The 56,343-nt window shown below is 60.6% G+C and carries 58 protein-coding genes and 1 tRNA gene (1 of these 59 only partly in view); 37 read left to right on the top strand and 22 right to left on the bottom strand.

The window, feature by feature from the left end:
• Positions 1-317: 317 nt before the first annotated feature.
• The 10 genes from AWB64_RS26185 (at position 318) to AWB64_RS26230 (ending at position 9,065) form a co-directional block, all read left to right on the top strand.
• Positions 318-965, top strand: coding sequence for a hypothetical protein (locus tag AWB64_RS26185; protein ID WP_060858329.1), 648 nt, complete (start codon positions 318-320; stop codon positions 963-965).
• Entirely contained in the window at positions 962-1,510 is a 549-nt protein-coding gene (locus tag AWB64_RS26190) for a TlpA family protein disulfide reductase (RefSeq protein WP_060858330.1), read from the top strand. Before AWB64_RS26185 ends, AWB64_RS26190 begins: the two co-directional genes overlap by 4 nt.
• A gap of 202 nt (positions 1,511-1,712) precedes the next feature.
• Positions 1,713-2,165 (top strand): type II 3-dehydroquinate dehydratase, encoded by a 453-nt coding sequence (aroQ, locus tag AWB64_RS26195; RefSeq protein WP_060858331.1) that lies wholly within the window; start codon positions 1,713-1,715, stop codon positions 2,163-2,165.
• A 155-nt stretch (positions 2,166-2,320) separates the two neighbouring features.
• On the top strand, positions 2,321-2,809 hold the full coding sequence (gene accB, locus AWB64_RS26200) for an acetyl-CoA carboxylase biotin carboxyl carrier protein (protein WP_060858332.1): 489 nt from the start codon (positions 2,321-2,323) through the stop codon (positions 2,807-2,809).
• A gap of 172 nt (positions 2,810-2,981) precedes the next feature.
• Positions 2,982-4,361, top strand: coding sequence for an acetyl-CoA carboxylase biotin carboxylase subunit (gene accC, locus AWB64_RS26205; RefSeq protein ID WP_060858333.1), 1,380 nt, complete (start codon positions 2,982-2,984; stop codon positions 4,359-4,361).
• A 17-nt stretch (positions 4,362-4,378) separates the two neighbouring features.
• Complete coding sequence (gene prmA, locus AWB64_RS26210) at positions 4,379-5,290, top strand: 50S ribosomal protein L11 methyltransferase (RefSeq protein WP_060858334.1); 912 nt, start codon at positions 4,379-4,381, stop codon at positions 5,288-5,290.
• A 45-nt stretch (positions 5,291-5,335) separates the two neighbouring features.
• Positions 5,336-6,634, top strand: coding sequence for a zinc-ribbon and DUF3426 domain-containing protein (locus AWB64_RS26215; protein WP_060858335.1), 1,299 nt, complete (start codon positions 5,336-5,338; stop codon positions 6,632-6,634).
• Between the two features lie 122 nt (positions 6,635-6,756).
• Positions 6,757-7,257, top strand: coding sequence for a thiol peroxidase (tpx, locus tag AWB64_RS26220; protein WP_060858336.1), 501 nt, complete (start codon positions 6,757-6,759; stop codon positions 7,255-7,257).
• Positions 7,258-7,505: 248 nt separating this feature from the next.
• Positions 7,506-8,441, top strand: a complete 936-nt coding sequence (locus tag AWB64_RS26225) for a carbohydrate kinase family protein (protein WP_060858337.1) — start codon at positions 7,506-7,508, stop codon at positions 8,439-8,441.
• Between the two features lie 147 nt (positions 8,442-8,588).
• Positions 8,589-9,065, top strand: a complete 477-nt coding sequence (locus AWB64_RS26230) for an outer membrane lipoprotein (protein ID WP_060858338.1) — start codon at positions 8,589-8,591, stop codon at positions 9,063-9,065.
• 212 nt (positions 9,066-9,277) lie between these two features.
• Here AWB64_RS26230 and AWB64_RS26235 read toward each other — a convergent pair whose 3' ends face one another.
• From AWB64_RS26235 to AWB64_RS26240, 3 genes are all read right to left on the bottom strand, one after another.
• Positions 9,278-9,976 carry a histone H1-like repetitive region-containing protein gene (locus AWB64_RS26235; RefSeq protein ID WP_060858339.1) on the bottom strand — a complete coding sequence of 233 codons (699 nt, stop codon included), beginning with the start codon at positions 9,974-9,976 and terminating at the stop codon, positions 9,278-9,280.
• 30 nt (positions 9,977-10,006) lie between these two features.
• Complete coding sequence (locus tag AWB64_RS32400; RefSeq protein WP_075643360.1) at positions 10,007-10,321, bottom strand: hypothetical protein; 315 nt, start codon at positions 10,319-10,321, stop codon at positions 10,007-10,009.
• 178 nt (positions 10,322-10,499) lie between these two features.
• Entirely contained in the window at positions 10,500-11,771 is a 1,272-nt protein-coding gene (locus tag AWB64_RS26240) for a ribonucleotide-diphosphate reductase subunit beta (protein ID WP_060858340.1), read from the bottom strand.
• Between the two features lie 307 nt (positions 11,772-12,078).
• On the opposite strand from AWB64_RS26240, the gene AWB64_RS31745 reads away from it, so the two are divergent.
• Positions 12,079-12,402 (top strand): hypothetical protein, encoded by a 324-nt coding sequence (locus AWB64_RS31745; protein ID WP_157766711.1) that lies wholly within the window; start codon positions 12,079-12,081, stop codon positions 12,400-12,402.
• Between the two features lie 74 nt (positions 12,403-12,476).
• Here the strand turns inward: AWB64_RS31745 and AWB64_RS26245 are convergent, their stop codons facing one another.
• Positions 12,477-12,695 (bottom strand): DUF3820 family protein, encoded by a 219-nt coding sequence (locus AWB64_RS26245; protein ID WP_060858398.1) that lies wholly within the window; start codon positions 12,693-12,695, stop codon positions 12,477-12,479.
• 135 nt (positions 12,696-12,830) lie between these two features.
• On the opposite strand from AWB64_RS26245, the gene AWB64_RS26250 reads away from it, so the two are divergent.
• Positions 12,831-14,228, top strand: a complete 1,398-nt coding sequence (locus tag AWB64_RS26250) for an MFS transporter (RefSeq protein WP_060858341.1) — start codon at positions 12,831-12,833, stop codon at positions 14,226-14,228.
• A gap of 183 nt (positions 14,229-14,411) precedes the next feature.
• Here AWB64_RS26250 and AWB64_RS26255 read toward each other — a convergent pair whose 3' ends face one another.
• The 4 genes from AWB64_RS26255 to AWB64_RS26270 all read right to left on the bottom strand — a co-directional run bounded on the left by AWB64_RS26255 (position 14,412) and on the right by AWB64_RS26270 (position 19,811).
• Complete coding sequence (locus AWB64_RS26255; RefSeq protein ID WP_060858342.1) at positions 14,412-17,432, bottom strand: ribonucleoside-diphosphate reductase subunit alpha; 3,021 nt, start codon at positions 17,430-17,432, stop codon at positions 14,412-14,414.
• A gap of 544 nt (positions 17,433-17,976) precedes the next feature.
• Positions 17,977-18,561 carry a 1,6-anhydro-N-acetylmuramyl-L-alanine amidase AmpD gene (gene ampD / locus AWB64_RS26260; RefSeq protein WP_060858343.1) on the bottom strand — a complete coding sequence of 195 codons (585 nt, stop codon included), beginning with the start codon at positions 18,559-18,561 and terminating at the stop codon, positions 17,977-17,979.
• Positions 18,558-18,854: a PP0621 family protein gene (locus AWB64_RS26265; RefSeq protein WP_060858344.1), complete on the bottom strand. Its 297-nt coding sequence runs from the start codon at positions 18,852-18,854 to the stop codon at positions 18,558-18,560. Before AWB64_RS26265 ends, ampD begins: the two co-directional genes overlap by 4 nt.
• 33 nt (positions 18,855-18,887) lie before the next feature.
• Positions 18,888-19,811 carry a cytochrome C assembly family protein gene (locus AWB64_RS26270; RefSeq protein WP_060858345.1) on the bottom strand — a complete coding sequence of 308 codons (924 nt, stop codon included), beginning with the start codon at positions 19,809-19,811 and terminating at the stop codon, positions 18,888-18,890.
• Between the two features lie 126 nt (positions 19,812-19,937).
• Between AWB64_RS26270 and ffh the strand changes: the two genes are divergently transcribed.
• Together ffh and AWB64_RS26280 are read left to right on the top strand one after the other, a co-directional pair.
• Positions 19,938-21,305: a signal recognition particle protein gene (ffh, locus tag AWB64_RS26275; protein WP_060858346.1), complete on the top strand. Its 1,368-nt coding sequence runs from the start codon at positions 19,938-19,940 to the stop codon at positions 21,303-21,305.
• A 141-nt stretch (positions 21,306-21,446) separates the two neighbouring features.
• Positions 21,447-21,998, top strand: coding sequence for a hypoxanthine-guanine phosphoribosyltransferase (locus tag AWB64_RS26280; protein ID WP_060858347.1), 552 nt, complete (start codon positions 21,447-21,449; stop codon positions 21,996-21,998).
• Between the two features lie 100 nt (positions 21,999-22,098).
• Here AWB64_RS26280 and AWB64_RS26285 read toward each other — a convergent pair whose 3' ends face one another.
• Positions 22,099-22,710: a MarC family protein gene (locus tag AWB64_RS26285; protein WP_060858348.1), complete on the bottom strand. Its 612-nt coding sequence runs from the start codon at positions 22,708-22,710 to the stop codon at positions 22,099-22,101.
• A complete protein-coding gene (locus AWB64_RS26290; protein ID WP_060858349.1) occupies positions 22,711-24,459 on the bottom strand; it encodes a proline--tRNA ligase in 1,749 nt (582 codons plus the stop codon).
• A gap of 228 nt (positions 24,460-24,687) precedes the next feature.
• Here AWB64_RS26290 and AWB64_RS26295 point away from each other — a divergent pair, with 228 nt between their 5' ends.
• Both AWB64_RS26295 and AWB64_RS26300 read left to right on the top strand, forming a co-directional pair.
• The gene (locus AWB64_RS26295; protein WP_060858350.1) at positions 24,688-25,338 is read left to right on the top strand and encodes an RNA pyrophosphohydrolase; all 651 of its coding nucleotides are present in this window, start codon (positions 24,688-24,690) and stop codon (positions 25,336-25,338) included.
• 135 nt (positions 25,339-25,473) lie between these two features.
• Positions 25,474-26,028, top strand: a complete 555-nt coding sequence (locus AWB64_RS26300; RefSeq protein ID WP_060858351.1) for a CNP1-like family protein — start codon at positions 25,474-25,476, stop codon at positions 26,026-26,028.
• Positions 26,029-26,095: 67 nt separating this feature from the next.
• Here the strand turns inward: AWB64_RS26300 and proB are convergent, their stop codons facing one another.
• From proB to rplU, 4 genes are all read right to left on the bottom strand, one after another.
• Positions 26,096-27,214: a glutamate 5-kinase gene (gene proB / locus AWB64_RS26305; RefSeq protein ID WP_060858399.1), complete on the bottom strand. Its 1,119-nt coding sequence runs from the start codon at positions 27,212-27,214 to the stop codon at positions 26,096-26,098.
• Positions 27,215-27,285: 71 nt separating this feature from the next.
• On the bottom strand, positions 27,286-28,425 hold the full coding sequence (gene obgE / locus AWB64_RS26310) for an Obg family GTPase CgtA (RefSeq protein WP_060858352.1): 1,140 nt from the start codon (positions 28,423-28,425) through the stop codon (positions 27,286-27,288).
• 179 nt (positions 28,426-28,604) lie between these two features.
• On the bottom strand, positions 28,605-28,865 hold the full coding sequence (gene rpmA, locus AWB64_RS26315) for a 50S ribosomal protein L27 (RefSeq protein ID WP_056354760.1): 261 nt from the start codon (positions 28,863-28,865) through the stop codon (positions 28,605-28,607).
• Positions 28,866-28,905: 40 nt separating this feature from the next.
• Positions 28,906-29,220, bottom strand: a complete 315-nt coding sequence (gene rplU, locus AWB64_RS26320; protein ID WP_056354755.1) for a 50S ribosomal protein L21 — start codon at positions 29,218-29,220, stop codon at positions 28,906-28,908.
• A 267-nt stretch (positions 29,221-29,487) separates the two neighbouring features.
• On the opposite strand from rplU, the gene AWB64_RS26325 reads away from it, so the two are divergent.
• From AWB64_RS26325 to AWB64_RS26345, 5 genes are all read left to right on the top strand, one after another.
• Complete coding sequence (locus AWB64_RS26325) at positions 29,488-30,480, top strand: polyprenyl synthetase family protein (protein WP_060858353.1); 993 nt, start codon at positions 29,488-29,490, stop codon at positions 30,478-30,480.
• 31 nt (positions 30,481-30,511) lie between these two features.
• Positions 30,512-30,588 (top strand) — tRNA-Pro (locus tag AWB64_RS26330).
• Positions 30,589-30,955: 367 nt separating this feature from the next.
• Positions 30,956-32,116, top strand: a complete 1,161-nt coding sequence (locus tag AWB64_RS26335; protein WP_244164210.1) for a glycosyltransferase family 4 protein — start codon at positions 30,956-30,958, stop codon at positions 32,114-32,116.
• A 228-nt stretch (positions 32,117-32,344) separates the two neighbouring features.
• On the top strand, positions 32,345-32,746 hold the full coding sequence (locus AWB64_RS26340; protein WP_060858354.1) for a DoxX family protein: 402 nt from the start codon (positions 32,345-32,347) through the stop codon (positions 32,744-32,746).
• Positions 32,747-32,761: 15 nt separating this feature from the next.
• Positions 32,762-33,271: a M48 metallopeptidase family protein gene (locus AWB64_RS26345; RefSeq protein ID WP_060858355.1), complete on the top strand. Its 510-nt coding sequence runs from the start codon at positions 32,762-32,764 to the stop codon at positions 33,269-33,271.
• Between the two features lie 6 nt (positions 33,272-33,277).
• Here AWB64_RS26345 and AWB64_RS26350 read toward each other — a convergent pair whose 3' ends face one another.
• Positions 33,278-34,819, bottom strand: coding sequence for a DHA2 family efflux MFS transporter permease subunit (locus AWB64_RS26350; protein WP_060858356.1), 1,542 nt, complete (start codon positions 34,817-34,819; stop codon positions 33,278-33,280).
• A gap of 151 nt (positions 34,820-34,970) precedes the next feature.
• Between AWB64_RS26350 and AWB64_RS26355 the strand changes: the two genes are divergently transcribed.
• Both AWB64_RS26355 and cls read left to right on the top strand, forming a co-directional pair.
• Complete coding sequence (locus AWB64_RS26355; RefSeq protein WP_060858357.1) at positions 34,971-35,414, top strand: MarR family winged helix-turn-helix transcriptional regulator; 444 nt, start codon at positions 34,971-34,973, stop codon at positions 35,412-35,414.
• A gap of 112 nt (positions 35,415-35,526) precedes the next feature.
• Positions 35,527-36,810, top strand: coding sequence for a cardiolipin synthase (gene cls / locus AWB64_RS26360; RefSeq protein WP_060858358.1), 1,284 nt, complete (start codon positions 35,527-35,529; stop codon positions 36,808-36,810).
• A 9-nt stretch (positions 36,811-36,819) separates the two neighbouring features.
• Here cls and AWB64_RS26365 read toward each other — a convergent pair whose 3' ends face one another.
• The gene (locus AWB64_RS26365) at positions 36,820-38,082 is read right to left on the bottom strand and encodes a CaiB/BaiF CoA transferase family protein (RefSeq protein WP_060858359.1); all 1,263 of its coding nucleotides are present in this window, start codon (positions 38,080-38,082) and stop codon (positions 36,820-36,822) included.
• 182 nt (positions 38,083-38,264) lie between these two features.
• On the opposite strand from AWB64_RS26365, the gene AWB64_RS26370 reads away from it, so the two are divergent.
• From AWB64_RS26370 to AWB64_RS26385, 4 genes are all read left to right on the top strand, one after another.
• The gene (locus AWB64_RS26370; protein ID WP_060858401.1) at positions 38,265-38,633 is read left to right on the top strand and encodes a COG4315 family predicted lipoprotein; all 369 of its coding nucleotides are present in this window, start codon (positions 38,265-38,267) and stop codon (positions 38,631-38,633) included.
• 120 nt (positions 38,634-38,753) lie between these two features.
• On the top strand, positions 38,754-39,272 hold the full coding sequence (locus AWB64_RS26375; protein WP_060858360.1) for a sigma-70 family RNA polymerase sigma factor: 519 nt from the start codon (positions 38,754-38,756) through the stop codon (positions 39,270-39,272).
• Entirely contained in the window at positions 39,269-40,063 is a 795-nt protein-coding gene (locus tag AWB64_RS26380) for an anti-sigma factor family protein (RefSeq protein ID WP_060858361.1), read from the top strand. Before AWB64_RS26375 ends, AWB64_RS26380 begins: the two co-directional genes overlap by 4 nt.
• 74 nt (positions 40,064-40,137) lie before the next feature.
• The gene (locus AWB64_RS26385) at positions 40,138-40,659 is read left to right on the top strand and encodes a YbhB/YbcL family Raf kinase inhibitor-like protein (protein WP_082850637.1); all 522 of its coding nucleotides are present in this window, start codon (positions 40,138-40,140) and stop codon (positions 40,657-40,659) included.
• Positions 40,660-40,683: 24 nt separating this feature from the next.
• Here AWB64_RS26385 and AWB64_RS26390 read toward each other — a convergent pair whose 3' ends face one another.
• From AWB64_RS26390 to AWB64_RS26400, 3 genes are all read right to left on the bottom strand, one after another.
• The gene (locus AWB64_RS26390; RefSeq protein ID WP_060858402.1) at positions 40,684-42,186 is read right to left on the bottom strand and encodes a glycosyltransferase family 2 protein; all 1,503 of its coding nucleotides are present in this window, start codon (positions 42,184-42,186) and stop codon (positions 40,684-40,686) included.
• Positions 42,187-42,191: 5 nt separating this feature from the next.
• Positions 42,192-42,794, bottom strand: a complete 603-nt coding sequence (locus tag AWB64_RS26395; RefSeq protein ID WP_060858363.1) for a cytochrome b — start codon at positions 42,792-42,794, stop codon at positions 42,192-42,194.
• 209 nt (positions 42,795-43,003) lie between these two features.
• Positions 43,004-43,957 (bottom strand): LysR family transcriptional regulator, encoded by a 954-nt coding sequence (locus AWB64_RS26400; protein ID WP_060858364.1) that lies wholly within the window; start codon positions 43,955-43,957, stop codon positions 43,004-43,006.
• Positions 43,958-44,077: 120 nt separating this feature from the next.
• Between AWB64_RS26400 and AWB64_RS26405 the strand changes: the two genes are divergently transcribed.
• The 10 genes from AWB64_RS26405 to yacG all read left to right on the top strand — a co-directional run bounded on the left by AWB64_RS26405 (position 44,078) and on the right by yacG (position 54,942).
• Positions 44,078-45,436 carry an MFS transporter gene (locus tag AWB64_RS26405; protein WP_060858365.1) on the top strand — a complete coding sequence of 453 codons (1,359 nt, stop codon included), beginning with the start codon at positions 44,078-44,080 and terminating at the stop codon, positions 45,434-45,436.
• A gap of 1 nt (position 45,437) precedes the next feature.
• The gene (locus AWB64_RS26410; RefSeq protein WP_060858366.1) at positions 45,438-46,451 is read left to right on the top strand and encodes a hypothetical protein; all 1,014 of its coding nucleotides are present in this window, start codon (positions 45,438-45,440) and stop codon (positions 46,449-46,451) included.
• 46 nt (positions 46,452-46,497) lie between these two features.
• Complete coding sequence (locus AWB64_RS26415; protein WP_244164212.1) at positions 46,498-48,159, top strand: tannase/feruloyl esterase family alpha/beta hydrolase; 1,662 nt, start codon at positions 46,498-46,500, stop codon at positions 48,157-48,159.
• A gap of 125 nt (positions 48,160-48,284) precedes the next feature.
• Positions 48,285-49,574 (top strand): HlyC/CorC family transporter, encoded by a 1,290-nt coding sequence (locus AWB64_RS26420; protein ID WP_060858368.1) that lies wholly within the window; start codon positions 48,285-48,287, stop codon positions 49,572-49,574.
• Between the two features lie 205 nt (positions 49,575-49,779).
• On the top strand, positions 49,780-50,994 hold the full coding sequence (locus AWB64_RS26425) for a GspE/PulE family protein (protein WP_082850636.1): 1,215 nt from the start codon (positions 49,780-49,782) through the stop codon (positions 50,992-50,994).
• Positions 50,994-52,202 carry a type II secretion system F family protein gene (locus AWB64_RS26430; RefSeq protein ID WP_060858369.1) on the top strand — a complete coding sequence of 403 codons (1,209 nt, stop codon included), beginning with the start codon at positions 50,994-50,996 and terminating at the stop codon, positions 52,200-52,202. The genes AWB64_RS26425 and AWB64_RS26430 overlap by 1 nt, the downstream gene beginning before the upstream one ends.
• A gap of 39 nt (positions 52,203-52,241) precedes the next feature.
• Positions 52,242-53,141 (top strand): prepilin peptidase, encoded by a 900-nt coding sequence (locus AWB64_RS26435; RefSeq protein ID WP_060858370.1) that lies wholly within the window; start codon positions 52,242-52,244, stop codon positions 53,139-53,141.
• Between the two features lie 16 nt (positions 53,142-53,157).
• Entirely contained in the window at positions 53,158-53,781 is a 624-nt protein-coding gene (gene coaE, locus AWB64_RS26440) for a dephospho-CoA kinase (RefSeq protein WP_060858371.1), read from the top strand.
• 156 nt (positions 53,782-53,937) lie between these two features.
• Entirely contained in the window at positions 53,938-54,693 is a 756-nt protein-coding gene (zapD, locus tag AWB64_RS26445; protein WP_060858372.1) for a cell division protein ZapD, read from the top strand.
• 57 nt (positions 54,694-54,750) lie between these two features.
• Complete coding sequence (gene yacG / locus AWB64_RS31170) at positions 54,751-54,942, top strand: DNA gyrase inhibitor YacG (protein WP_075643361.1); 192 nt, start codon at positions 54,751-54,753, stop codon at positions 54,940-54,942.
• A gap of 18 nt (positions 54,943-54,960) precedes the next feature.
• Here yacG and AWB64_RS26450 read toward each other — a convergent pair whose 3' ends face one another.
• The 3 genes in view from AWB64_RS26450 to argJ are tightly spaced (at most 15 nt apart) and all read right to left on the bottom strand, a layout consistent with a single transcriptional unit that may run on beyond the window.
• The gene (locus AWB64_RS26450) at positions 54,961-55,398 is read right to left on the bottom strand and encodes an NUDIX domain-containing protein (protein ID WP_060858373.1); all 438 of its coding nucleotides are present in this window, start codon (positions 55,396-55,398) and stop codon (positions 54,961-54,963) included.
• Positions 55,395-56,258 (bottom strand): ATP-binding protein, encoded by an 864-nt coding sequence (locus AWB64_RS26455; protein WP_060858374.1) that lies wholly within the window; start codon positions 56,256-56,258, stop codon positions 55,395-55,397. Before AWB64_RS26455 ends, AWB64_RS26450 begins: the two co-directional genes overlap by 4 nt.
• Before the next feature lie 15 nt (positions 56,259-56,273).
• Positions 56,274-56,343: the 3' end of a bifunctional glutamate N-acetyltransferase/amino-acid acetyltransferase ArgJ gene (gene argJ, locus AWB64_RS26460; RefSeq protein WP_060858375.1), read on the bottom strand. 1,172 nt of this gene lie beyond the right edge of the window; the window shows 70 of its 1,242 coding nt (coding positions 1,173-1,242); the start codon falls outside the window, past its right edge — the gene reads right to left on this strand; it ends in the stop codon at positions 56,274-56,276.

Here is a 56,343-nt window from a genome sequence, read left to right on the forward strand (position 1 = left end):
GCGAAGCGTGTGGGTAGGCGTGAACGGAGCGGGAGGGGTTCAACTGTGTGGGGTTATGCGTTGGGCGTTCTTTTGAAGTCCCAAGCAGATGTGCGTGCACGCTTGGGACACTTAAGAATTAGCGGTTGGAAGGCGTTTTCTTTGCTTCGTTTCTTTTTCGCCGTTGGAAAAAGAAATGAAGTCCCGCCACGGACAGTGGCTAACAGTGCTAAAGAGGACCAACAAACAGGGACCGCGCGCAGGCGCAAAAAGCAGGCCCCCCCACCCCACCCTCCGTCCAAAGCGCCAGCGCCGGCCCCTTCCGGTATCATCCCAGAATGATTCGCAAACCTCATTTCGACCCACATCGCGTCCGCGAGGAAATCGCCATTGCGGCGGCGAGAATGATCGCAGAAGATGGCCTCGACTATTCCACCGCCAAGCGCAAGGCTGCTCGCCAGGTAATCGGCGAAACGCGCGTCGCGGGCGAATGGCTCCCTGATAACACGCAGATCGAAGAAGAAATCCGTGAATATCAGGCGATCTTTCAAAGCGAAAGCCAGCCCGCCGTCCTGCGCCGCATGCGCGAAGTCGCCCTCGAATGGATGCATCGCCTGAAATCTTTCAATCCATACGTCACCGGCGCGGTACTGAACGGCACTGCAGGCGAACACTCGGACATCCACCTGCAATGTTTCTGCGATAACCCGAAGGAAGTCGCCATCTATCTGCTGAACGCGAACATTCAATACGATGTCTCCGAGACGCGCCACTTCGCCGGCCGCGGTTATGTGGAAACGCTGAGCTTCCTCACCCGCCCGTCCCGCGACGAAGACCCGATGGGCCTGCACATCGCGCTCTACGATACAAACGACCTGCGCGGCGCCGTACGCGCCGACGGCCGCGGCAAACTCGCCCGCGCAAACGCCGCGGCAGTGCAGGCGCTGCTGGACGAACCCCCTTCCACACCCGCCACATCATTATGAAACCCACGCGCATTGTTGCTGCCCTCATTGTGGCCATCGCGGCGACCGGCGGCGGCTTTTATGCAAGCCGCCTGATCATGGGCGGAAGCCCGAGCGAAGCCGCCATGACGGCGCCCGCGAAAGGCAATGCCGTCGACGAACTCTGGAAACAGCAACTGCAAATGGCCGCCGGCACGCAGCAAAGCCTGGCGTCGTTCAAAGGCAAACCCGTGGTGGTGAATTTCTGGGCGTCATGGTGCGGCCCCTGCGTGAAGGAAATGCCCGATCTCGCGGCGCTGCACCGGGAATACGAAAAGAAAGGCATCACGTTTATCGGGCTCGGCGTGGACTCCGAAAAGAATGTGAACGCATTCCTTCAAAAAGTGCCTGTTGATTACCCTATCTATATTGCCGGCTTCGGCGGCGCAGACCTCGCGCGCAGTTTTGGCAACAATGCGGGTGCGCTTCCGTTCACAGTTGTAATCGATGCGAAAGGCGTGATCCGGTCGACCAAACTCGGCGAAGTCGATCCCAAAGAGCTGAAAGCGACGCTGGACAGCCTGTAAACCGCGCGCTTAATCAGGTACAAATCGAAACGATTCCCGGGAAGATAGAGGCAATTCGGCGCACTTTGCCCGAAAATGTGTGCAAAATGTCCGCATACTCATGCGCCAGCCCTGAGTCGGGTAGCCGTGCGACGTTGTAAAACTAGACAAAATTCTCTAAAGGGCGCTAAAGTGCGCCCAACTCCGCATAAACCAAACCCCTATGTCCCGACTGCTGGTGCTTCACGGCCCGAATCTAAATCTGCTTGGCACCCGCGAGCCGGATGTCTACGGCCGTGTCACGCTCGCGCAGATCGATCAGGCGCTGGCAGAAAAGGCCAAGGAAGCGGGCGCGGAATTGTCGTCGTTCCAGAGCAATCACGAAGGCGCGATAGTCGACCGCATTCAGCAGGCGCGGACCGAACAAGTCGACTTCGTGCTGATCAATCCGGCTGCCTACACCCACACCAGCGTCGCGATTCGCGATGCGCTCGCAGGCGTGGCGCTGCCGTTCGTCGAGATTCATCTGTCAAACGTCCATAAGCGGGAAGCTTTCCGGCATCACTCTTACTTCTCCGATCTGGCCGAGGCTGTGATTTGCGGCCTCGGATGGAAAGGCTATCTGTATGCGCTCGACTTCGCACTCGAGCGCATCGCCTTGAAGACGCGCGCTTGAGCCGCGACCCGCTAGCAGGATCAGAACCGCCCGCACACGGTGACGAGGAGCCAGCATCTGCAACATCAGATGACGCGCCCGTCAGCGGCACCCAAAAACCAAGTCAAGCACCGGAAAACGCTTCCGGTCACCAAGCATTGAAAGGGGAATTTTCGATGGACCTTCGTAAACTCAAAACGCTGATCGACCTCGTCTCGGAATCCGGTATCTCGGAACTCGAAGTGACCGAGGGCGAAGGCAAGGTTCGCATCGTCAAGAATGCCGCGCCGGTCTACATGCAGGCCCCGCAATATATGCCGCAAGGCCAGATGGGCGGCCAGGCGCCGCAATACAGCCAGCCCGACGCAGGCAACGGCGGCGGCGCTGCGGCAGGCGCGCCTGCCACGCCGGCTCCCGTCGTGCAGCAAGGTCACGTGGTCACTTCGCCCATGGTCGGTTCTTTCTACCGCGCGCCATCGCCGGGCGCCGACGCGTTCGTCCAGGTGGGCGACACGGTCAAGGAAGGGCAGACGCTTTGCATCATTGAAGCCATGAAGCTGCTCAATGAAATCGAATCGGACAAGTCGGGCGTGGTCAGGGAAATCCTGGTCGAGAACGGTCAGGCCGTCGAGTACGGTCAGCCGCTATTCGTGATCGGCGACTGATTTTCCATGTCTCACCGGAAGCCGCCGCATATGTCTCGCGCGCCCGGTGAAGCGCAGCGCCCGGGCGCTCGCCACGTCTCTCATACAGACATCAGGCGAGACGCGCCGCCGATCTCCCAGGAGCGCCACGGACGCGAGTCCCGGCGATCCATCGATGAGTCGAAACCTTGCTATGTTTGAAAAAATCCTCATTGCGAACCGTGGCGAAATCGCGCTGCGAATCCAGCGCGCGTGCCGCGAACTCGGCGTCAAGACGGTTATCGTCTATTCGGAAGCCGATAAGGAAGCCAAGTACGTGAAATTGGCCGACGAAGCCGTGTGTATCGGACCGGCTCCGTCCAATCTCAGTTACCTCAACATGCCCGCGCTGATCAGCGCAGCCGAAGTCACCGACGCCGAAGCCATTCATCCCGGCTACGGTTTCCTCTCGGAGAACGCGGATTTCGCGGAGCGCGTGGAACAGTCGGGCTTCACGTTCATTGGACCGCGTCCGGAAACGATCCGCCTGATGGGCGACAAGGTCTCCGCCAAGCAGACCATGATCAAGACCGGCGTGCCGTGCGTGCCGGGTTCGGAAGGCGCATTGCCGGACGATCCGAAGGAAATCGTGAAGATTGCCCGCTCGATCGGTTATCCGGTGATCATCAAGGCGGCGGGCGGCGGCGGCGGGCGCGGCATGCGCGTGGTGCACACGGAAGCGGCGCTGGTGAACGCGGTGAACATGACCCGCGAGGAAGCCGGTCGCGCATTCGGTAACCCGCAGGTCTACATGGAAAAATTCCTGGAGAATCCGCGGCATATCGAAATCCAGATTCTCGCCGATTCGTTCCGTAACGCGATCTGGCTCGGCGAGCGCGATTGTTCCATGCAACGGCGTCATCAGAAGGTGATTGAAGAAGCGCCGGCGCCGGGCATTGCGCGCCGGTTGATCGACCGGATCGGCGATCGCTGCGCCGACGCCTGCAAGAAGATGGGCTATCTCGGCGCGGGCACGTTCGAGTTCCTGTATGAGAACAACGAGTTCTATTTCATCGAAATGAACACGCGCGTGCAGGTCGAGCATCCGGTAACGGAACTGATCACGGGCGTGGATATCGTGCAGGAACAGATTCGCATTGCCGCCGGCGAAAAGCTCGCGTTCCGCCAGAAGGACATTCAGTTTCGCGGCCACGCGATCGAATGCCGGATCAACGCGGAAGATCCGTTCAAGTTCACGCCGTCGCCGGGACGGCTTACGTCGTGGCATGCGCCGGGTGGTCCGGGAATTCGCGTCGACTCGCACGTGTACAACGGCTATTTCGTTCCGCCTAATTATGATTCCATGATCGGCAAGCTGATTTCCTACGGCGCGACGCGCGAGCAGGCGATCAACCGCATGCGCATTGCGTTGTCGGAAATGGTCGTGGAAGGCATCTCGACCAACATCCCGCTGCATCGCGAGATGATGATCGACGCGAAGTTCGTCGAAGGCGGCACGAGCATTCATTACCTCGAAAACAAGCTCGCCGCGCGCAAGGCGGCTGCCGCCGTCGCCGCGGAAGACGCAGCATAAAGTCAAGGCAGCAAGAGATGAGCTACCGGGAATTGATCGCCGAGCTGGACCGGGAACACGCGGAAGCGTTGTCGGATGCGTTGCTGGAACTGGGCGCACTGTCGGTATCGGTGGAAGACGCCGACGCCGATACCCCCGATGAGCAGCCCCTGTTCGGCGAGCCCGGCCTCACGCCGGACCAGAAGGCGTGGAAGCGCTCGCGCGTGGTTGCGCTTCTTGGCAACGGCGCCGACGATACCGACCCCGCCGTGCTGCTCGCGGCCGCCGCCAACGAAATCGGCCTCCCGGTCATTCCGGCGTTCACGTTGCGCGATGTGGAGGATCAGGACTGGGTACGTCTCACGCAATCCCAGTTCGACCCGATTCCCATTGGCAAGCGGATCTGGGTCGTGCCGTCGTGGCATGCCGCGCCCGATCCGGACGCGCTCGTACTCGAACTGGACCCCGGCCTGGCGTTCGGCACGGGAAGCCATCCGACCACGCGGCTTTGCATGGAGTGGATCGAGCAATCGGTTTTCGAAAACCAGTCCGTGCTCGACTATGGTTGCGGTTCCGGCATCCTCGCCATTCTTGCGAGGAAATGCGGCGCAAATCCGGTGATCGGTATAGACATTGACCCGCAAGCCGTCGAATCCGCGCGCCAGAACAGCGAACGCAATCACGCGGAAGTGACCTATGGTCTGCCCGCCGACCTGCCCGAAGGACAGTTCGACATTGTGGTCGCCAACATCCTGTCAAATCCGCTGAAGCTCATGGCTTCCATGCTTTCTTCACGCGTGAAACCGGGCGGACGCATTGCGTTGTCGGGCATTCTTGCGCGTCAGGCCGACGAAGTTGCCGCCGTGTACGCGCGCTGGATCGACATCAGCGTGTGGCGTGAACATGAAGGATGGGTATGTCTTGCCGGTACCCGCCGCGAAAGCCTTTAGAATAGCGCCATCGTCCATCTACCGGCCTCTGGCCTTCGGCTAACCATGGCGCTGGCTACACGCTGTCCCCACTGCGATACGGTTTTCCGCCTTGACCCGCATCTGCTCGCGCCGCACGACGGCCGCGTGCGCTGCGGACATTGCCAGGAAATTTTCGATGCCGCGCATTACCAGTTCGACCGCGACGCAATCGCCGTGACCGCGCGCGCCGCCGCCACGCCGAACTACGGCGCAGACCCGGCGAGTCCATGGGCGGAAAAATCGAGCGCGGAAGTTGCCGGTGGCAGGAATGAGGCGCTCGGCATTCCGCTGCACCCGTTCATTCCCGATACCGCGCTCGCCCCGCAGGCGGACGCTGGAGCGGGCGTCCATCCGAAGCACGTCGTCCCGCAGGAAGAGCCGTTTGCCGGATTGGCGTCGACGCAAGCGCAAACGTCGTCCCGCGCGCGCGAAGCAAGTGACTTCCCCGGCGATGGCGGCGCCGAATCGCCGTGGCACGCGGTCAGCCGTCCGCGAGCGCAAGCCGAAGCAGGCGCCGCGTCGCGCAACGACCCATCCATTGGCCGCGTTGACTCCGAATCGCAAAGGCGCGCCGACCCGTTTATCGGTCGCCCAGAAAACGATGCACGGCAAGAGCCGCGTACCGAACCGTTCGTTGGCCGGACAGCGCCGCGCGCGGAACCGGAAGGGCCGGCGCCACGGCACGCCGAGCCTCCATCTGCAGCCTGGGGCACGGCCGATCGCCGTGCTGATCCCTTCGCCGATACCGATCCCGAACCGCGTTTCGGCCGTCCGGCGTCGGCCGTCCCTCCTCCCGCTGAACCCTTCCCCGTGATCCGCGAAACACGTCCGGCCGCGCGCTCGGGGATGGTGTGGAAAATCATCGGCTCATTGATCGCGCTCGTGCTGCTGGTCGCGCTCGCCGCGCAAGTCGCGTGGTGGCAGCGCGAAACCGTCATGGTGTATTGGCCGGCGTCGCAGCCGGTGTTCGCGCAGGCGTGCGAGCAGATTGGCTGCGTGGTTGCGCCGCCGCGCGATATCGATGGATTGCAGATCGAGAATTCAGGTCTGCGCCAGGTGGATGGATCGCACAAACTCGAACTGAAACTGTCGCTGCGCAATCGCTTCGATCTCGCCATCGCATATCCGGCGCTGGAACTCACGCTGCTCGACGACAAGAACAACGTCGCGATCCGCCGCGTGCTCTGGCCGCAGGACTATGCGCGCCCGGGCACCCAGATTGGCATCGGCCTCGCAGCGCGCAGTACGCAACAGGTCATTGTCCGGCTCGATACCGGCGATGCCGTCGCGGCGAATTATCGTGTGCAGATCTTTTATCCGTGACGCGGCATCGCCCGCGTTCATTTTTCACTCTTATTTAGTCGTTGTCTCCGTGCGCGCCGCCCGACCGTTCAGGCCGGACGACGCGCTCAATCCCTGAGCATCAGACCCATTCTGGAGTAGACATGAGCCAAGTTACCCTCGGCGGCAAGCCGATCGAAGTCGCCGGCACGTTCCCGACCGCCGGCGCAAAAGCAGCCGATTTCACGCTGGTCGGCAAGGATCTCGGCAACCTGACGCTGGCGAGCTTCAGCGGCAAGCGCAAGGTGCTGAACATTGTGCCGAGCCTCGATACCCCCACGTGCGCCACCTCCACGCGCAAATTCAATGTTGCCGCGGCCGGCCTCGACAACACCGTCGTCGTGGTCGTTTCGGGCGACCTGCCATTTGCGGCGACGCGTTTTTGCACGACGGAAGGCATCGAGAACGTGGTGACGGCGTCAACTTTCCGCGGCCATGATTTCGCCAAGGCATACGGCGTCGATGTAACGAGCGGTCCACTGACCGGCCTGACGGCGCGCGCGGTCGTGGTTATCGATGAAAACGACAAGGTGCTTTATTCCGAGCTCGTGCCGGAAATCAAAAACGAGCCGAATTACGATGCGGCGCTCGCAGCGTTGAAGTAAGCAGTAGAAATTGCAGGACGCCGGCGGAACGTGTGCATCGTTCGCCGGCGATGAATAAATCTGCGGCGTGTCCCGTTTACCGGGCAAGCACCCAGTGTTCTATTAGTCAGAAGTCCGCAGCACGTGCATTCGTGGCGTCGAACACTGCGCGACGCGACGAATGCGCAGCGCCATTAACCGGGCATGCACGGTGCTCAGGAAACGCCAACCGCGCGTGCTTTTACCCATCATTTTCAGGGATCTTGCCAGTGTCTACGCTCATCTGCGGCTCGCTCGCCTACGACAACATCATGACGTTCCAGGGCCGCTTCGGCGACCACATCCTGCCGGACCAGGTTCATCAGCTCAATATCAGCTTCCTCGTCCCCACGATGCGGCGCAACTTCGGCGGCTGCGCAGGCAACATTGCCTACGCGCTGCAGTTGCTCGGCGGCGACGCAAAGATCATGGCAACGCTCGGTGAAGCCGACGCGCAGCTTTATCTCGATCGTTTCGATGCACTTGGTTTGTCGCGCGAGTACGTACGCGTCCTGCCCGGCCAGCACTCGGCGCAATGCTTCATCACCACCGACCTGGCGAACAACCAGATCACCGCCTTCCATCCGGGCGCGATGATGGATTCGCATTTGAATCACGCCGGAGAAGCCCGGGGAATCACGCTCGGAATCGTCGCACCCGATGGCGCCGACGGCATGCGCCAGCATGTCGAGGAACTGGCGGCCGCGGGCATTCCGTTCGTGTTCGATCCAGGCCAGGGCCTGCCGATTCTTGAAGGTGTAGAGCTTTGTCGCATGATTGAACTTGCCACTTACGTGGCGGTCAACGATTACGAGGCGAAATTGTTGAGCAACAAGACCGGCTGGTCGATCGATGAAATTCTGAGCCGCGTGGACGCACTGATCATCACACGCGGCGAGCACGGCGCGCAGATTTTGCACGCTAGCGGTATCGAAGAAATTCCGGCGGTGAAGGCGCAAAAAATTGTCGATCCAACCGGTTGCGGCGACGCATTCCGCGGCGGTTTGCTTCACGGCATCGAGAACAAGCTGGGCTGGGCGAAGACCGGACGTCTCGCAAGCCTGATGGGTGCGCTCAAGATCGAACACCAAGGACCGCAAACTTACGCGCCCACGCGCGCTGAGATTGCCGAGCGTTTTCAGTCGGCATTTGGGTCGGCGCTCTGAGATCTTGAAGTTCTTGAAGTAATACGGTTTGGCATCACAGGTAACGAAGGCGAAATGAAGCAGGCCGCACGCTGCTTCAGCAATGACACGATGTAGCCGGCTGCCAGCCGCACGCGGCAGCCGGCGGTAAATGAGTAGGAGCAGGAAATGAACATGACAAGTCGAATGGCGCTGGCAGCAGCGCTGATAAGCACCGTCGCCATGACGGGATGCGCTTATAACAGCAGCTCGCCAGACGTGTACACCGCGTCGCAGGCGCAACGTGAAGAAACCGTCCGCATGGGAACAGTCGACAGCGTACGCGGCGTGAAGATCAGCTCGAACAACGGCCAGCCGAGCGGGCTTGGCGCTATCGGCGGCGGTGCACTCGGTGCGGTAGCCGGCAGTGCGCTCGGTGGCGGACGCGGCTCCATCCTGACGGGTATTGTTGGCGGTATTGCGGGTGCCGTGGCGGGCAATGCGGTTGAAAACGGCGTGGCGTCGCAGAACGGCCTGGAGATCACGGTCCGCCTGGATAACGGCGACATGCGCGCGATCACGCAAACGGCAACGGGCGAAGTATTCCGCGCGGGCGAGCGTGTCCGCTTGTTATCCAGTGGTGGCGTGACGCGTGTGACGCACTGAACTCTGGATGTATCGGCACGATGAAACACATCGTGCCGGCGCTGCAAAAGAAAACGCATGGGTTCCATTCAGGTCCATGCGTTTTTTTCGTCCTCTTGCTGCGCTCATAAAAAACCCGCCGCCGATATGAACCGGCAGCGGGTTTGGACCGCGTAGCATTACACGGCCACGAGACACACCGTGTGTGTCGAGGTACTGCGTTACACCTGCGCTTACGGACGGCTGCCCGTCGGGAACGGCCATGCAGCCGCCGGGTTCAACGCCGTCTTGACCGTTGCAGCCGGAGCCGGCGCTGCGGGGGTCGTTGCCGTCGTTGCCGGTGCTACAGCAGTCGTCTTCTTCGCAGCGGCAGCCTTCTTGGCCGGAGCCTTCTTGGCAACCGGAGCCGGTGCTGCAGCGGGCGCTGCGGCAGAAGCAGGAGCGGCAGCTTTCTTCGCAGGCGCGGCCTTCTTCGCAGCAGGGGCAGCCTTCTTGGCGGGCGCAGCCTTCTTGGCGGCAGCCTTTTTGGCAGGCGCCTTCTTGGCAGCAGCCTTTTTAGCAGGCGCCTTTTTGGCAGCGGCTTTCTTCGCAGGCGCTTTCTTGGCAGGCGCCTTCTTAGCGGCAGCCTTCTTGGCCGGCGCCTTCTTGGCAGCAGCCTTCTTCGCCGGCGCTTTCTTCGCTGCAACCTTCTTCACTGCGACTTTCTTGGCTGCAACTTTCTTCGCAGGCGCCTTCTTGGCGGCAACCTTCTTCGCTGCAACCTTCTTGGCCGCGACCTTCTTCACTGCGACTTTCTTGGCTGCAACTTTCTTCGCGGCTACTTTTTTGGCTGCGGGGGCCTTCTTGGCTGCCGTTGCCTTCTTGGCAGCCGTCTTCTTGACAGCGGGTTTTGCTGCGGCTTTCTTTGCGACGGATTTCTTGGCTAATGCCATCATTTTCTCCTTCAGGTTTCAAGATGAGAGTCAGTTCAAACAACACCCTTCGTCAAAACCCGCTTCCCGCGTGGGCTTCTCACGACGCACGCTGCGAAGCGGATTATTCATCGGCGTACGCTGATGGAGCCTGCTTACGCTAATGAATACGGCAAGGCGCGCGGTGCCATCAGGCACCGCGCGCCAAATTAAGTCAGCACCCTGAAGCGGCGCCGGCAATCGCTTGATCGGGCCGTCGGCACTGCCGACGGCATATTTCGGGGGGAAGTTTGCCCGTCCCACTGAAGGGTCCGCAAAACGCCTGTCATCTATATGGGCTGTCAAGCCACAAGGCGCACTTTGCATCAGGCGACCGTTCTCCTAAACCTGTTGGGCCGGTGCGCGCGCAATCGCGTTTCGCGCGCAAGAACACCGGTTTGCTATTCACCCGTCTACTCGGCGCCGTAATCGGCGCCTGGACTGCATCTCATTCGTCGCGGCAATGCGTCCACTGCCGCAGTCCAGCGATGATTCGCTTTCCCGGTTATTCCCAGGTCAGCGCGCCGCCAGTTTGATACTCGATCACGCGTGTCTCGAAGAAGTTGCGTTCCTTCTTCAAGTCGATCATCTCGCTCATCCACGGGAACGGGTTTTCCTCGTTCGGGAACAGCGTGTCGAGGCCGATCTGCTGGCATCGACGGTTACAGATGAAGCGCAAATAGCTCTTGAACATGGATGCATTCAGACCGAGCACGCCGCGCGGCATCGTGTCTTCCGCGTACCGGTATTCGAGTTCAACGGCCTGCTGGAAAATCTCGCGGATCTCCGCGCGGAATTCCTGCGTCCAAAGTTGCGGCTCTTCAAGCTTGATCTGGTTGATCAGGTCGATGCCGAAATTGCAGTGCATCGACTCGTCGCGCAGGATGTATTGATACTGCTCTGCCGCGCCCGTCATCTTGTTCTGGCGACCCAGCGCCAGAATCTGCGTAAAGCCGACGTAGAAGAAGAGCCCTTCCATCACGCAGGCAAACACGATCAACGACTTCAGCAATTTCTGGTCCGCTTCGAGCGTGCCCGTTTTGAATGCCGGATCAGTCAGCGTGTTGATGAACGGAATCAGGAACTCGTCCTTCGCGCGAATCGAGTCCACCTCGTGATACGCGTTGAAGATTTCGCTCTCGTCCAGACCCAGCGATTCGACAATGTACTGATACGCGTGCGTGTGGATTGCTTCCTCGAACGCCTGGCGCAGCAGGAACTGGCGGCACTCGGGCGCGGTGATGTGGCGATACGTGCCGAGCACGATGTTGTTCGCCGCCAGCGAGTCCGCCGTCACGAAGAAACCGAGGTTGCGCTTCACGATGCGGCGCTCGTCGTCGGACAGACCGTTCGGATCTTTCCACAACGCGATGTCGCGCGACATGTTCACTTCCTGCGGCATCCAGTGGTTTGCACAACCCGCCAGATACTTTTCCCACGCCCACTTGTACTTGAACGGCACCAACTGGTTCACGTCGGTCTTGCCGTTGATGATGCGCTTGTCCGCCACATTCACCCGCGCTTCGCTCGCAGCCGCGATGTCGCCGGCGCTCGGTGCTGCGGGAGCAACGAAGTCGCTCGCAAAAATATTCTGTGCCGCTGACGTTTGATGGGCAGTTTGAAGAACGCCATGACCGGCAGCATGTGCAGCACCCGGAGCCGCCGCACGCGATGCCTGACTGACGCCGGCAACCTGACCTGCCGGGTTGCGCAACGTGTTGTGTTGCGAACCGTTCGAGGGAGTTACGGCCGTGGTCTCGTCATCCCAGTTGAGCATAAATTCTCACCATCAATTTAGATCGGTTTGTACCATCTTTCCATGAGCGATAAAAGAGCTTGCTCATAAAAATCCTGTTTTCATGTTGACGCTGCTACTTGCATACAACACTTTGCATTGAGCTCAATGCCTGAAGCTTAGTGCGATGTCTTGCTGAGCACGTTCAAAGCAGTGCGCTTGCTCTGCAGTTTCGTGCGCTTCAGAGCGTTGCTTCAAAGCGTGAGCACGTCATTGCAAATCACCTTGCGTGTGTCTTTGAAGCGTGACGTCCAGTGACTTTCATTGCGGTGGACTTCGGTCGCCTTCGATGAAATCCTGGGTCGTCTGCGTGCTGAAGCGTGTGAATCAACTACCGGTTCCTGCGATGCGCGATGCATTCAGATCAGTTAAGTCGATCCTCGCAATGCACGCAAGCCAAGCTTTGAAACTGATCGTGTGCGGCGTGTTTCCGGATCATTCGAGCGCGGCTTCAGCGCCTTCGATCTCCGCCTGTTTTGCTGTGGAAACACGGCGCGGTTTGTGTCATGCCGCGCCGTGTTTCCATGATGAAAGTGTAGCACCCGATGCTTTCGTCGCAAAGGATAAAAACACAAAATCTTGGGTGTCAGCCAGTCTTACCGACTACCTATAGTACAAGCGGGACCGATACGCAAGCGGGCATTCGCACCGCTGATTCATGCCGCAAACCCTTCGCCAGCATCACGCTCACTCCCGTTTGTCACGCAGCGGCACAAGCAGTTCGCGCAGGTTGTTGTGATCGATTTCGTGCATCAGCGCGAGCAGCCGGCCAAGCTGGCCTGCAGGAAAACCCTCACGCGAAAACCACGCAAGATAGTGACCCGGCAAGTCGGCAAGCAAGCGGTCCTTGTACTTTCCGTAAGGCATCTTTTGCGTGACGAGACGCTGCAAATCTTCGGGGTCCATCGCCTTGCTCCTTGTGTTTTCACCGCGCTTGGCGGGATCGAGCACCGCAGTTCGCAATGCTGCCGCCATCATATCGATGCATAATCGCACTTCCCGTCCAGGCTTCCCACCGCGAAGAGACCCCTTCCGTTCTCCATGTCGCTAGCCATCAAAGCTTTCGTTGCCCCTCTCATTGTCGCGTGTGCGATGTTCATGGAAAGCGTCGATGCCAATGTCATCGTCACCGCGATCCCCGAAATGGCCAGAGCCTTCGGCCGCGATCCTGTAACGCTAAAGATCGCCGTCACGAGTTACGTGCTCGGGCTCGGCGTGTTCATTCCAATCTGCGGCTGGGTCGCCGACCGCTTCGGCGCACGCACCATCTTCCGTCTCGCCATCGGCATCTTTGTTGCCGGTTCTATCTTGTGCGCGGCGTCGACTTCGCTGATTCCCTTCACGCTCGCGCGCTTCGTGCAAGGCGTCGGCGGCGCGATGATGGTGCCGGTCGGGCGGATCATCATCTTCCGCTCGGTGCGCCGCTCCGAATTCATCCGCGCGATGAACTACCTGTCGGTCCCCGCGATGTTCGGACCCGCCGTCGGTCCGCTGCTCGGCGGTTTCATCACCACGTATCTGCACTGGCGCCTGATTTTCTTTATCAACATCCCGATCGGCATTGCCGGGATCTACCTGACCAACAAATACATCGCGAATGTGCGCGAGGCGCATCCGGGGCCGCTCGACTGGCTGGGCTTCTTTTTATCGGCGATGGGCGGCACGCTTTTCCTGCTCGGGCTTTCGTTGATTGGCGGCGAACTGGTCACGGATCGCGTCGCGGCGGGCATGGCGCTGGGCGGCGTATTTTTCCTCGTGTTGTATTTCCTGCACTCGCGGCGCATCAAGCTGCCGCTGCTCGATCTCAGCTTCCTGCGTGTTCCCACGTTCCAGGCGAGCGTGGCGGGCGGCTCGCTGTTTCGCATCGGCCTTGGCGCAGTGCCTTTCCTGCTGCCGCTCGCAATGCAGGAAGGACTCGGCATGAGCGCGTTCAAGTCCGGCGCGATCACGTGCGCGTCGGCGGTCGGCGGCATGTTCATGCGCTCGCTCGCCTCGCGCGTGCTGCACCGCTTCGGTTTCCGGCAGACGCTGATGGTGAACGCGGCGCTGTCGGGCATTGCGATCGCCGCGTGCGGCATGTTTTATCCCGGCACGCCGACGTGGCTCATCTGGGCGGTCGTGCTGCTTGGCGGATTTTTCCCCGCGCTGCAATTCACGAGCCTCAATTCGCTGACCTACGCCGAGATCGAAAGCCGCGATGTTGGCCGCGCGACGAGTCTCGGCAGTTTTATCCAGCAGGTTTCGCTGGGACTGGGCGTGACGGTTGGCGGGATCGCGCTGCAGATTTCACACGATCTACAGGGCCATCCGCAAATGGTCTGGTCGGATTTCTGGCCAGCGTTTTTGGTCGTCGGGATGTTTTCGTTTCTTTCGATTCCCATTACCGCACGGCTTTCGCGCGATGCCGGGCATGAGATATCGAGAGGCACGCGAGGGTAAGCGGCGCTGCTTTGCGTTTCAAACACCGCAGCTATCCTCGCGCTAAATAAATACAGATGCAAAAAGACAAAAGGAAAAGGCCGGTATCGAATCCGGCCGCCCTTCCTGCTTAAGAAGAACAACCGCTTCGTACCGGCCTTTGGCTCTGGCGGCGAGTAACTTACACCCGCCGCTGGGCTCCTCTTACTGGCAAGCCTCGCATTCGTCGAACCCGGCGTCGCCCGGGCGCATCATGCAAACCGGGCCGTCGGCTTCCTGTTCAGCCGCTGCCACCGCCGGCGCCGCGACCGCTGCTGCATTGAAACCACCCGTCGACGAACCGTGCGAACCCTGCGTGCCGAAGCCGCTGCCGTTCGCGCCGGAATTACCACCGGCACCGCCGGCGCCATTGTCCGAGTTGCCGGAAGGCACCGAGTTCAACTGACCGTGAGCGACCGTCGACTTCTCGACGTGCGTGGCGGCCATTGTGCGGAGGTAGTACGTGGTCTTCAGGCCGCGCAGCCACGCAAGCTTGTACACCTCGTCCAGCTTCTTGCCCGACGCGCCCGCCATGTAGATGTTCAGCGACTGCGCCTGGTCGATCCACTTCTGGCGGCGCGACGCCGCTTCCACCACCCAGGTCGCGTCCAGTTCGAACGCAGTGGCGTAGATCGCCCGCAGATCGGCCGGAACACGGTCGATGCGCGAAAGCGTGCCGTCGAAGTACTTCAGGTCGGAGACCATGACTTCGTCCCACAGCCCGCGTTCCTTCAGATCGCGCACCAGGTACTCGTTCACGACCGTGAATTCACCCGACAGGTTCGACTTCACGTACAGGTTCTGGAACGTCGGTTCAATACAGGCCGACACGCCGATGATGTTCGAGATCGTCGCCGTGGGCGCGATTGCCACGCAATTCGAGTTGCGCATGCCGTACGTTGCAATCCGCGAACGCAGTCCGGTCCAGTCCATGGACGCGCTCTCGTCCACTTCCACGTAGCCGCCGCGCTCGGCCGCCAGCAGCTTCAGCGAATCTTGCGGAAGGATGCCACGATCCCACAACGAGCCGCGATAGCTCGAGTAACGACCGCGTTCTTCGGCCAGTTCCGTCGATGCGTAGTATGCGTAGTAGCAGACCGCTTCCATGGAGGTATCGGCGAATTCGACCGCTTCTTTCGACGCATACGGCGTGCGCAGCAAGTGCAGGCAGTCCTGGAAGCCCATGATGCCCATGCCGACCGGACGATGCTTCAGGTTCGAATTGCGTGCCTTGGCGACGGCGTAGTAATTGATGTCCACGACGTTATCGAGCATGCGCATGGCCACGCTGACGGTGCGCTTCAGCTTTTCGTGATCGAGCGCCAGCGTGCCGTCGGCCTGCTTCTTCATGTGCGCGACGAGGTTCACCGAGCCGAGGTTGCACACGGCGATTTCCGTGTCGCTGGTATTCAGCGTGATTTCCGTGCACAGGTTCGACGAATGCACCACGCCAATATGCTGCTGCGGCGAACGGATGTTGCAAGGATCCTTGAACGTGATCCACGGATGACCCGTCTCGAACAGCATGCCGAGCATCTTGCGCCACAGTTGGGCAGCCGGAACCTTCTTGAACAGTTTCAGTTCGCCGCGCGCCGCTTTTTCTTCATACGCCACGTAGGCTTTTTCGAACGCTGCGCCGAACAGGTCGTGCAGGTCCGGCGTGTTGGCCGGCGAGAACAGCGTCCAGTCGCCGCCTTCGTGAACGCGCTTCATGAACAGGTCGGGAATCCAGTTCGCCGTGTTCATGTCGTGCGTGCGGCGACGGTCATCGCCCGTGTTCTTGCGCAGTTCCAGGAATTCTTCGATATCCAGATGCCACGTTTCCAGGTACGCGCACACCGCGCCCTTGCGCTTGCCGCCCTGGTTCACGGCGACCGCCGTGTCGTTCACCACTTTGAGGAACGGCACCACGCCTTGCGACTTGCCGTTCGTGCCCTTGATATGCGAACCGAGCGCACGCACGCGCGTCCAGTCGTTGCCCAGGCCGCCCGCGAACTTCGAGAGCAGCGCGTTTTCCTTCAGTGCTTCGTAGATACCGTCGAGGTCGTCGGCAACAGTCGTCAGATAGCACGATGACAATTGCGAACGGCGCGTACCGGAGTTGAACAGCGTCGGCGTGGACGACATGAAGTCGAAGCTCGACAACACGTTGTAGAACTCGATAGCGCGCGCCTCGCGGTCGATCTCATTCAGCGCGAGGCCCATCGCCACGCGCATGAAAAACGCCTGCGGCAGTTCGATGCGCTTGTTTTCGTTGTGCAGGAAGTAGCGGTCATACAGCGTCTGCAGGCCCAGATAGCCGAATTGCAGGTCGCGGTTGGCGTCGAGTGCGGCGCCCAGGCGCTTCAGGTCGTACTGCTGGAGCTTTTCGTCGAGCAATTCCGCTTCCACGCCTTGCTTGATGAACAGCGGAAAGTATTCGGCGTAGCGCGTGGCCATCTCGCCTTGCGAGACATCTTCTTCCAGGATTTCGCGGCGGATGGTGTGCAGCAGGATGCGCGCGGTGACCTGGCTGTACGCCGGGTCCTTTTCGATCATGGTGCGCGCGGCGAGAATGGCCGAGTCGTAGACTTGCGCCATCGGCACGCCGTCGTACAGGTTTTTCACTGTTTCTGCGACGATCGGGTCCGCATTCACTTCGCTGCCGAGGTTCACGCATGCTTCGTTGATACGCGCCTTCAATGCGTCGAGGTCCAGCGGATGCGACACGCCGTTGTCGATCACGTTGATGCCGAGCGCGTTCGCACGCGTTTCCGGCGCGTGAGCGCGTTCCTGAGCACGCTTTTCACGATACAGCACGTAGGCGCGCGCCACGTTGTGCTCGCCGCCGCGCATCAACGCGAGTTCGACCTGATCCTGGATATCTTCGATATGGAACGTACCGCCGTTCGGGCGGCTGCGCACCAATGCACGGACCACGCTCTGCGTCAGTTGTTCGACAAGCTCGCGCACTCGCGCCGACCCCGCGCCCTGACCGCCGTTCACGGCAAGAAACGCCTTCGTCACGGCGATGGAAATCTTCGACGGCTCGAACGACACCACGGTCCCGTTACGGCGAATGACCTTGTAGTCGGCCAGCGTGGCGTCCGGCGCGAGCGAACTCGCGCCCGGCTGCTGAGCCTGTGCGCCGGTGGGCCGCTGGTAAGCGCCTTCGTGGGAAATCGTGGCGTTGTCGGTGGTTTGCATGTGCAAATCTCCTGGTGTTCGATGGTGCGGAACGTCCGCGGATTGAAATGCGTGCCGCACGCGCTTGGCGAGTTTCCTGTTGCCGGATACCGCTCTTGCCGACCGCGCACGACGATGAAATTTGAAAATGGTCAGCCGGGAAATTGCCGCTGCGATCCGTTCGATCACGATGGCAACTTCACTCGCTACGCCTATCTGCCCCGGGTGTTTCAACCCGACTCGCCGGCGGATTTCACGCGGCGAATCAGTCGCTTATGCGGCGTTTTGTTCTATGGCCGGACAAGCGTACGGCGCCGGCTCTATGAGCGGGGCGCCGCCTTGATAACACAACATATAGTGCGATTTCCGTCTCTGAGCACCAAGTATAGTGACATTCCGCACAGTCTCAAAAACTTTTATTTGCTGAGGATTTCACTAACCGGGGTTGACTTTTCGAATGCCAAAGTCGGACAAGGGATCGCGAGCAGAAGAGAGGCGAACGCGTTGCAGCGCAAAATTGGAGGACGTGAATGTCAAGCGTCGAATGGCCGCGGACGTGCGCGGCCTACGCTTTGGCGAGATAGGGAAAATACTGAAGCGGAAGTTCACAACCGTTTTGCAGGCGCAACCATTCGAAGTGCGGACCGGGATCGGTCTTGCGGTCCGGAGCGATATCCGAATGGCCGGCCAATGCATCGATCGGATAACGCTGCATGGTCGCGCGAACCACGTCGTTGAGCGACGCATACTGCGCCGCCTCGAACGCGCTCGAGTCGCTGCCTTCCAGTTCGATGCCCACCGAAAAATCATTGCATCGTTCACGGCCGAAAAAGCTCGACAGGCCGGCGTGCCATGCGCGCTCGTTGCACGACACGTATTGCTCGACCGCGCCATCGCGTCGAATCACGAAATGCGACGACACGCGCATGCCGCGCAATCGGTCGTAATAGGGGTGCGCGCTGTGATCGAGACGATTCTGGAAGAACTCGGTGATCGCGCCGCCGCCGAATTCGTCGGGCGGCAGGCTGATGTTGTGAATGACAATCAACGTCGGTTCGATACCACCGGGCCGTGCTTCAAAATTCGGCGACGGCAAGCGATGCGCCGACGAATACCACCCATCGCCGCCGATGGAACCCGCTTCGCTCATCGTGCGTCGCGGCCAGTCGGCCGAGCGGCGTGGCGTTGCGCGTGATCCACGGAACAAAAGCGATGGCCCGCCGCGATGATCGCTTCACTGCTCGGCGTATGCACGCCGCACTCGGCGCAACGCACGAGCGGATCGGGAAGTTGCGGCGCGCCAGAAGCCGCGGGACCGCGGGACGTGCGCGCGGTGCCCGCGCCGGCGTGAGCATTTCCTGCGGCGGCCTGGGCGCGCTTGAGCTTCTTGAAAAGCCACTGGCTCGCGAAGAATACAAAAATCAGCAGAAGGAGTTGGCGCATGATCTTACTAATAGTAGAGGCGAAGTAGACGCGTCAGACGACCGCGCGATGCAGCAGCACTTCGAACACAAAGCGGCTGCCCACATAGGCCAGCAGCAACGCCAGAAACGAAGCGAGCACCCAGCGCAACGCCGCGCGGCCGCGCCAGCCGGACACCCGGCGCGCGGTCAGCAAAGCGCCAAACATCAGCCATGAAAGAATGGCGAACACCGTCTTGTGGTCAAGCTTGAACGCTTTGTCGACGAGTTGTTCGTTGAACGCTACGCCCGAGATCAGCGTGAGCGTCAACAGCACGAACCCCGCCGAAATCAGCCGGAACAATAATTTTTCGAGCGTGAGCAAGGGCGGCAATGTATCGAGCCAGCTCGACACCCAGCTATTCGACGTATGCCGCGTCGCCGTGCCGCGCATGTTCTGCAAACGCCTTTCGACCATCAACATGAGAATGGCGTGAAGCGCCGCAATGGCAAACAACCCGTACGCAATGTTGGCGATCAGGAAGTGCAGCTTGAACATGGGCGCGGCCGAATAGGACAACACGCGCACGCCGCCGAAGATCAGCGGCATCACCGACGCCACGCACGCAAGCGGCAGCACGAGCAGCCGCAATCCATCGAGCGGGAAGAAGAAACTTTCGATCCAGTAAATGCCCGCACCGAGCCAGAACATGGCGGAAAGCGCGAACGCAAAGCCGAACACCATGGCGTTCTGCGGAAAGATGGTGGTGTGCAGCAAGACGCCGTGCAGGAGCAACGCAACGCCGAGCAGCACGCGCCCCATGGAACTCATGCCCGACGCCTTCGATGCCCGCCCGCTTTCCATGCCTGCGGCAAGATGAGCGCCCGCGGGCACGCCCACAAACGCCGGTTCGACGGCCGTGTGGCGATGCGCGCGCCAACCCGCTACGGCAAGTCCGCCGTAGAGAAGCGCAGTGAGGGCATACAGTACAATATCCATGTTTGAAGTTTACACCAGGCCCTGAAGCCGCGACGTCTTCCCCCTCCTGCCAGTAAGTCGCAGCAAGGGCAGTCAGGACGCCGCTACCGTTTACCTATATTCACCGGCCGCACTTTCACACGCCCCATGCTCGACACACTCACTACACGGATGGCGCGCGTCGTCAAGACGCTGCGCGGCGAAGCCCGGCTCACCGAGGCTAACACGCAGGAAATGCTGCGCGAAGTGCGCCTGGCGCTGCTCGAGGCCGACGTCGCGCTGCCGGTCGTGCGCGAATTCATCGCCAAGGTGAAGGAAAAGGCGCTTGGCGAAGAGGTGATTTCCAGCCTGTCGCCAGGCCAGGCGCTGGTCGGCGTGGTGCAGCGCGAACTGACGGCGATCATCGGCGGGGATTACGAGGGCAAGGCGGTCGAGCTGAATCTCGCCGTCACGCCACCCGCAATCATACTCATGGCCGGCCTGCAAGGTGCGGGCAAGACCACGACCACCGGCAAGCTCGCCAAGCTGCTGCGCGAAAAGCACAAGAAAAAAGTGCTGACCGTATCTGTCGACGTGTATCGGCCGGCCGCAATCGCGCAGTTGAAAACGGTGACGGAACAAGTCGGCGCGGATTTTTTTCCGTCGGAGCCTGACCAGAAGCCGGCTGACATCGCGCGGGCGGCGGTGGACTGGGCAAAACGCCATTTCCACGATGTGCTGATCGTCGATACGGCCGGCCGGCTCGGTATCGACGAAGCGATGATGAAGGAAATCGCCGAGCTTCACGGCCTTCTGAAGCCGTCTGAAACCCTCTTCGTGGTCGACGCCATGCTGGGGCAGGACGCCGTGAACACGGCCAAGGCGTTCAGCGACGCCCTGCCGCTCACCGGCGTGGTCCTCACCAAGCTCGACGGCGACTCGCGCGGCGGCGCGGCGCTTTCAGTGCGCCACGTGACCGGCAAGCCGATCAAGTTCGTGGGCGTGGCCGAAAAGCTGGACGGCCTGGAAGTGTTCCACCCGGATCGCATGGCGAACCGGATTCTCGGCATGGGCGACATTCTGGCGCTCGTCGAGGAAGCGCAAAAAGGCGTAGACAGCGCAGCCGCGCAAAAACTCGCTGACAAGGTCAAGAAAGGCGGCGATTTCGACCTGAACGACTTCCGCGCGCAACTCGCGCAGATGAAGAACATGGGCGGACTGTCGTCGCTTATGGACAAGCTGCCAGCCCAGTTCCAGCAGGCCGCGGCGGGCGCGAACATGGGTATCGCGGAAAAGCAGATGCGCCGCATGGAAGGGATCATCAATTCCATGACGCTCGCGGAGCGCGCCAAGCCCGATCTCATCAAGGCGCAGCGCAAGCGCCGCATTGCCGCGGGCGCCGGCGTGCAGGTGCAGGAAGTCAACCGCATGCTGAATCAATACGAGCAAATGCGCGGCATGATGAAAAAGCTCAAGGGCGGCAATCTGCAGAAAATGATGCGCGGCATGAAAGGCATGATGCCGGGCATGCGCTGAGTTTTTGTCCTTTTTTGTGCCCCTGGCAGCTTTGATTCGACTGGCCCGGGTTTCATCGAGGAACGCGGGTTTATCATGTCGTGGCGCGCACGTTGGCGCCCGTCTCCTCTACTTTAGCTTTACGCCCTCGCCGCCTGCCCTATGAATCGCGAAGAAGCATTCCATATTTTCAGCCACTCCGAAGAGATCGTTTCGGCGCAAGACGTGACTGCGTCCATCGTCAACATGGCGACCGCCATTGGCGCGAGCGTCGGCGAGGAGTTCCCGCTCGTGCTGTCCGTCATGGGCGGCGCTGCGGTGTTCACCGGCATGTTGCTGCCGCACCTCGATTTCCCGCTCGAGTTCGACTACATCCATTTGACCCGCTATCGCAACACGACCAAGGGCGGCGACAAGATGGAATGGCGCGTGGCGCCGGCGGAGTCGGTGAAGGATCGCGTGGTGCTCGTGCTCGACGATATTTTGGATGAAGGCGAAACCATGGCCGCCATCCGCGATCGGATCATGGCAATGGGCGCAAAGAAATTCCTCTCGGCGGTGCTTTGCGAGAAGCTCATCAGTAAAGCGAAGCCGCTGCGTCCGGACTTTTGCGGCTTCGAAGTACCGGACCGCTATGTATTCGGCTGCGGCATGGACGCTAAGGGATATTGGCGCAACCTGCCGACTATCCGGGCGCTGACTGAAGGCGCTTGATCCGTCGAATCGCTGTAGCAGCGAAATATGAAAGAAGGCCGTTTCAACTCATGTTGAAACGGCCTTCTGTTTTATGGACACCACTGTTGCACGTGGAGCGTCAGTTGCTCGCCGCCAGTTGATGCACGAAGGTGCGAATCCCGGTCAGGATCATTTCCACCGATATTGCAACCAGCACCAGCCCCATCAGCCGCTCGAACGCAGTCACCGCGCGCTCGCCCAGCCAATGCTGGATCTTCTCGGCCATCACCAGCACGACTGCGCAGACGAGCATGGTCACGGTCAGCGCGCCGACCCATTCCCACATCTGCCCTGGCGCCTGCGATGTCAGCAGCATCACCGTTGCCAGCGCAGACGGACCGGCGAGCGCGGGAATGGCAAGCGGCACGATCAGCGGTTCGCCGCCGCGCGAATCGCCGCCCATGGGGCCATCGGGATGCGGAAAGATCATCCGCAGCGCAATCAGGAACAACACAATCCCGCCGCCCAGTCTCAACGACAAATCCGTCAGGCTCATCGCGCGAAGAAAGCGGTCGCCAACAAGCATGAACAGCAGCAGGATCCCGAACGCGATCGCTACTTCGCGCAAAATCACGATCCGCCGGCGCTCCTTCGCCACACCCCGCAACGCGTTGATGAAGATCGGGATATTGCCGAGCGGATCGGTGATCAGGATCAGCAATACCGTCGCCGAGAGGAAGTTGTACTGCACTTACCGCGTCACTCCGCTCGCGAGCGCGGCGCGCACCTTTTCGATCACCACGTTGGCGGCGTCTTCCACCGGCAGCAGGGTCGCTTCGGTGTCGCGTCGCGCCTGATATTCGAGCTTGCCTTCCTTGAGCCCGCGATCGCCGATCACCAGCCGATGCGGCACGCCGATCAGCTCCCAATCCGCGAACATCACGCCCGGACGCTCGCCGCGATCGTCCAGAATCACGTCGATACCCGCAGCCTGCAGCGCCGCGTAAAGCTTATCGGCCTGCTCGCGCACGGCGTCGCTGCGGTCATAACCCATCGGGCACAGCACGACTTCGAACGGTGCAATCGATTCCGGCCAGATGATGCCCTTCGCATCGAAATTCTGTTCAATCGCAGCGCCCAAAACCCGCGTGATACCGATGCCGTAGCAACCCATCAGCATGGGCGCGGGCTTGCCGTTTTCATCGAGGAACGTGGCGTTCATGGCGTCCGAATACTTCGTGCCAAGCTGGAACACGTGGCCCACTTCAATGCCGCGGCAAATTTCGAGCGGACCTTTGCCGTCCGGCGACGGGTCGCCTGCCAGCACGTTGCGGATGTCCGCCACGATCGGTTCCGGCAGATCGCGGCCCCAGTTCACGCCGGTGATGTGATAGTCCACCTCGTTCGCGCCGACCACGAAATCGCTCATGTTCGCGACCGTGCTGTCCGCGATCACCTTGATCGGCTTTTTCGTGTTGATCGGGCCAAGATAGCCGGGCGGCGTGCCGAAGGTATCGACAATCTCGGCTTCCGTTGCGAACCGATAACCCGACAAACCCGGCAACTTGCCCGTCTTGACGTCGTTGAGCGAGTGATCGCCGCGCAGCATCAGCAACCAGATGGTCGGCTCGGCGCCTTCGTTTTCGGTCGCGAGAATGATCGACTTGATGGTCCGTTGCAGCGGAATGTTCAGCAGCTCGGCCACGGCTTCGCACTTCGCCTTGCCCGGCGTTGCCGTCTTTTTCATCTCTTCGGCCGGGGCTGCGCGCGTGGCGTTCAGCGGCAAAGCCTCGGCGGCTTCGACGTTCGCCGCGTAGTCCGATGCCGGACAATACGCGATTGCATCTTCACCCGTTTCCGCGATCACGTGAAACTCATGCGAACCGCTGCCGCCAATAGAACCGTTATCCGCGGCAACCGCACGGAATTCCAGGCCAATGCGCGAAAACACGCGCACGTAGGCATCGAACATCTTCTTGTATGATTCGGCCAGACTCGCCTGATCGCGGTCGAATGAATACGCGTCCTTCATGATGAATTCGCGTCCGCGCATCACGCCGAAACGCGGGCGGATTTCATCGCGGAACTTCGTCTGGACCTGATAGAAGTTCACCGGCAACTGCCTGTAGCTCTTGATCTCGCGACGCGCAATGTCCGTCACCACTTCCTCGTGCGTGGGACCGACCACGAAGTCGCGCTCGTGACGATCCTTGATACGCAGCAATTCCGGCCCGTATTGCACCCAGCGTCCCGATTCCTGCCAGAGTTCGGCCGGTTGCACCGCCGGCATCAGCAACTCGAGCGCGCCGGCCCGGTTCATTTCTTCGCGCACGATGGTTTCCACCTTGCGGATGGAACGCAGGCCGATTGGCAGATAGCTGTAAATACCGCCCGCAACGCGGCGAATCATGCCTGCACGCACCATGAGCTGATGGCTGACGATTTCAGCGTCGGTCGGCGCTTCCTTCAGGGTGGCGATAAAGAAACGGGATGCTTTCATTCAAAAATTTTCCAAAGCGGGAGCGCGTCAGCCTGAATGGGCGTTGCGGCCCGGTCCGGCTGACGTGCGGAACAAGTGAACGACGGGATAGCGATGCGAGGCGCTGACAAGCACCGCCCGCCTCAACGCCCACGCGAAACGAACGCCCGAATTCGGGTTCGTGCCGGTGCGCCAGGCCCGTTATCTGTTTATAATCAAAGCAATTTTAAAGGATTCGAAGGTGGTTGTATGCTGGATCGTGAAGGCTTTCGCCCGAACGTCGGCATCATCCTCTTGAACGCGCACAACGAAGTGTTTTGGGGCAAGCGGCTGCGTGAACATTCCTGGCAGTTTCCGCAAGGGGGCATCAAGTACGGCGAAACCCCTGTGCAAGCGATGTATCGGGAGTTACACGAAGAAACCGGTTTGCTGCCGGAACACGTGAAGGTCGTGGGTCGAACCCGCGACTGGCTGCGTTATGAGGTGCCGGACAAGTTCATCAAGCGCGAGGTGCGCGGGCACTATCGTGGACAAAAACAGATCTGGTTTTTGTTACGCATGGTAGGCCGCGACTGTGACATTTGTTTGCGTGCGACTGATCATCCGGAATTCGATGCCTGGCGGTGGAACGAATACTGGGTCCCGCTCGACGCGGTGATCGAGTTCAAGCGTGATGTATATCAGCTTGCGCTCACGGAACTTTCTCGCTTCCTGAGGCGCGCCGCCGTGCGCGCCGAGCGCGCGGAACATTTGGCGCGTCACGCCAACCGGTATCCGCGCGTGATTGGGAGCATGACCATGGAGGACGCGTCCGTTTCTGCTAACGGCCAAGTCATTCAGGCAGAATGTTCGGTGACCGAAGAGCTGCATATCTACGCACAACGTCCTTTGCGGGATTAGGACGTGTGTCATTCAAAGCGGCGGTGCGGCAACGCGCGCCGCTTTTTTTCATGCGGCGTCGGAGATGGATCTCGGATACTCGCGAGATCCGATTCATTTGCAGGCGCTTCTGCATCAACCTCAGGGATTCAAGAATTGAAAGCCATTGCATTGTTCGCGGCATCCGCGGCAGCCCTTGCCGTGCTCGCCGGCTGCGGCAGTTCGAAGCCGACCAACAAGGACGACAGCGCGTTTGTCTATTTGATGGACCGCAAGCCGAACTGGACCGAAAACAAGGTCGAGACCATTCCGCCCTTGCCGCAGCAGGCCGACCTGGTGCCGTTCAACGTGTCGCAAAACACGCCGCTCAGTTTTTTCATCGATAAAAACTCGCTCAGCGTCGGCGACGACGGCGTGATCCGCTACACGGTCGTTGTGCAGAGCCCGGCCGGCGCGCGCAACGTGAACTACGAAGGGATTCGCTGCGACAACTACAACTGGCGCTTGTACGCGAGTATCAACGAGGATCAGAACGGTTGGGATCGCGCGGTGGAAAGCGACTTCGCGCGCATTGAAAACGGCGAGTTGAACGCGTATCACGCGGCGCTGTACCAGGACTACTTCTGCGCGAACAAATTGCCGACGGGGTCAGCGAAGCAAATTTTGTCGAATATCCAGATGAAACGGACGGCGGTGTCGAACTATCACTGAGTTTGACAGAATCAACGCCGTTTAAACAAAAAAGCCGCCAAATGGCGGCTTTTTTAACGACAACGGCTCAGGCAAGCACCAGATTGTCGCGGTGGATAAGTTCGGGCTCCAGCATGTATCCGAGCACCGTTTCAATTTCGGTACTTGGTTTGCGCTGAATCAAACGCGCCTCCGAACTGCTGTAATTCGTGATCCCGCGCGCCACTTCGCGTCCGTCAGGATTCATGCACGCAATGACTTCGCCACGTGCAAACGCGCCTTGGACGTCGACTACGCCGATTGGCAGCAAGCTTTTGCCGCCTGCCGTGAGTTTCTCGACCGCGCCGTTGTCAATGACAACGTGCCCGCGCACTTGCAGGTGATCGGCCATCCATTGCTTTCGCGCCGCAATACGCGCAGTCCGGGCAACAAGCTGCGTGCCGATCATTTCGCCTGAAGCAAGCCGCGTCAGGACATCCGATTCGCGTCCGCTCGCAATCACAGTGTTCGCGCCGCTATGCGCCGCACGTTTCGCTGCAAGAATCTTCGTAAGCATGCCGCCGCGCCCGAGGCTGGAACCCGCGCCGCCTGCCATGGCTTCGAGTTCCGGCGTTCCGGCGTCGGCCTGTTCCACCAGCGTGGCCATGGGATCGCGGCGAGGATCGGCGGTGAACAATCCACGCTGGTCGGTGAGAATAACCAGCGCGTCGCCTTCGATCAGATTCGCGACCAGCGCACCGAGCGTGTCGTTGTCGCCAAATTTGATTTCATCGGTGATGACCGTGTCGTTTTCATTGATGATCGGCACGCAACCGAGGCGCAGCAAGGTGAGCAGCGTTGAGCGTGCGTTCAGATAACGTTCGCGATCAGCCAGATCGGCGTGGGTCAGCAGGATCTGCGCGGTCCGTATGCCGTGCTTTCCGAAGCTGCTTTCATAGACTTGCGCCAGACCCATTTGTCCTACCGCCGCCGCGGCCTGCAGTTCGTCGATCTCGCGCGGCCGTTTCGTCCAGCCCAGCCTGTGAATTCCCTCGGCAATCGCGCCCGAACTCACCAGGATGACTTCCTTGCCCTGCCCGCGCAAAGCAGCGATCTGCGCGGCCCAGCGCTCGATGGCCGCGTGATCGAGCCCACGGCCGTCGTTTGTCACGAGGCTCGATCCCACTTTCACTACGAGTCGCTTCGAAGCAGCTATGACGGAACGCATCTGACGCATTTCTCCTGGGATTTGCTTCGAATTGGCTCGGAATTTGGCTCGACAGCCACGGGCCGAATTTCTTACGCTTCGCCTTCGTCCTGGTCGTCTGCGGCGATTTCCGGCGCGGGTTGAGGCGCGATGGCGGCGGGTTCATCGCGGAAACGCACGTCGGCGGCGAGATCTTCGGCCTCGGCGGCACGCGACGCGTCCGAATTCTTCGAGATGTAATCGAAGATGGCGTACGTCAGTCCTTCACAACCCTGGCCTGTCAGCGCCGAGATTTCGAACACCGGGCCGTCCCATTCGTAGCGTTTGATAAAGTCCGCGACGCGCGCCTTGCGCTCGTCCTCCGGCACCATGTCCAGCTTGTTCAACACGAGCCAGCGCGGTTTTTCATACAGCGCTTCGTCGTACTTGCGCAGCTCGTTGACGATTGCGCGCGCTTCCTGCACGGGATCGACGGCTTCGTCGAACGGAGCGAGATCCACGAGATGCAGCAGCACGCCGGTGCGCTGCAAATGCCGCAGGAATCGGTGACCCAATCCCGCACCTTCAGCCGCGCCTTCGATCAGACCCGGAATGTCCGCGATCACGAAGCTCTTTTCCGGCCCGACGCGCACCACCCCAAGATTTGGCGCAAGCGTGGTGAATGGATAATCGGCGATTTTCGGCCGCGCGTTCGATACCGACGAGATAAACGTCGACTTTCCGGCGTTCGGCATGCCGAGCAGGCCGACGTCGGCGAGCACTTTCAGCTCAAGCCGCAGCATGCGCCGGTCGCCGGGCTTGCCTTCCGTCTTCTGGCGCGGCGCGCGGTTCGTGCTCGACTTGAAATGCAGGTTGCCGAGACCGCCCGCGCCGCCATGCGCAATCAGTACGCTCTGGTTGTGCTCGGTCAGATCGGCGATCAGTTCGCCCGTTTCCGTATCCGCGATGATCGTGCCGACCGGCATGCGCAGGATGATGTCGTCGCCACCCTTACCGTAACAGTCGGCGCCGCGGCCGTTTTCACCATTGCGGGCCTGGTGCTTCTTGGCGTACCGGTAGTCGATCAATGTGTTGATGTTGCGATCCGCGACCGCATACACGCTGCCGCCCCGGCCGCCGTCGCCACCGTCCGGTCCGCCGAACGGGACGAACTTCTCGCGCCGCATCGACGCGCTGCCATCCCCTCCGTCGCCGGCGATGACTTCAATTCTCGCTTCGTCAATGAACTTCATGAGTTGCTCCGTCCCGTGTTTCAGCGATGTTCCGCTATTTTGCCGCGACCAGCCGATGCCAGCCACTAGACCATTCGATATATGTCACTACCTGACCGCGTAAAAAAGCAGCCAATAAAAAAAGCCCCGCGAACTTCGCGGGGCCCTTTCCGGTCCTGAAGCCCGTGCCTGAATGTTGCTCAGGCAGCCGGGACTACGTTGACCAGATGCTTCTTTGCAGCGCCCTTCGTCGTGAACGTGACGTGGCCGTCCGTCAGCGCGAACAAGGTGTGATCCTTGCCAATGCCGACGTTGTCGCCCGGGTGCATGCGCGTGCCGCGCTGGCGAACAATGATTCCGCCGGCGTTGATTGCCTGGCCGCCATAAACCTTCACGCCGAGGCGCTTTGATTCTGAGTCGCGACCATTGCGGGATGACCCGCCTGCTTTTTTGTGTGCCATTTGATAGCTCCTTGACCGTTTGGCTTATCGACTCGACGCTTTAAGCAGCGTTGATAGCGTCGATACGCAGTTCGGTATAGTTCTGGCGATGGCCAGCGTGCTTTTGGTAGTGCTTCCGGCGACGCATCTTGAAGATCGTGACCTTCTTGTGACGACCTTGGGACACGACGGTACATGTGACGGAAGCCCCACTGACCAGCGGTGCACCGAATTGAATCGATTCACCTTCGCCTACTGCGAGAACCTGGTCGAGCGTGATTTCAGCGTCAATGTCTGCCGGTATCTGTTCTACTTTCAATTTTTCGCCGACAGCAACCTTATACTGCTTGCCACCGGTTTTTATGACCGCGTACATTGAGAACCTCACTCTGAATTCATTTTTCCGCACACCGTGCGCGAAAACGCGTGATTATACAGAGAGTTAGGCTCTCCGTCAAAACCCTTGTTGATCGCAAAAAGGGCGGCGCTGCGCCCAGACGGGGCAATGCACACGCAATATTATCCTGACCAATACCGGGATCCGCCGCATGCCAGCTCTCGTGCGGGCAGTCCGGGACGTCTATTAGAGGCGTCCATCGGCCGATTCGCCTTATAATTCGCGGCACTATCCTAATTGCCGATCATGTCGTCCACTGCCACTTCCTCCCCAAACGCCGCCAACGTGCTCGAGCCTATCGCCGAGGACATGCAGCAGGTCAATCGCGTCATCCGGCAGCGCCTGGCATCCGAAGTGATGCTGATCAACCAGATTTCCGAATACATCATCGGGGCCGGCGGCAAACGGCTCCGTCCCGCGCTGCTGCTACTCGTGGCGGGCGCGCTTGGAGACACCACTGGTCACCGGCATGAGCTGGCTGCGGTGGTGGAGTTCATCCATACGGCGACCCTGCTGCACGATGACGTCGTCGACGAATCCGATCTCCGGCGCGGCCGCAAGACCGCGAACGCGCTGTTCGGCAATGCGGCGAGCGTGCTTGTCGGCGACTTTCTTTACTCGCGGTCGTTCGAAATGATGGTCGGCGTAGGCAAGATGCGCGTGATGGAGATCCTTTCGGTCGCGACCAACGTGATCTCCGAAGGCGAAGTGCTGCAGTTGCTCAACATGCACGACCCGGATGTAGATGAAGCGCGGTACATGCAGGTGATCCGCTACAAGACGGCGAAGCTTTTCGAAGCAGCGGCGCAGCTTGGCGCGGTGCTGTCCGGGTCGGACGCCAAGACGGAGGCCGCCGCGGCGGAATTCGGGCGGCGCATTGGCACGGCGTTCCAGATCATGGACGACTGGCTCGACTACACGGGCACGGCGGAATCCATGGGGAAAAACGCGGGCGACGATCTGCGCGAAGGCAAACCCACGCTTCCGCTCATCTACTTGATGGAGCACGGCACGGCGCAACAGGCGGCGCTTGCGCGCGAGGCTATCGAACAAGGCGGCACCGATAAATTCGATACTATTTTCGAAGCCATTACCACCTCGGGCGCGCTCGATCACACGCTGAAATGCGCGCGTCAGGAAGCGCAGGCGGCGGCAAACGCAATTTCTGCGTTTCCAGATTCCATTTTTAAAGAGAGCCTGCTAGAATTATGTTCTTACTCGACGGCAAGACAGTCCTGAAAAGGAAACAAACCGTCTCTGAGTGAATATTCGGGGTGTAGCTTAGCCTGGTAGAGCGCTACGTTCGGGACGTAGAGGCCGGAGGTTCGAATCCTCTCACCCCGACCAGAATTATCCTTGTTAGATCGAGGTAAAAACCGCCCAGCTTGCTGGGCGGTTTTTGTTTTTGGGGCTCCTCTTGCGGCGTCTTATAGCAAGACATCCAACCGCCTCATCACGCCAATCAGGACTGCATGCCTACACGGTCCGTCCCCAATCAAAGATAGCTCAAAATCGGGATCATCAGCGCTCTGTAGTTCCACCGCCGTAGAAGCTCGCGCGTCACGCCGGCACGCTTTCTCATAATGCTTGTTATGAGAAACAAATCGTACGGTTGGTTTTACGTGCGCCAAGTCACATTCGATTTCAATTGTTTTAATTACAGTCCCATCTTGATCCGAGCGCATGAACGACGAGAGGCAGGGAGTGTTGTGGAATGAAGACTGAACGAGGCGAAATAAAAGCATCGCTGAAAATCATCCATCTTGCCAATCATGTTCTAGAGATCGGTAATGGCATCGTGAACGTTGTGATAGACCTTGCTTGCAGCCAGGCCGACGCCGGGCATGATGTGGTTGTTGCAAGCGCCGGCGGGGAATATGAAGCCGTTCTCGCCAAGCATGGCGTAAAACATGTCCACCTTGAGCAGAAACCCCAACTACATAAATTGCCAAGCATGTGCCGGAAGTTCGATGAGCTTGTGGTGCGTGAAAAGCCGGACGTCGTGCATGTGCACATGATGACCGGAGCGCTGATCGCCAAAATCGTCCGCTTGTGGCGTTCCTATCGCATTGTCAGCACCGTGCACAATGAATTCCAACGCTCCGCAAGGCTTATGGGCGTGGCCGATATTGTTGTCGCAGTCAGCGCCGCCGTCGAAAAGGCAATGATAAGACGCGGCATACCCGCAGCCCGCATGCGCAACATCGAAAACGGCACAATTGACTCCCCTCGCCGCAAGCAAAGCGTCGAGCGTCCAGCGGTTCCAGAGCTGGTCCATCCAAATGTCGTCACTATTGCGGGCATGTACCGCCGCAAGGGCATTGCCGTGCTGATGGATGCGTTCTCACGCATCGAACGCAGCAAAGGCGCGCATTTGTACCTGATAGGCGATGGCCCTGATCGCGCGGAGTTCGAACAGTTGATGCTCAAGTACGCCATGTGCGACCGGGTGCATTTTCTCGGTTTCCAGACGAACGCGGCGGCGTTCCTTAAACAAACCGATATCTTCGCGCTCGCTTCGTTCAATGATCCATGTCCGCTTGTCATAAGCGAGGCACGCGAAGCCGGCTGCCCTATCGTTGGCTCGAGCGTGGACGGCGTTCCGCAGGCGCTGGACTTTGGCGAGGCCGGCCTCCTTGTGCCCCCCGGTGACGTTGGCGCACTTGCGGGCGCGCTGGATACCTTGCTCACGGATTCAGCAGTGCGTGCGGACTGGGCGGATCGAGCAAAGGCAAATCTTGACCGGCTCCGCGTGAGCCGAGTGAGCCAGGACTATCTCGCGATTTATGAGGAAACCATTGGACGCGAGCCGTCGCGCATAGCCACGAGCAACGGACGTTCGAAAACGGCCTTGGCGGAAACAGAAACGGTCTGAGCCGAAATCCCCGCTGCAATCCGCTAGTCTGGCGAGCGGAGAAATTTTTGTCCGGCCGCTTTATCTTCTGCAACGCGCACATCACAGGCGACAAAACCAAAAGCCGCCGCGCTTGTATCGCTTCGCTCGATTTGCAGGCGCAGTTCGCCAGGCCTCTCCTTGTTTTGAGACCGGCTTCTATTCATGCGAGTATCGTGTAACCCTTTTCTGCCTCTCGCAGGACATGTCATGGGTTTATCGAGACTTGCATCGCCGCCAGTGTCAAACGCGCGCCGCCTAGCGCTTGCGTTCGTGTTCCTCTGGTTTGCGATCGGCGGGATCTGCCATTTCCTGCTGACGCCTTTTTTCGTGCAGATCGTGCCGCCGTTCGTACCCGCGCCCATCGCGGCCGTGATTATCAGCGGGGTTTTCGAATTGCTCGGCGCCGCCGGAATCGCGATCAGACGCACGCGGTCCATGGCGGGAATCGGGCTCGCACTCCTGACCATCGCGGTGACGCCGGCCAATATCTTCATGCTCCAGCACGCTGAACTCTTTCCCAGCATTCCCGTATGGCTCCTCGTTGCGCGTTTGCCGCTTCAGCTCGCGCTGATCGCGTGTATCGTGTGGAGCACGCAACGCAGTCATTAAGCAAGTGGTATCGCCATGCTTCCTCTGAAATACCTGAGCGCCTATCCGCAAACGCTTCAGGACAAGGTTCGCAAACTGATCGCCGACGACAAGCTCGGCATGTATCTCGCCGACCGGTATCCACATCGGCATGCCGTGCAGTCGGATCGCGCGCTCTATGAATACACGACCGACCTGAAGCAGGAGTTTCTGCGCGTGGCGCCAGCCATCGACAAAGTCATGTACGACGCCAAGCTGGACGTGCTGCGGCATGCGCTTGGCCTGCATACGGCCATATCGCGTGTGCAGGGCGGCAAGCTCAAGGCGAAAAAGGAGATCCGCGTGGCGTCGCTTTTCAAGGAAGCGCCGCCGGAATTCCTGCGCATGATCGTTGTGCACGAACTCGCGCATCTGAAGGAAAGCGATCACAACAAGGCGTTTTATCGGCTGTGCGAATTCATGCAGCCCGGATATCACCAGATCGAGTTCGATCTGCGTGTGTACCTGACGCAACGCGACCTCGTGCGCGATTCTTCCATCAAATAGTTTTTGTCAGTCCGCCGCTGCGTGCACGAGGGTTTCGCCCGGAACCGGGCGCGCTGGCCGGATCAGCAACACGAGCGGCACGACCAGCAAGGTCGCGACGAACATCAGCTTGAAGTCGTTCAGGTACGCGATCATCTGCGCCTGCTGGTTGATGGTTTGATCCATCAGCGCGAGACTCATCTGCGAACCGCCTTGCAGCATGGGTTGCATCGATGGATTGAAAACGTTCACATTCGCCGCGAGATCGGCGTGTGCGACCTGCGTGTTGCGCGTCATCATGGTTTGCACGATCGATATGCCAATGCTGCTGCCAATATTGCGCATCAGGCTATAGGTCGCGGTGCCGTCGGCGCGGAGTTCAGGCGTCAAGGTTGAGAACGTCAGCGCGCTCAGGGGCACGAATACGAAACCAAGGCCGAAGCCCTGGATCACGCCGGGCCAGACAATGTCGGACACCGAGAGCACCAGCGTGTATTGCATCATCTGCCATAGCGCGAACGCCGAAATCAGGAAGCCTGCGAGCAGGAGCAGCCGCGCGTCGGTGCGTCGAAGCATGCGTCCCGCGATCAGCATGGCGAGCATGGTGCCCGCGCCGCTTGGCGCGGTGACAAGGCCGGTGGTCGCGACCGGATAGTTCATCAGGTTTTGCAGCATGGGCGGCAAGAGCGCGCGCGTGGCGTACATCACCGCGCCGATCACGAAAATAAAAAATACCCCGGTCGCGAAATTCCTGTCCTTCAGCAACTCGTATTTGAAGAACGAGCGCTTGCCCGCCGTCGCGGTGTGCGCGAGGAAAAAGATAAAACTGAGCGCCGCGAGAATGGCTTCAATACGAATTTCGAGCGAACCGAACCAGTCCAGTTGTTCGCCACGATCCAGCATGGCCTGGAATGCGCCGATCGCGATGCCGAGTGTGGCGAAGCCGAATGCATCGAACTTCACGCCATGCTTTGCGGCGCGCGCTGGCAGGAAAGTAAGCACGCCAAAAAGCGCAAACGCACCAATGGGCACGTTGATGAAAAACACCCAGCGCCAGTTGTAGCTATCCGTGAGCCACCCGCCGAGCGTTGGCCCGAGGATCGGCCCGACCATCACGCCCATGCCCCAGACGGCCATCGCCTGGCCCTGCTTTTCACGTGGATTGATGTCGAGCAGGATGGATTGCGAAAGCGGCACGAGCGACGCGCCGAAAATGCCCTGCAACAAGCGCGACGCAACGATCTGCGCAAGCGTTTCCGATAACCCGCACAGCGCGGACGCAACCGTGAAACCACCGATCGATATGATCAGCAAGCGTTTCGTGCTCAGGCGGTCGGAGAGCCAGCCAGTAAGCGGCGTGGCGATGGCGGCGGCCACGATGTAGGACGTCAGCACCCACGTGATCTCGTCCTGCGACGCCGACAGCGTGCCCTGCATATGCGGCAACGCGACATTGGCGATTGTGCTGTCGAGCGTCTGGATCAGCGTGGCAAGCATGATCGAGATGGTCAACATGGGCCGGTTGAGCGGCGCGTCAGCGGCGCTCGATGGCATTGATTCAGAGGACATTCAGACGCCGGATCGTGGGATCAAATAATAAGCATGCTTATTATAACGACGCTCATAATCGTGACAAGAGATCAAAAACCCGGACAAACCCGTACGCCTCAAACACGCCTTTACTAGCGGTGGACGCGAGCATCTTTCGTATAATCAAGAAATGGAAACGCATCTCGACAAGCGCTTTGGCTTTTTGATTTCGGACGTGGGGCGCTTGTGCAGCAAGCGCTTCGACGAACTCGCGAAATCGTCCCTCGATCTCACGCGGGCGCAATGCCGCGCGCTCGCGTATCTGTCGCATTTCGGCGATGTCAATCAGGCGCGCCTCGCCGACCTGCTGGAAGTCGCCCCCATATCGGCGGGTCGTTTGCTCGACCGCATGGAAGAAGGCGGCTGGATAGAACGCTTTTCCAATCCCGACGACCGTCGCGAGCGCACTGTGCGAATGACGGCGAAAGCCGAAGGTGCGCTCGGGAAAGCGCGGCGTGTAGGCGACGCGGTGGCAACCGAAGCGCTTGCCGGCCTGGACGCGCAAGAACGTGCGCAATTGATCTCATTGCTGCGCCGCGTTCGTGTAAACCTGAGCACGATCGTGGACGAGTAATAAAAAACCGCAATCCTGTGCAGGAGGTCCGGCTCTTGCTACAGGGCGTGTCGACCGTCACGCGTCAGCTCGCGCGTGGGCACGTCCACGCCGCCCTCTTCCGGAATCTCACATGCTCCTCTTCGCCATACCGGTCACGGTTCTCGTTACGCTGATTGTCGTGGTGATCCTGGCGAACTTCGTGAGCGGTGAAAAGAAGGTCGAACACAATATCGACCGGTTGTATTCCAGTGACGATCCCCAGTTCATCCGCTCGATGAGCTTGCTGCTGGGGCCGCCGGTGACATCGGGGAATCAATATCGCGTGCTGCTCAACGGCGACGAAATCTTTCCATCGATGCTCGAAGGCATCCGCTCGGCCCGGGAAACCATCACGTTCGAGACATTCATCTACTGGTCGGGGGAGATCGGGGCGCAGTTTGCGTCGGCGTTATCGGAGAAAGCGCGCGCGGGCGTGGCCGTGCATGTGCTGCTCGACTGGATGGGCTGCAAGAAAATGGACCGCAAGTATCTGGACGAACTGCGTCAGGCCGGCGCCGAAGTCGTGCAGTACCACAAGCCGCACTGGACCGGCCTCGGGCGTATGAACAACCGGACGCATCGCAAGTTGCTGATCATCGACGGGCGCGCGGGTTTCACCGGCGGCGTGGGCATCGCGGAAGAATGGACGGGCCACGCGCAAAACGAGAAACACTGGCGCGATACCCATTTTCGCGTGGAAGGTCCGGTTGTCGGGCACATGCAGGCCGTGTTCATGGACAACTGGATCAAGGCGACCGGCAACGTGCTGCACGGTCCCAAGTATTTTCCCGATGTCAAGCCGTTGCCGGAAGGCGAAGCGAACGACGGCGTCGCGCACATGTTCAGCAGTTCGCCCACACACGGCGCGGACGACATGGAATTGATGTATCTGATGGCGATCACGGCGGCGTCGGCGAGTATCGACCTGGCGAGCGCGTACTTTGTCCCGGATGGCCTCGCGATCAACGCACTGGTGGAGGCCGCGCGGCGCGGCGTGAAGGTGCGCATTGTCACGCCGGGAAAGCGTATCGATACCCACACCGTGCGCGAAGCGTCGCGCGCGTGCTGGGGCGATCTGCTGGCGGCGGGCGTGGAGATCCACGAATATCAGCCGACCATGTTCCATTGCAAGCTGCTCGTGGTGGACGAGTTTCTTGTGTCGGTGGGATCGACGAATTTCGACAGCCGTTCTTTCAAGCTCAACGACGAAGCCAATCTCAATATCTACGACCGTACGTTCGCGCAGCAGCAAAGCGCGATCTTCGACGCCGATATCGAACGATCGCAACAAGTCACGTATGAGGACTGGCTGAAGCGGCCGGCTCTGGAAAAGCTGATCGAGAAAGCCGTGCCGCTGCTCGACTGGCAACTTTGATGTGCCGCTTCATGCGCCAATCACGCCGGCCTGAACCAGTTCACTGATTTTTGCATCGTCGAGACCCAGCACCTCGCGTAATACCGCGTTCGTGTGCTCGCCGAGCATCGGCGGCGCGTGGTCGTATTGAACCGGCGTGGCCGACAGGCGCAGCGGGCTCGCCACTGTAGGCGCGACACCCGCCACGGGATGCGCAATCTCCCGCGCTGCCCCGCGATGCACAGCCTGCTCCGAACCAAACGCCTGCTCGATATCGTTGATCGGCCCGCACGGCACGCCGCACGCTTCGAGCGCTTCAACCCAGGCGTCGCGCGTGCGGGTCGCGAACACCGCCGCCAGTTGCGGCAGCAGTTCCGCGCGATTCACGCTGCGCCCGCTGTTGGTGGCGAAACGTGAATCGATGGCGAGTTCCGGCACGTTCATGGCCGTGCAGAGCGCGCGGAACTGGCCGTCGTTCCCGCACGCGACGATCACGTGTCCGTCGCTCGCCGCGAAAGTCTGATACGGCACGATGTTCGGATGCGCATTGCCCATGCGCCGGGGCGCGACGCCAGTGGTGAGGTAGTTCATCGACTGGTTGGCGAGCATGGCGAGCTGACAGTCGAGCAACGCAATGTCCAGATGCTGTCCGAGTCCGCTCTTTTCGCGCTCCATGAGCGCCGCGAGGATGCCGGTGGTCGCGTACATGCCGGCCATCAGGTCGGTCACAGCCACGCCGACTTTTTCGGGACCGCCGCCGGCCACGCTGTCGGGCTCGCCGGTGATGCTCATCAGGCCGCCCATGCCCTGGATCAGGAAATCGTAGCCCGCGCGTTGCGATAACGGCCCGCTTTGACCAAAGCCCGTCACCGAGCAATGCACGAGGCGCGGGTTCAGCGCCGAGAGACTTTCATAGTCCAGGCCATATTTCTTCAGGCCGCCGACCTTGAAGTTTTCGACGACCACATCGCACGATTTCGCGAACTCACGGATCAGCGCGGCGCCCTCGGGCGAACTCATGTCGATGGCAACCGACTGCTTGTTGCGATTCGCGCAGAGGAAATAAGCGCTCTCCGAAGTGTCGCGGCCACCGGCGTCACGCAGGAACGGCGGGCCCCATGTGCGGGTATCGTCGCCCGTGCCGGGCCGCTCGATCTTGAACACTTCTGCGCCCAGGTCCGCGAGGTTCTGCGTGCACCAGGGTCCCGCCAGCACCCGCGATAAATCCAGTACACGAATGCCATCGAGTGGACGCTTTCTCGGCGCCGATGAGTTCTTGCTGTCCTGCACCATTTAAGCTCGCCTGTTTTGGGGTTACGGGGACGTATCGATTGTAGCGACCCTGGCGATTTCGCCTTGAGGAGAAAACCTGCCCGTCTTTTCAAAAACGGACCAGAATATTTGCAGCTCGCCGGAATATTGCGCGAGCGGCGTTCGTTTATATCCGTACATCCCAAAATGGAAGAGACATGCAAATGAAAATCCAACTCCCGATGCTTGCTGCGGCACTCGCCGCCACGTTCAGCCTGAGCGCGCATGCCGCGCCGCCAATGGCCGCGAACGGCATGTACACCGACGCGAAGGGCATGACGCTTTATACCTTCGATAAAGACACCGCCTCCGGCCCAAGCGCCTGTTCGGGCGGCTGCGCGCAGGCATGGCCGGCGGCGGCGGCCGATGCATCGGATCAACCGCAGGGCGACTGGACCGTCGTGTCCACCGCCGACGGCGGCAAACAATGGGCTTACAAGGGCAAGCGCGTGTACACGTTTGCAAAGGACGCCAAACCGGGCGACGCGAAAGGCGAAAACTTCAAGGACGTCTGGCACACGGTCAAGCAATAAGGGCCGCATTAAAGCTGCATAAAGCTGCACGAGACCCGCATAAGGGCGCGAACGAGACCAACGACGACGGCGGAACAAGTATCCGCACACCAAACCTGAACATGTGATGAGCCAAGGGCGTTGAGCTTCGATACCGATCTCGTTGGGATTCTGCCGCAGTTGCGGCGCTATGCGCGCGCGCTGACGGGCGATCGCGCCTGGGCGGACGACCTCGTGCAGGACGTCACCGAGCGCGCGCTCGGCCGGTCCAACGCTTTTCGCGTGGGCAGCAATCTGCGCGCGTGGCTCTTCACCATCATGCGCAATCTTTACATCGATCAATTGCGTGGCAGGCGGGATATTGCCGTGGACGACGAAACCGCGCCGTGGCGCCAGATGGCCGCTCCAGTTGGCGAAGTGGACGGTCTCGTGCTGCGCGACGTGCAACGCGCGCTATATTGTCTGCCGGTCGAACAGCGCGAAGTCATGCTGCTCGTGTGCGTGGAGGACATGAGTTATCAGGAGGCGTCGGCGGTGCTGAACGTGCCGGCCGGAACGGTGATGTCGCGCCTTTCCCGCGCACGCGAGCACATGCGCGTATTGCTCGGTGAGGAACCTGGCCGCAAATCGGCATCGTTGAAAATCGTGAGTGGCACATGACTAAACCCGAACAGCCGGAACACCCGGAATCGAACGCTTCAGCCGATGAGCTGCGAGCGCTGTCGGCGTTTATCGACGATGAATCGACGGACGCCGAGCGCGCCGAGACCGCCGCGCGCATTGCCCGCGATCCTGCCAGCGCCGCGACCGTGGCGGCGTATCGCGCGCAGGACAACGCGTTGCGCGCCTTGTTCGCCGCGACTACCGATCAGGAACCGCAAGTGGTCGTCGTGCGCCCGCGCCGCCGTTATCTCATGGCGGCGAGCTGGCTGGCGGTGGGAATTGCGTGCGGATTCCTGATGCACATGCTGCTGCCGGTGATCGATCGCGACCGGCCGGCGCCGACATTCGCGCAGCGCGCGGATATTGCTTATGCGGTGTACGCGCCCGAACAGCGGCATGCGGTGGAAGTGGCTGCGTCGCAGGAAGATCACCTGGTGACGTGGCTTTCCAAGCGGCTCAACCGGACGCTGACCATTCCGTCGCTGCACGAATATGGATTTGAACTGGTAGGCGGCCGCTTGTTGCCGGGCGAGGACGGACCGGCCGCGCAATTCATGTATCAGAACGCCAGCGGCGAGCGCCTCACGCTTTACATGACGAGCAGCACGGGCAAGCGCCGCGAGGAATACGCCATCCGCATGCTGCGCGACGGCGCGCGGCGCACGTTCTACTGGACCACGGAACAAGCGGGTTATGCGTTATCGGGCCAGATTGGCGAGGCGAAGTTGCGGGCCATCACCTTCGATACCTGCGCCGCGCTAGGCGGCGATCCGAAAAAATGGCAGTGAGAATCAACGACCAGCAAACAATAAGCAGGGAAGACAAGATGCACAGTTTTCGACGCAGCACGCTGCTCCGTTTCATGACGATATGCGCAGGGATCGGCCTGAGTTGCGCCGCCCTCGCCGATGAACGATTCACCCTGAGCTCACCCACGTTTTCCGATAACGCCACCCTCGATTCGCGTCACGCGGCGAGCGCTCAGGATTGCGGCGGCGGGAACGTCTCGTTGCCGCTTGCGTGGCGCAACGCGCCGCAGGGCACCAAAAGCTTTGCCGTGACAATTTACGATCCCGATGGCGCCAAGGGGCTGGGCATCGTGCATTGGGTCTTGTACGGCATTCCGGCGTCCGTCACCACGCTTGCAGAAGGCGGGCCGCCGCCTGCGGGGAGCATTGGCGGGATCAACCGGACGGGGAAAAATGGCTATTACGGACCCTGTCCGCCGCGTGGCGATGCACCTCATCATTATGTGGTGCAGGCCTACGCGCTCGATATTGCCGGGGACGCCATGCCAGCCGCGCTCACTCGCGACACGCTGATTGCCGCGATGAAGGATCACGTGCTGGCATCGTCGAGCATGGTGGTTCGCTACGCTCGCTGAGATGTAACCCCGGCCTCGCGGCGTTCAGGCTTCGTCCGCCGCCGCAAGTCCCGCGCGCGTCTGCACGCCCCACGCGCGCGAACGTCCGAGAAAGTCCACCCAGCCCAGCGCCGCGCCCGTGTGGCGCAGCAACTGGAACGTGAACGGCTCGACGACCGCCGACACCACCGCCATCCACAAGCTCGATCCAGCGGTGTCGCCGGTCCATCGGCGATACAGGTGCACGGTCCACAGGTGGAACGCGAAATCGAGCAGGATCTTTGCTCCGATCACGCTGAAAATAGGCAGCACGACAGCGCCGCGCCGTTCCACGATAAACCCGATCAGCAACGCAAACGCCGTCAGGCCGTAGATTGGCTGCAAGGTATCGAACGCCTTGACAGGCAGCATCAGCAGGCCGAGCGTGCCGTATCGGCGATTGCCGGTCATGTCGCGGTTCCAGTATTGCGTTTGCAGGAAACCCGCGAACCAGCGGCGGCGTTGACGCATGAAACCGCTGAACGAACTTGGCGCGTCCGTGATCGCGTGCGCGTTGCCCACCACGCGCACATCCCAGTCGAGGCCGTGATCCACGGCATGACGTCGTAACCGGTGAATCAGTTCGTAATCTTCGACAAGACATTCGGCATCGAAACCGCCGACCGCGACCAGCGCATCGCGCCTGAACGAAGCAAACGCACCCGAAATCAGCAGCAAGCTGTCGGCGCGCATCCATGCAAACCGCGAGATGAAGTTGCGGATGTATTCGTAGGTTTGAAACCACTGAAAAAAGCGCCCGCTGAGCGTCTTGCTGCACACCGGAACCAGAATGCCCGCCGCCGCCACGAGGTTCGGACGCGCAGCGAACGCGCTGCGCATGGCGAGAATGGCGTCGTCGGCGAGCCGTGTATCGGCGTCGCAGGTCATCACGATCGGCGTGCTGATCTTTTCGATAGCCGCGTTCAGCGCCCGCGCTTTTCCGCCGTGCGCAACACGCAGCCAGAACAGATTTGGATACGTGGACGACGCCGCGCTCAACTCGCCTTCCGCCGGCTTGACCAGGCCGAAACGCTGCGTGAGAAGCTCAGCGGTGGCATCGGTTGAACCATCGTCGGCAATCACGATTTGCGCCGCGCTGTGGGTTTGCCCAAGCAACTTGGCGAGCGTGTTCGGCAACACGGCGGCTTCATTGTGCGAAGCCACGATCACGCCGAGCGCGGGTAACCCGTGTTCGAGCTGCTGCCGGTCGAGCGGCTTGGGCCGCTTCACCAGCGTCCAGGACTTCGCTCCAACGAACATCAGCAATAAAGTGTCGTAGACAACGTAGGCAATCCCCGTTGACCATGCAACCACGCCGTGCAGGAAAAACGCGCGGGCGAACAGCACGAGCCAGAGCACGATCACGCTGCCGTGAATCAGCACGCTGGCGAGCGTGACCGGGCGCGGGGCAATGCGGGGCGATGCTTTTGCGAGCGCCGCTTCGAGGGAACTTTGTGTTGATCGCGCCGCGTGTTTCGGTGCGATCGCTGGTGCGGCCTTGAGTTCCATGTCCATCACGGCACCATCCGCGAAATGACCGACTTACGGTCGATCCATTGATGCTTGAGCGCGCCGCCGACGTGCATGGCGAAAAGTGCATAAAGCGCGTAACCGAGCCACGCGTGCAATGCGCCAAAGCGATCGTGCAGCGTGTCTTTCAGCGCCGGATCGAGGTTCATCACGTAGCCAATGCGCGGCCACGGGATCAGGCCGAACAGGTGCATGGGATGCGTGGCCGCCCCGTTCCACGCCGAATCGTGCAGCCAGCCAGAGAGCGGCAACCCGATCATCAGCAGATACAGCAGGAAATGCGCAATATGCGCGGCGACGTGCTCCCACTTCGGGAACGTCCGGGGAAGCGGCGGCGGCCGATGCGACACGCGCCACAAAATGCGCAGCAGCACCAGCCCAAGCACCGTGATGCCAATGGATTTGTGCGTGTCCACAATGGGCCGGATCCAGTTCTCCGGAAACGATTCCGCGGTCAGTCCAAGAACGACGTTGCAAATGATCAGCAAGGCGACCAGCCAGTGCAGGACCATTGCGGTGCGCGTGTAGCGCAGCGGCGCCTCGGTTTCGGGCAGCTTTGACGCCACGTTCGTAGCTTGCGTGGACATTGGAACTCCGTGCGGAAATGGGGTTGTTCGAGCGTTTTTTATTCGGCGGTTCTGCTACACCGTTGCACTTGATTCGCGCATGCAGCGTTGCAGGACGACACCCATCAAACGCGCCATCACGACCATTTATTCCCTGGCATTTCGCCAATTCTGAGGGAAAACACGGAGTTATGCCTGCACCGGCTTTATCGGGCGCGGCGCGGAAAATTTCACGCCGTTACAGCCCGCGTTGACTCCGCCGATACAAATTCCAGAACCGATTGCGCAAACCGCGCCGCCGCCGGGTTGGCGGAATGACGGTGCGTGACGAGATGCAGCGGCGCGGAAAACGCCTCGTCGCCCGCAACCGCGCAATACACGACGCTTTCCTGCTGGTATCGCTGCATGGACGCCGGCACGAGCGTGATGCCCGCGCCTGCCGCGACGAGGTTGATCGCGCTCGACATGCGCGGCACTTCGCTGACCACGTCCGGCTTGAAACCCGTCGCCTCGCACGCGCGGATGAAGTCGGCATACATGCCAGGCGCACCGGGACGCCGCACGAAAATGAAAGGCTCGCCAGCGAGGGCTTTCAATGGAACCTGTGGTTGCGCATCCTGCTTGCGTTGGCGCGGACCTTTTGGATGCGCCAGCAGCGCATGGCCGGCCGGCAGCACAAGCACCATGCGTTCCTCATGCAGCAGGTCGAAGCGCAGTTCGGCGGGCGTTTCTATAGGCTTGCGCAAAATGCCGGCATCGATACGCCCGCTCACCATCCGTTCGATAATCCCCGCCGCATTGATCTCGTTCAAATCGATGGCGATATCCGGATGTGTCGCGCGAAACTGGCGGATCGCGGCCGTTGCAAGCGGATGGAACGCTGCCGAACTCGTCAGCGCGAGTCGCACCGATCCCAATTGCCCGTTCGCGACGCGGCGTGCGTTTGTGACGCCTCGGTCGAGCGCGTCGAGCACGGCTTGTGCATCGACAACAAAGGCCGCTCCCGCCGACGTCAGTTCGACACCGCGCGGCAACCGCGTGAAGAGCGCGAAACCAAGTTCCCGCTCCAGTTCCTGAATCTGCTGCGATAACGGCGGTTGCTGGATATGCAGCCGCGCCGCTGCGCGCGTGAACTGGCGTTCCTCCGCGACGGTCAGGAAATACCGCAGATGACGCAATTCCATGGCCATCTCCAATATTCATCAAGTATGGCAATGCTATCTCATATGTATTTTACATTTGCCAACCTGTTTCGTACTCTTCGCTCAAATACAAATTAAATGCACAGAAGATTCAGGAGACGTATGGAAACGACCTTTCCTTCAGGTTCGGACTCAGCCGCAGGCGGCTTTGCGTCGGCGTCCCCGCTGAGCAAATCGCAAATTCGCCGCGCCGTGCTGGCGTCCGTGATCGGCAACGGGCTGGAGTGGTTCGATTTCCTCATCTACGGGTACTTCGCCAAGATCATCGCGCACGTGTTTTTCCCGGTCGGCAACACGGTGCTTTCAACCACGCTGACGCTTGGGACATTTGCGGTCGGCTTTATTGTGCGGCCGCTCGGCGGAATTGCGATTGGCGCCTATGCGGACCGCGTCGGCCGCCGGCGCACGCTTTCCATGCTGATCCTGCTGATGGCCGCAAGCACGTTGCTGATGGGTCTGACGCCGGGATATTCGACCATTGGCATTGCCGCGCCGCTGCTCGTTTTGCTTGCGCGCGTGCTGCAAGGTTTGTCGGTTGGCGGCGAGTTCGCTACCGCCGCCGCGATGCTCACCGAGTACGCCCCGCGCGGCAAGAAAATGTTCTTCGGCAGCTTTCAGATGACGTCGCAGGGAGTGGCGCTGCTGCTGTCGTCGGCGTGCGGTTATTTGCTGACGACGAATCTCGATCGTGCATCGCTTGAATCGTGGGGCTGGCGCCTGCCGTTCCTGCTCGGCGCGCTGGTCGGGCCGGTCGGGTTCTATATCCGGCACAAGGTCGCGGAGTCGCCGGAGTTCGTGGAATTGCGCGAACGGCTCGGCCATGCACCGCGCCAGACCATTCGCGGCTTCTTCAAACAACACGGCGATGCCTCCTTGTGCGCGATGGGCGTAATCATCGTGGGGACGGCAACGAATTATCTGTGGCACACGTTCTTGCCGCTTTACGTCGAGCGGCAGTTGCACCTGCCACTCAAGAACGCGTTGATGGGGACCGCGGTATCGGGACTGATCACCATTGTGGGATATCCGCTTGCGGGGAAACTCGCGGATCGGATTGGCGCGTTTCGGCTGTTCTTTCCGGTGACCATTGTGTGGATCGTGATCGCGTATCCGCTGTTCGCGTGGGTGCTTGCTTCGCCCACGCCGGGACGCGTGTTCGCCGCGCAAATGGTCGCGACCGTCGTGCTCAGCCTGATGTCGGGGCCGCATCCCGGCATGCTTACCCAGCTTTTCCCCACGGCGACGCGCTCCACCGGCGTGGCGCTTTCGTACAACATCGCGGTCACCTTGTTTGGCGGCCTCGCGCCGCTGACCGTGTCCACGCTGATTACCGTGAGCGGATCGAACATTGTTCCGGCCTACTACCTGATTTTTGCAGGCGTCGTGTCGCTCGCGCTGGTCGGGCTGACCCGCTCCGGGCAGCGCCTGCGCCGCGATCCCGAAGCCATCGCGGCGGAATGAAATGACCTTGTTTTTTGGCAAACCCCGTAACGAACGACCCGTCAGCGCCGTTGGCAACGCGTGGTTGCGCGTTACCACGCCGCGCGGGACCGGCACGGTGCCGTTTTACCGTTCGATGGAAGAACGTGATGCGGCCGATATATCGCGCATCGTGATCCTGTTGCACGGCCGTCTGCGCGATGCCGACGCTTATTTGCTCTCGGCGCAAAACGCGCTGGCGGCGGCACTGACCGATCCTGCCCGCACCTTGTTGCTGGTGCCGCAATTTCTCGCCACCGCCGATATTGAAGCGCATGGCCTGCCAGCGGACGCGCTGCACTGGGAATGGACGTCATGGATGGGCGGCGACGACGCGCTCGGTCCTGCGCCGATCAGTTCCTTCGATGTCCTCGATGCGTTCATCGAACAATTCGCGGATCGCTCACGATATCCGGCGCTGCGGGATGTAGTCGTCGCGGGGCATTCGGGCGGCGCGCAGGTCGCGCACCGGTACGCAATCGTGGGCCGTGGATGCAGCGTGGCCGGCGTGCATTGCCGGTATGTGATCGCGAATCCATCGTCATATGTGTACTTCGATTCCATGCGCCCCGACGCCGAGGGCGTATTGCGTCCAGCCAATACGGATGCGTGTTCCGGCGTGGACGACTGGAAATATGGCGTGCTGCACGCGCCGCGCTATGTGCAGCCTGCACAGTTCGACACGCTCGAACAACGCTACGCCGCCGCCGATGTGATCTACCTGCTCGGCCAGGAGGATTGCGATCCGCGTCATGAAGCACTCGACCTTTCCTGCTCCGCAGCTGCTCAAGGTCCGCACAGGCTGGCACGAGGACGTTCGTACTTCGCATACATCAAGTCGCGGCACGAAGCGCTCGCTCATCAGTGCTGGGAAGTGCCGGGCGTAGGCCACAACGGCGCAGCGATGCTCGGCTCGCACGAAGGCGTGCGGGCGTTGTTCGGCGTGAAAAGGTCAGCACAAGCTCCGAACGCATCCACCGCCGGCGCGACGGACTGACCCGTTTTTGCAAGGCAGCAGTTCATAAACATACGGAGACAGCATCATGAAAACCCATATGGCCGCTTGCGGCTTATCTCTTCTCGCCGCGACTTTCTATGGCTGCGGCGGTTCGTCATCTTCGGATTCGGGCAGCACGCCGCCGCCCACCGTCACCTCGTCTGCCGCGTGTTCCGCGCTGGGCGGGATGAAGATCGCGGCGGCGTCCATTGGCGCGCCCAGCAACGGCGCGACGGTAGCAAGTGCGACGCTGGTGGCGGCGTCCGCCACCTCCGGCGAGTACTGTCAGGTGAACGGCACGATTGCTCCAGTCGATGCGACCGCGCCGAACATCAATTTCGAAGTCAACCTTCCGACCGCATGGAACAACAAGGCGCTTCAGTATGGCGGCGGCGGCTTCGACGGCACGCTCATCACCGGACTTGCGGCGCTTGACATGGCGCCCTCGGGTTCATCCACACCGCTTGCCCGCGGCTACGTCACTTTCGGCGACGATTCGGGCCATCAGAGCAAGAGCATCACCGACGGTTCCTTTGCCGCCAACGACGAAGCGCTCGCCAACTACGGCGGCCTGACGCTCAAGAAAACACACGACGTCGCCCTGCTCCTGCTGAAGGCGCGTTACAACACGACGCCCACGAAAACCTATTTCTTCGGCAGCTCGACCGGCGGCCGCGACGGCCTCACGGTAATCCAGCGCTGGCCGGCTGACTACGACGGCATTGTCGTGAATCGTCCCGCGCTCAACTACACCGGCCTGCGGCTTTCGAACGTCGTGCTCGGCCGCGCGCTCTATCTGAACGGCGGTGCCGGCTGGCTCGACGTCAAAAAGACCGTGCTGCTGCAAAACGCCGTAACCCAATCCTGCGATACGCTCGACGGCGTGGCGGACGGCATCATTTCCAACGTTGCCGCCTGCAAGTTGCAAGCGCCTGCCGTGCTCGCCGCCTTGCGTTGCGCGGCGGGAAAGGATACCGGCGATACCTGCCTCTCCGACGCGCAGATCGCAACCGTCAATACGATTGCTTCACCCATGCTGCTGCCCTACCCATTGGCAAACGGCGTCACCCGGTACGCCGGCTACAACATTCTTGCCGGATCGGTTTTTGCCGGCCCATACACCACGCGTGACTTCGGCACGTCTCCGACACCCGCCAACCCCGCCGGCAAGAACGACGCAAACCAGTGGGTCACCGGCGACCAATGGGTGAAGTACTTCATCACGCGCATTCCCACGTTCAATTCGCTCACTTTCGATCCACTCAATCCGGGCACGTACCAGGCGCAGGTTCAGCAGGTTTCCGCTGAAAGCGATGCCACCAATCCCGATCTCTCGGCGTTCATTGCCAAAGGCGGCAAGGCAATCATCACCCACGGTCTCGCCGATGAAATCGTCAGCACTGACTCGTCGGTTGACTATTACAACGCTTTGGTGCAGAAGTTCGGCCAATCCTCTGTCGATAATTTCGTGCGTTTCTACCTGATGCCGGGTGTCGGCCACGGCACCGGCCCGTTCCTGCCCCAAGTCGATTCGCTCGGAGCACTGGAACAGTGGGTTGAAAACGGCACGGCTCCGGGCACGCTGACGATGTCCGATTCCACACCTGCCACACTCGGGCGTTCGCGACCGCTCTGCCGTTATCCGACGTGGCCGAAATACAATGGCGGCGATGTGAACTCGGCGACCAGTTTCACCTGCAGCCAGTAGCGAATCGGCAACGCAGGGGGAGGATGGGCCGCTTCGACGGCGACCCAAAAGCCATAGCTACCCAAGAGAAGCAATCGTTTTAGGCTCTGCTATAGTCTTTCCCATCCTCCCTTCCTGAATCTCGCGTGGACCACATTCCCTTATGGGCGCAAATTTGCGCCATTTTTCTGCTGCTGTTTTTCTCCGCTTTTTTCTCGATTTCCGAAACATCGATGATGGCGCTCAATCGCCATCGCCTCAAACACCTCGCCAACCAGGGTTCGCTGCGCGCCCGCGTCACGCAAAACCTGCTTGCCAAGACCGATCAGCTGCTAAGCGTGATCCTGATCGGCAACAATCTGATCAACACGATCATTCCGGTACTGACCACCTCCATTGCGCTGCGCACGTTCGGCCACGACAACGTGGTGCTGTCGATAGCGACCGGGATCGTGGCGTTCCTCATCATTGTGTTTGCGGAAATTGCGCCGAAGATTGTCGGTGCGACGTATCCGGAAAAAGTCGCGCTGCCGGCGAGCCTGATCCTTTCGCCGTTGATGCGCATAGCCCGGCCGCTCGTCTGGTTCGTCAACCTGTTCGCAAACGGCGTGCTGCGCGTGCTGCATATCAATACGAAAGGCGGCCGCGACCAGCGGCTTTCCACAGAAGAGCTGCGCACAGTCGTGCTGGAATCCGGCAACTTCATGCCGACCAAGCACCGGAGCATCCTGCTCAATCTCTTCGACCTCGAAAACATCACGGTTGACGACGTGATGATTCCGCGCCGCCGGATAGAAGCGCTGGATTTCGATGCCCCTTTCGACACAATCCTGCACCAGCTCGAAACCTGTTACCACAACAAGCTGGTCGTCTATCAAGGCGATATAGATCGCGTGCTCGGCGTGCTGCATGTGAGAAAGACGCTCTCGGCGCTGCACAATCAGGAGTTCGAACGCGAGACCTTGCGCGAATTGCTGGCCGAGCCGTACTTCGTTCCCGCCGGTACGCCCGTGTTTCAGCAATTGCAGTTTTTCCAGGAAAGCCGCCACCGCATTGCAGTTGTGGTGAACGAATACGGCGAGTTGCAAGGGTTGGTCACGCCGGAAGACATCATAGAAGAGTTGATTGGCGAGTTCACCACGACCATTCCGCGCGGCGCCGGTTCGCGTGGAGGCTGGGACGAAAACGGCGAGTGCATCGTGGCCGGCAGCATGCCGCTGCGGGAACTGAACCGCTGGCTCAAGCTGACACTGCCCACCGACGGCCCGAAGACGCTGAACGGGCTGATCCTCGAAGTGCTGGAAGAAATCCCCGATGGCGACGTGAGCGTGCGCATTGCAGGCGTGCACTTCGAAGTAATGCGCAGCGACGACCAGGCGATTCGCACCGTGAAAATATTCAATCCACAGGGCGTATTGCCGAAGAAAAAAAAGTAGAAGAAATGGCTGCATCATGGTTGCTACGGCATGGGGTTTCGAGTTGCACTAGCCTGCCTTGTTTTGCAGGGTTTGCGTCGCCGGCGGCTTCGCGTTGGCCATTCGGCCTGGTTTTTCGCGTGTCTGAGCGTTAGCCATTCGGCCTAGTTTTAATCGATGGCGTACGCGGTCATGATCGGGACATACCGTTCAACGAGCCACGCCCATGCCGTCCTCCCTGCCTGTCACCTTTTCCAGACCGCCGCCGCAGTTCAGCGCCCGTCCCGTCGAAGTTATCGCCGAGGCAGACAGTGCGCCCGCGGTTGCATTGCTCACCGACACCCTGCGTGAAGCCGCGGCGCGCGGCGCATCTGATATCCACATCGAACCCGGCGAACACGAATGGCGGATTCGCCTGCGTATCGACGGTGCACTGCACACCTATCTCACGCCGCCGCGCCACTTGCGGGACGCCTTCACCACGCGCATCAAAGTGCTCGCCCGGATGGACATTGCGGAGCGGCGTGTGCCTCAGGACGGGCGCCTGCGGCTACCGCTCGCCAATGGAAACCTGGAGGATTATCGAGTCAATTCACTGCCGGTGCTGTTCGGTGAGAAGCTCGTCTTGCGCCGGCTGGATTCGCTGCCCAAGGATCTGTCTCTGGCCGCGCTAGGACTTACTAGCAACCAGCAGAAGACCATCAAGGCTGCCATCCACGCGCCACACGGTCTCGTGCTTGTCACGGGACCAACTGGTAGCGGCAAGACCTTGTCGCTGTATTGCTTCCTGCAAATGCTCAACGCCGAATCGCGCAACGTGTGCTCGGTTGAAGATCCCGCTGAAATTCAGCTCGCGGGCATCAATCAGGTCAGCGTTCGGGAGAAAGCCGGACTTACTTTTGCCGTGGCGTTGCGAGCGTTCATGCGGCAGGATCCGGACGTGATCATGGTCGGGGAAATCCGCGACGCCGAGACTGCCGATGTCGCCGTGAAGGCGGCGCAAACCGGGCACCTGGTGCTCTCGACGCTGCATACAAACGACGCGCCCTCCGCCATCGCGCGACTGCTCGATATCGGTATTGCGCCATACAACCTCGCCTCTGCGCTCAAGCTCATCACGGCTCAGCGACTCGTGCGCCGGCTTTGTGAAGCGTGCCGCGTGCAGTCCGAGTTCGAACTGGAGCCGGGCTTCCGTCCGTTCGAACCACGCGGCTGCGCTACGTGTCACGGCATTGGGTATCGCGGGCGTGTTGGCGTTCACCAACTCATGCCCGTCTCGGATGCACTGCGCGAATTGATCGTGGCTCGCGCCGCTACTCACGGCATTACGCGGCAGGCGCAAAGCGAAGGCATGCCGAGCCTGCGCGAAGCTGCTTTCGCCCGAGTGCGAGAAGGCGTCACAAGCGTGGCAGAAGCAGCCGGTGCGACGGAGGTCAACTGATGCAACCATCCCAGCCATCAGATGCGCGCTTCAGATGGCGAGGCATCGACGCCACCGGTGCGAACAAACGAGGCAAGACCATCGCCACGGACGCCACGGCGGCGCGCGCCGCCCTTAAACGCAATGGCGTAACGGCGCTGGAACTCACTAGATTGGGACCAGCACCGCCGCCCAAGGCCCGGCCCACCGATGTCACCCTTTTCACCCGGCAACTCGCCGGCTTGCTGCGCGCAGGACTGCCGCTCGCGCCATGTCTGGACCTTATTGCGCAGACACCTTCGCGCGGCGGCTTGCCGCGCATTGTCGGATCGGTCGAGCGGGACATCACGCGAGGTATTGCCTTTTCAGACGCGCTGGCGCGTCATCCGGCATGCTTCAACGCGCTGTACTGCCAACTGGTATCAGTCGGTGAAATGGCCGGCGCGCTGCCGACCGTGCTCGCGCGCCTCGCGGAAGATCGCGAGCGAGCCGGCGCCCAGCGCGCGAAGCTGCGTGCCGCGCTCACCTATCCGGTCGCCGTGCTGCTGCTCTCTCTTGCGATTACGGCGGGATTGCTGATCGGCGTGGTGCCGACCTTCAAAACGATCTTCGACGGTTTCGGTGCGAAGCTGCCGGCACCCACGCTCTTTGTGCTGGCGTTATCGGATGGCGTTGCGCGCTGGAGCGTGCCGTTCGCGCTCTTTTGCATGATCTCCGTGGCAATGTTCAAGCGGCTGTTGCAACAGGTGCCTTCAATCCGCAGCGTGTTTGACCGCGCCGTGCTGAAGTTGCCGCTTGCGGGTTCGCTGCTGCGTGCGCTCGCCGTTGCCCGATGGAGCCGCGCGCTCGGCACGTTGCTCGCGGCTGGAACGCCGTTATCCGATGCTTTTGATTCCTTGTCGAATGCCACGGGAAACCGCATCTTCGATACCGCCACCACCGAGATCGCCGGACGGCTTCGGCGTGGCGAACGCCTGGCCGCCGCCATGCGCGCGGCTGGCTGCTTTCCGCCGGATGTCGTACAGCCAATAGCAGTCGCCGAGGAGTCCGGATCACTGGACGCCATGCTGCTCGATCTGGCTACACTGGGCGACCGTCAGGTCGACGAACAGACAAGCGCTTTCGCGAGCTTGTGCGAACCAGTGGTGATCGTCGTGCTTGGCGCGCTGGTGGGCGGCCTTGTTGTGGCGATGTATCTTCCAATCGTGCAGCTCGGGAATGTGGTGTAGGTGGTGTAGGATCGCAGCCGAATTCAACCCAGGAGAGTCATGCATCCCTCGTATCAGGCGGAGTTTTCAGGCCGCTATCTCGACGCTTACGGTTCCGCTTTCGGCGCACTGCCGCTCGCGGCGCAGTATGGTTTCGCGATCGTGTTCGGGCTCGTGATCGGCAGCTTCCTGACCGTCGTCGTGCACAGGTTGCCGATCATGCTGGAACGCGCGTGGCGCGCGGAAGCCGCCATTGAAAGCGATTTAGAAGACAAGCCGGCGCAACGCTACAACCTTGCCGTGCCGCGTAGCGCCTGCCCGCATTGCGGCCATGTGCTGCGCCCCTGGGAGAACATTCCGGTCGTGAGTTATGTGCTGCTGCGTGGCCGTTGCGCCAAGTGCGGCGCGCGCGTGAGCGCACGCTATCCGCTGACGGAGCTTGCGACCGCGCTGCTCGCCGCGCTTTCGCTTTTTGCGTTCGGTCCAACATGGATCGCGCTCGCGGCGTTCGGCCTGTGCGCCACGTTGCTCGCCATGAGCCTGATCGACTTCGATACCCGCTATCTTCCCGACTCGCTCACGTTGCCGCTGCTGTGGGCAGGCCTGATTGTCAATCTCGACGACACAGCGTTCGTCCCGCTGCACGAAGCGGTGATCGGCGCGATCGCGGGTTATCTGTTTCTATGGTGCGTATATTGGCTGTTCCGGCTCGTACGCGGCGTAGAAGGAATGGGCTATGGCGATTTCAAGCTGCTCGCCGCGCTCGGCGCATGGCTAGGTTGGGAAGCGCTGCCGCAGATCGTGCTGGTATCGGCGCTTGCGGGCGCTGTCTTTGGACTCGTGGCTACCGGCATAGGCAAGATGCGTTTCGAGGAACCGCTTCCGTTCGGGCCATTTCTTGCAGCCGGTGGCGCAATCACGTTGTTCTTCGGCACGCCGTTCTACACGCTGTTCGGATAAAGAGAGGAGTCGCGAGATGTTCAGCATCGGCTTGACGGGCGGGATTGGTAGCGGCAAGACGACCGTGGCGGATATGTTCGCGGCGCACGGAGTCGCGATCATCGATTCCGACGTGATCGCGCATCGGATCACAGCACCCGGAGGCGTCGCCATGCCGCTGATCGAAAGTGCGTTCGGCCCTGAGTTTGTCGCCGCCGATGGCTCCATGGATCGCGCGAAGATGCGTGCCCGCGTATTCACCGATCCCGCCGCGAAAGCCCAGCTCGAATCCATCACGCATCCGCTGATCCGCGCAGAAAGCGAGCGGCAGCGCAGCGAAGCGCCCGGTGCGTATCACATCGTCGTGGTGCCGTTGCTGATCGAAGCGGGAGCGCGGGCCAGACACGTCGACCGGATTCTCGTTGTCGATTGCCCCGTGGAAACTCAGATCGAACGCGTGATCCAGCGTAATGGCTTCGAGCGGGAACAGGTCGAAGCCATCATCGCCCGTCAGGCAACGCGGGAAGCACGGCTCGCTGCGGCTGACGACGTCGTGGTCAACGACTGCGCTGCCACGCTGGAAAAATTGCAGCGCGAGGTCGACGTTTTGCATGGGCGCTATATCGAGATGGCAGCGCGGGCGAGCAAGCCGCGTTCCTAGCAAGTGCATGCAACGCGTTCGAATTCCTCATCATCGGCGCTGAAAACGGGCATCGGATGCGATTCAACGTGGAGATTTGCCTGGGGTTTGATGCGGCATTAGAATGTCCTCACTTTCTGCAATCGAAACTTTCGACCCACGCCGAGGCGAGCGCGCTTGATCCTTTACGAGTACCCCTTCAACGAGCGAATCAGGACGCTGCTGCGTCTCGAAGATCTTTTCGAGCGCTTCACCTTCTTTCTGACTCAAGAAGACCCGCGCGAACACCACGCTGCTTTGACCACGCTGTTCGAGATTGCTGAAGTCGCGGGCCGTACGGACCTCAAGGCCGATCTGATGAAAGAGCTGGAGCGGCAACGCCAGACGCTCGCGCCGTTCCGGGGAAACCCCGGGATCGAGCAGGAGGCGCTGGAGTCGGTGCTCGGTGAGATCGAACAGACGCTGGCGGGACTTGGCCAGATGCAGGGCAAGACAGGCCAGCATCTCGCGGACAACGAATGGCTCGCCAGCATTCGCAGCAGGACGATCATTCCCGGAGGAACGTGCCGCTTCGATCTGCCGTCGTATTTTGCGTGGCAGCAATGCCCGGCCGAGCAGCGCCGCGGGGATATTGCGAAGTGGGTCACGCCCATGCTGCCTTTGCGTGACGCGGCCACCATCGTGCTGCGCCTCGCGCGCGAATCGGGGCAGGCATCGAAGGTAATGGCCATGCAGGGCAGCTATCAGCAGATGCTGTCGGGCCGGACATATCAACTGATGCAGGTCCGCGTGCCGTCGGATACGCGCCTGATTCCCGAGGCCAGCGCGAACAAATACATGCTTTGGGTACGCTTCACGGTGCAGGACGGTGACTTGAGGCCGCGTGCCGTCGACGCAGACATTCCATTTCACCTGACACTGTGCAGTCTTTAAATCGGGTTAAAAACCCTCATTTACTGAACTCAACCTTTATCAGATCCGCACTGCCTAATGACTACCATCGTTAAATGCCCGACTTGCGCAAAGGACGTACGCTGGGTTCCGGAAAGCCGGTTCCGCCCGTTTTGTTCAGACCGTTGCAAGCAAATCGATCTTGGTGCGTGGGCGACCGAGAAGTACAAGATCGGCGGCGGTCAGCAGGACACGCCGCCAGACGATGATTCTTATAGCGGCCTGAACTGATACCAGCGCACGAGCCGCTTAAACTGCTTCCGCCGCGAGCCATTCGAGCACTGGAATGGCTGCGGGCAGCAACGGCGCCACATCGGCGGGAAGATGCTGCCAGGCAAGCGCCTGACCTTCCCGGCCAGCCGGTTCACCGTTCCACGCCGTCACCTTGCAGAAGTAAAGCCGCACGTATGCGTGGGGATAGTCATGCTCCAGCGTCCGCCAGCGCTCGCAAGCAGTGACATCGATACCCAATTCCTCGTGCAACTCCCGCACGAGCGCTGCCTCAACGCTTTCGCCAGTCTCCAGCTTCCCGCCCGGAAACTCCCAGTAACCTTCGTACGGTTTGCCTTCCGGACGCTGCGCCAACAGGTAACGGCCGTCCGGCTGGACAAGCACGCCGACCGCCACGTCCGTAACCTTGCGCCCGTCAGGCGCCGTGCCCGAAGAACCCGCGTCCAGGAGGGTCATGCTTTGCGGCCCGAATAGTCGCGCGCGAATTGCCATGCCACGCGGCCTGAGCGCGAACCACGTTCCAGCGCCCAGACGAGCGCGTCGCCGCGCGCATTCGCGATCTCTTCTTCCTGGCAGCCAAAGTGCTTGAGCCAGTGCCCGACAATGGTCAGGTAATCGTCCTGCTTGAACGGGTAGAAGCTCACCCACAAGCCGAATCGCTCGGACAGCGAAATCTTTTCTTCAACCACTTCGCCCGGATGAATCTCGCCATCCGACGTGTGTTTGTAGGTCTCGTTGTCGCTCATGTATTCGGGCAGCAAATGGCGCCGGTTCGACGTGGCGTAGATCAGCACATTGTCCGATTGCGCCGAAATGGAGCCGTCGAGCGCCACCTTCAGCGCCTTGTAACCCGACTCGCCATCTTCGAACGAGAGGTCATCGCAGAAAACGATGAACCGCTCCGGCCGTGTGGAAATCAGGTCGACTATGTCGCCAAGATCGTGCAAATCGTCCTTATCGACTTCGATCAGACGCAAACCCTCGGACGCGTATGCGTTCAGGCACGCCTTGATCAGCGACGACTTGCCCGTTCCGCGCGCGCCCGTGAGCAACACGTTGTTCGCCGGCGCCCGGCGCACGAACTGCCGCGTGTTCTGCTCGATCAACTGCTTTTGGCGTTCGATATTGCAAAGATCATCGAGCGACAGCGCCGACAGGTTCGGCACCGGTTGCAAAAACCCGCGTCCCTGACGCTTGCGCCAGCGGAACGCCACGGCTTTATCCCAATCGATTTCAGGCGCGGCGGGCGGCAACATCCCTTCAACGCGCGCCAGGACTGCTTCGGCGCGCGTCAGAAATTGTTCGAGTTTATCCATGGAAAAGTTCGCGGTTCAGGAGCGATAGTCGGCATTGATACTGACGTAATCGTGCGAAAGATCGCACGTCCAGATGGTGGCGGCG

This window comes from Caballeronia sordidicola, from assembly GCF_001544455.2.
GTDB lineage: Bacteria > Pseudomonadota > Gammaproteobacteria > Burkholderiales > Burkholderiaceae > Caballeronia > Caballeronia sordidicola.

Coding starts and splice junctions, on each gene's coding strand:
- ampD (WP_060858343.1), bottom strand. CDS start 18,561: ATGAGCGAAGCGGGTTCCATCGGCGGCGATGGGTGGTATTCGTCGGCG.
- AWB64_RS26335 (WP_244164210.1), top strand. CDS start 30,956: ATGAAGACTGAACGAGGCGAAATAAAAGCATCGCTGAAAATCATCCAT.
- coaE (WP_060858371.1), top strand. CDS start 53,158: ATGTTCAGCATCGGCTTGACGGGCGGGATTGGTAGCGGCAAGACGACC.
- AWB64_RS26340 (WP_060858354.1), top strand. CDS start 32,345: ATGGGTTTATCGAGACTTGCATCGCCGCCAGTGTCAAACGCGCGCCGC.
- AWB64_RS26450 (WP_060858373.1), bottom strand. CDS start 55,398: ATGACCCTCCTGGACGCGGGTTCTTCGGGCACGGCGCCTGACGGGCGC.
- AWB64_RS26255 (WP_060858342.1), bottom strand. CDS start 17,432: ATGCAAACCACCGACAACGCCACGATTTCCCACGAAGGCGCTTACCAG.
- AWB64_RS26235 (WP_060858339.1), bottom strand. CDS start 9,976: ATGGCATTAGCCAAGAAATCCGTCGCAAAGAAAGCCGCAGCAAAACCC.
- cls (WP_060858358.1), top strand. CDS start 35,527: ATGCTCCTCTTCGCCATACCGGTCACGGTTCTCGTTACGCTGATTGTC.
- aroQ (WP_060858331.1), top strand. CDS start 1,713: ATGTCCCGACTGCTGGTGCTTCACGGCCCGAATCTAAATCTGCTTGGC.
- AWB64_RS26290 (WP_060858349.1), bottom strand. CDS start 24,459: ATGAAAGCATCCCGTTTCTTTATCGCCACCCTGAAGGAAGCGCCGACC.
- AWB64_RS26230 (WP_060858338.1), top strand. CDS start 8,589: ATGAACATGACAAGTCGAATGGCGCTGGCAGCAGCGCTGATAAGCACC.
- ffh (WP_060858346.1), top strand. CDS start 19,938: ATGCTCGACACACTCACTACACGGATGGCGCGCGTCGTCAAGACGCTG.
- AWB64_RS26365 (WP_060858359.1), bottom strand. CDS start 38,082: ATGGTGCAGGACAGCAAGAACTCATCGGCGCCGAGAAAGCGTCCACTC.
- AWB64_RS32400 (WP_075643360.1), bottom strand. CDS start 10,321: ATGCAAAGTGCGCCTTGTGGCTTGACAGCCCATATAGATGACAGGCGT.
- AWB64_RS26280 (WP_060858347.1), top strand. CDS start 21,447: ATGAATCGCGAAGAAGCATTCCATATTTTCAGCCACTCCGAAGAGATC.
- AWB64_RS26400 (WP_060858364.1), bottom strand. CDS start 43,957: ATGGAATTGCGTCATCTGCGGTATTTCCTGACCGTCGCGGAGGAACGC.
- AWB64_RS26265 (WP_060858344.1), bottom strand. CDS start 18,854: ATGCGCCAACTCCTTCTGCTGATTTTTGTATTCTTCGCGAGCCAGTGG.
- AWB64_RS26435 (WP_060858370.1), top strand. CDS start 52,242: ATGCATCCCTCGTATCAGGCGGAGTTTTCAGGCCGCTATCTCGACGCT.
- AWB64_RS26380 (WP_060858361.1), top strand. CDS start 39,269: ATGACTAAACCCGAACAGCCGGAACACCCGGAATCGAACGCTTCAGCC.
- AWB64_RS26250 (WP_060858341.1), top strand. CDS start 12,831: ATGTCGCTAGCCATCAAAGCTTTCGTTGCCCCTCTCATTGTCGCGTGT.
- AWB64_RS26350 (WP_060858356.1), bottom strand. CDS start 34,819: ATGTCCTCTGAATCAATGCCATCGAGCGCCGCTGACGCGCCGCTCAAC.
- AWB64_RS26215 (WP_060858335.1), top strand. CDS start 5,336: ATGGCGCTGGCTACACGCTGTCCCCACTGCGATACGGTTTTCCGCCTT.
- obgE (WP_060858352.1), bottom strand. CDS start 28,425: ATGAAGTTCATTGACGAAGCGAGAATTGAAGTCATCGCCGGCGACGGA.
- accB (WP_060858332.1), top strand. CDS start 2,321: ATGGACCTTCGTAAACTCAAAACGCTGATCGACCTCGTCTCGGAATCC.
- prmA (WP_060858334.1), top strand. CDS start 4,379: ATGAGCTACCGGGAATTGATCGCCGAGCTGGACCGGGAACACGCGGAA.
- AWB64_RS26295 (WP_060858350.1), top strand. CDS start 24,688: ATGCTGGATCGTGAAGGCTTTCGCCCGAACGTCGGCATCATCCTCTTG.
- AWB64_RS26270 (WP_060858345.1), bottom strand. CDS start 19,811: ATGGATATTGTACTGTATGCCCTCACTGCGCTTCTCTACGGCGGACTT.
- AWB64_RS26190 (WP_060858330.1), top strand. CDS start 962: ATGAAACCCACGCGCATTGTTGCTGCCCTCATTGTGGCCATCGCGGCG.
- AWB64_RS26405 (WP_060858365.1), top strand. CDS start 44,078: ATGGAAACGACCTTTCCTTCAGGTTCGGACTCAGCCGCAGGCGGCTTT.
- AWB64_RS26415 (WP_244164212.1), top strand. CDS start 46,498: ATGAAAACCCATATGGCCGCTTGCGGCTTATCTCTTCTCGCCGCGACT.
- AWB64_RS26455 (WP_060858374.1), bottom strand. CDS start 56,258: ATGGATAAACTCGAACAATTTCTGACGCGCGCCGAAGCAGTCCTGGCG.
- AWB64_RS26325 (WP_060858353.1), top strand. CDS start 29,488: ATGTCGTCCACTGCCACTTCCTCCCCAAACGCCGCCAACGTGCTCGAG.
- tpx (WP_060858336.1), top strand. CDS start 6,757: ATGAGCCAAGTTACCCTCGGCGGCAAGCCGATCGAAGTCGCCGGCACG.
- rplU (WP_056354755.1), bottom strand. CDS start 29,220: ATGTACGCGGTCATAAAAACCGGTGGCAAGCAGTATAAGGTTGCTGTC.
- AWB64_RS26345 (WP_060858355.1), top strand. CDS start 32,762: ATGCTTCCTCTGAAATACCTGAGCGCCTATCCGCAAACGCTTCAGGAC.
- AWB64_RS26385 (WP_082850637.1), top strand. CDS start 40,138: ATGACGATATGCGCAGGGATCGGCCTGAGTTGCGCCGCCCTCGCCGAT.
- AWB64_RS26430 (WP_060858369.1), top strand. CDS start 50,994: ATGCAACCATCCCAGCCATCAGATGCGCGCTTCAGATGGCGAGGCATC.
- AWB64_RS26390 (WP_060858402.1), bottom strand. CDS start 42,186: ATGGAACTCAAGGCCGCACCAGCGATCGCACCGAAACACGCGGCGCGA.
- AWB64_RS26240 (WP_060858340.1), bottom strand. CDS start 11,771: ATGCTCAACTGGGATGACGAGACCACGGCCGTAACTCCCTCGAACGGT.
- AWB64_RS31745 (WP_157766711.1), top strand. CDS start 12,079: ATGAAATCCTGGGTCGTCTGCGTGCTGAAGCGTGTGAATCAACTACCG.
- AWB64_RS26370 (WP_060858401.1), top strand. CDS start 38,265: ATGAAAATCCAACTCCCGATGCTTGCTGCGGCACTCGCCGCCACGTTC.
- AWB64_RS26410 (WP_060858366.1), top strand. CDS start 45,438: ATGACCTTGTTTTTTGGCAAACCCCGTAACGAACGACCCGTCAGCGCC.
- AWB64_RS26185 (WP_060858329.1), top strand. CDS start 318: ATGATTCGCAAACCTCATTTCGACCCACATCGCGTCCGCGAGGAAATC.
- AWB64_RS26395 (WP_060858363.1), bottom strand. CDS start 42,794: ATGTCCACGCAAGCTACGAACGTGGCGTCAAAGCTGCCCGAAACCGAG.
- AWB64_RS26355 (WP_060858357.1), top strand. CDS start 34,971: ATGGAAACGCATCTCGACAAGCGCTTTGGCTTTTTGATTTCGGACGTG.
- AWB64_RS26245 (WP_060858398.1), bottom strand. CDS start 12,695: ATGGACCCCGAAGATTTGCAGCGTCTCGTCACGCAAAAGATGCCTTAC.
- accC (WP_060858333.1), top strand. CDS start 2,982: ATGTTTGAAAAAATCCTCATTGCGAACCGTGGCGAAATCGCGCTGCGA.
- proB (WP_060858399.1), bottom strand. CDS start 27,214: ATGCGTTCCGTCATAGCTGCTTCGAAGCGACTCGTAGTGAAAGTGGGA.
- AWB64_RS26425 (WP_082850636.1), top strand. CDS start 49,780: ATGCCGTCCTCCCTGCCTGTCACCTTTTCCAGACCGCCGCCGCAGTTC.
- rpmA (WP_056354760.1), bottom strand. CDS start 28,865: ATGGCACACAAAAAAGCAGGCGGGTCATCCCGCAATGGTCGCGACTCA.
- yacG (WP_075643361.1), top strand. CDS start 54,751: ATGACTACCATCGTTAAATGCCCGACTTGCGCAAAGGACGTACGCTGG.